This is a genomic window from Vibrio sp. ER1A (genome assembly GCF_000733315.1).
Classification (GTDB): Bacteria; Pseudomonadota; Gammaproteobacteria; order Enterobacterales; family Vibrionaceae; genus Vibrio; species Vibrio mediterranei.
This window is the reverse complement of record NZ_JPJA01000086.1, coordinates 1234465-1292135: the sequence shown is the minus strand read 5'-3', so window position 1 is coordinate 1292135 and position 57671 is coordinate 1234465. Positions and strand designations below refer to the sequence as shown.

General features: G+C 43.6%; 51 protein-coding genes and 1 pseudogene. 23 read left to right on the top strand and 29 right to left on the bottom strand.

Annotation, left to right across the window (positions count from 1 at the left end):
• Positions 1 to 323 precede the first annotated feature (323 nt).
• The 6 genes from HW45_RS12855 to HW45_RS12830 all read left to right on the top strand — a co-directional run bounded on the left by HW45_RS12855 (position 324) and on the right by HW45_RS12830 (position 7052).
• Positions 324 to 1328, top strand: a complete 1005-nt coding sequence (locus HW45_RS12855; RefSeq protein WP_038227274.1) for a TRAP transporter substrate-binding protein — start codon at positions 324 to 326, stop codon at positions 1326 to 1328.
• A 62-nt stretch (positions 1329 to 1390) separates the two neighbouring features.
• The gene (locus HW45_RS12850) at positions 1391 to 1888 is read left to right on the top strand and encodes a TRAP transporter small permease (protein WP_038227271.1); all 498 of its coding nucleotides are present in this window, start codon (positions 1391 to 1393) and stop codon (positions 1886 to 1888) included.
• 9 nt (positions 1889 to 1897) lie between these two features.
• Entirely contained in the window at positions 1898 to 3163 is a 1266-nt protein-coding gene (locus HW45_RS12845; protein ID WP_038227270.1) for a TRAP transporter large permease, read from the top strand.
• Positions 3164 to 3172: 9 nt separating this feature from the next.
• Entirely contained in the window at positions 3173 to 4099 is a 927-nt protein-coding gene (locus tag HW45_RS12840) for an AEC family transporter (RefSeq protein ID WP_038227269.1), read from the top strand.
• Positions 4100 to 4145: 46 nt separating this feature from the next.
• Complete coding sequence (locus tag HW45_RS12835; protein WP_038227268.1) at positions 4146 to 5219, top strand: Gfo/Idh/MocA family protein; 1074 nt, start codon at positions 4146 to 4148, stop codon at positions 5217 to 5219.
• A 9-nt stretch (positions 5220 to 5228) separates the two neighbouring features.
• A complete protein-coding gene (locus tag HW45_RS12830) occupies positions 5229 to 7052 on the top strand; it encodes a bifunctional sugar phosphate isomerase/epimerase/4-hydroxyphenylpyruvate dioxygenase family protein (RefSeq protein ID WP_038227267.1) in 1824 nt (607 codons plus the stop codon).
• A 379-nt stretch (positions 7053 to 7431) separates the two neighbouring features.
• Here HW45_RS12830 and HW45_RS12825 read toward each other — a convergent pair whose 3' ends face one another.
• Both HW45_RS12825 and HW45_RS29990 read right to left on the bottom strand, forming a co-directional pair.
• Positions 7432 to 8640, bottom strand: a complete 1209-nt coding sequence (locus HW45_RS12825) for an MFS transporter (RefSeq protein WP_038227264.1) — start codon at positions 8638 to 8640, stop codon at positions 7432 to 7434.
• Between the two features lie 13 nt (positions 8641 to 8653).
• Positions 8654 to 8833, bottom strand: a complete 180-nt coding sequence (locus tag HW45_RS29990; protein ID WP_081411508.1) for a hypothetical protein — start codon at positions 8831 to 8833, stop codon at positions 8654 to 8656.
• Between the two features lie 193 nt (positions 8834 to 9026).
• Between HW45_RS29990 and yjjG the strand changes: the two genes are divergently transcribed.
• The 6 genes from yjjG to HW45_RS12795 all read left to right on the top strand — a co-directional run bounded on the left by yjjG (position 9027) and on the right by HW45_RS12795 (position 16696).
• Positions 9027 to 9701 carry a pyrimidine 5'-nucleotidase gene (gene yjjG, locus HW45_RS12820; protein ID WP_038227263.1) on the top strand — a complete coding sequence of 225 codons (675 nt, stop codon included), beginning with the start codon at positions 9027 to 9029 and terminating at the stop codon, positions 9699 to 9701.
• A 278-nt stretch (positions 9702 to 9979) separates the two neighbouring features.
• A complete protein-coding gene (locus HW45_RS12815; protein WP_038227262.1) occupies positions 9980 to 10324 on the top strand; it encodes a c-type cytochrome in 345 nt (114 codons plus the stop codon).
• Between the two features lie 11 nt (positions 10325 to 10335).
• Complete coding sequence (gene ccoN / locus HW45_RS12810; RefSeq protein WP_038227261.1) at positions 10336 to 11745, top strand: cytochrome-c oxidase, cbb3-type subunit I; 1410 nt, start codon at positions 10336 to 10338, stop codon at positions 11743 to 11745.
• A gap of 1 nt (position 11746) precedes the next feature.
• The gene (locus HW45_RS12805; protein ID WP_006069308.1) at positions 11747 to 12358 is read left to right on the top strand and encodes a cbb3-type cytochrome c oxidase subunit II; all 612 of its coding nucleotides are present in this window, start codon (positions 11747 to 11749) and stop codon (positions 12356 to 12358) included.
• Positions 12355 to 14511, top strand: coding sequence for a cytochrome c (locus HW45_RS12800; RefSeq protein ID WP_038227258.1), 2157 nt, complete (start codon positions 12355 to 12357; stop codon positions 14509 to 14511). The genes HW45_RS12805 and HW45_RS12800 overlap by 4 nt, the downstream gene beginning before the upstream one ends.
• 145 nt (positions 14512 to 14656) lie before the next feature.
• Positions 14657 to 16696 carry a sensor domain-containing protein gene (locus tag HW45_RS12795; protein ID WP_235225492.1) on the top strand — a complete coding sequence of 680 codons (2040 nt, stop codon included), beginning with the start codon at positions 14657 to 14659 and terminating at the stop codon, positions 16694 to 16696.
• A 1-nt stretch (position 16697) separates the two neighbouring features.
• Here HW45_RS12795 and HW45_RS12790 read toward each other — a convergent pair whose 3' ends face one another.
• The gene (locus tag HW45_RS12790) at positions 16698 to 18182 is read right to left on the bottom strand and encodes a peptide MFS transporter (RefSeq protein WP_038227256.1); all 1485 of its coding nucleotides are present in this window, start codon (positions 18180 to 18182) and stop codon (positions 16698 to 16700) included.
• 211 nt (positions 18183 to 18393) lie between these two features.
• Positions 18394 to 19947: a nitric oxide reductase transcriptional regulator NorR gene (gene norR / locus HW45_RS12785; protein ID WP_038227255.1), complete on the bottom strand. Its 1554-nt coding sequence runs from the start codon at positions 19945 to 19947 to the stop codon at positions 18394 to 18396.
• Positions 19948 to 20197: 250 nt separating this feature from the next.
• Between norR and HW45_RS29590 the strand changes: the two genes are divergently transcribed.
• The 4 genes from HW45_RS29590 (at position 20198) to norW (ending at position 23593) form a co-directional block, all read left to right on the top strand.
• On the top strand, positions 20198 to 20344 hold the full coding sequence (locus HW45_RS29590) for a hypothetical protein (protein WP_160171218.1): 147 nt from the start codon (positions 20198 to 20200) through the stop codon (positions 20342 to 20344).
• Between the two features lie 30 nt (positions 20345 to 20374).
• On the top strand, positions 20375 to 20713 hold the full coding sequence (locus HW45_RS12780; RefSeq protein ID WP_038227254.1) for a DUF1971 domain-containing protein: 339 nt from the start codon (positions 20375 to 20377) through the stop codon (positions 20711 to 20713).
• 283 nt (positions 20714 to 20996) lie between these two features.
• Positions 20997 to 22454: an anaerobic nitric oxide reductase flavorubredoxin gene (norV, locus tag HW45_RS12775; protein ID WP_038227253.1), complete on the top strand. Its 1458-nt coding sequence runs from the start codon at positions 20997 to 20999 to the stop codon at positions 22452 to 22454.
• On the top strand, positions 22451 to 23593 hold the full coding sequence (gene norW, locus HW45_RS12770; RefSeq protein ID WP_038227252.1) for an NADH:flavorubredoxin reductase NorW: 1143 nt from the start codon (positions 22451 to 22453) through the stop codon (positions 23591 to 23593). The genes norV and norW overlap by 4 nt, the downstream gene beginning before the upstream one ends.
• Positions 23594 to 23672: 79 nt before the next feature.
• Here norW and HW45_RS12765 read toward each other — a convergent pair.
• Together HW45_RS12765 and HW45_RS12760 are read right to left on the bottom strand one after the other, a co-directional pair.
• Positions 23673 to 26760, bottom strand: a pseudogene (locus HW45_RS12765) (efflux RND transporter permease subunit).
• An 8-nt stretch (positions 26761 to 26768) separates the two neighbouring features.
• Positions 26769 to 27851: an efflux RND transporter periplasmic adaptor subunit gene (locus HW45_RS12760; protein WP_038227251.1), complete on the bottom strand. Its 1083-nt coding sequence runs from the start codon at positions 27849 to 27851 to the stop codon at positions 26769 to 26771.
• A 109-nt stretch (positions 27852 to 27960) separates the two neighbouring features.
• Between HW45_RS12760 and HW45_RS12755 the strand changes: the two genes are divergently transcribed.
• Positions 27961 to 28560, top strand: coding sequence for a TetR/AcrR family transcriptional regulator (locus HW45_RS12755; protein WP_171390726.1), 600 nt, complete (start codon positions 27961 to 27963; stop codon positions 28558 to 28560).
• Here the strand turns inward: HW45_RS12755 and HW45_RS12750 are convergent.
• A complete protein-coding gene (locus HW45_RS12750; RefSeq protein ID WP_051868044.1) occupies positions 28535 to 29539 on the bottom strand; it encodes a LysR family transcriptional regulator in 1005 nt (334 codons plus the stop codon). The genes HW45_RS12755 and HW45_RS12750 overlap by 26 nt on opposite strands.
• Before the next feature lie 98 nt (positions 29540 to 29637).
• Complete coding sequence (locus HW45_RS12745; RefSeq protein ID WP_038227784.1) at positions 29638 to 30177, bottom strand: porin family protein; 540 nt, start codon at positions 30175 to 30177, stop codon at positions 29638 to 29640.
• Positions 30178 to 30396: 219 nt separating this feature from the next.
• Here HW45_RS12745 and HW45_RS12740 point away from each other — a divergent pair, with 219 nt between their 5' ends.
• Positions 30397 to 30825 (top strand): VOC family protein, encoded by a 429-nt coding sequence (locus HW45_RS12740; RefSeq protein WP_038227249.1) that lies wholly within the window; start codon positions 30397 to 30399, stop codon positions 30823 to 30825.
• A 202-nt stretch (positions 30826 to 31027) separates the two neighbouring features.
• On the top strand, positions 31028 to 31198 hold the full coding sequence (locus tag HW45_RS29585) for a hypothetical protein (RefSeq protein ID WP_006069293.1): 171 nt from the start codon (positions 31028 to 31030) through the stop codon (positions 31196 to 31198).
• 270 nt (positions 31199 to 31468) lie between these two features.
• Here HW45_RS29585 and HW45_RS12735 read toward each other — a convergent pair whose 3' ends face one another.
• The 3 genes from HW45_RS12735 to HW45_RS12725 all read right to left on the bottom strand — a co-directional run bounded on the left by HW45_RS12735 (position 31469) and on the right by HW45_RS12725 (position 33036).
• Entirely contained in the window at positions 31469 to 31759 is a 291-nt protein-coding gene (locus HW45_RS12735; RefSeq protein ID WP_006069292.1) for a putative quinol monooxygenase, read from the bottom strand.
• A gap of 207 nt (positions 31760 to 31966) precedes the next feature.
• On the bottom strand, positions 31967 to 32395 hold the full coding sequence (locus HW45_RS12730; protein ID WP_038227248.1) for a MarR family winged helix-turn-helix transcriptional regulator: 429 nt from the start codon (positions 32393 to 32395) through the stop codon (positions 31967 to 31969).
• 2 nt (positions 32396 to 32397) lie between these two features.
• Positions 32398 to 33036, bottom strand: coding sequence for a cytochrome b/b6 domain-containing protein (locus HW45_RS12725; protein ID WP_038227247.1), 639 nt, complete (start codon positions 33034 to 33036; stop codon positions 32398 to 32400).
• A 119-nt stretch (positions 33037 to 33155) separates the two neighbouring features.
• Between HW45_RS12725 and HW45_RS12720 the strand changes: the two genes are divergently transcribed.
• The 3 genes from HW45_RS12720 to HW45_RS12710 all read left to right on the top strand — a co-directional run bounded on the left by HW45_RS12720 (position 33156) and on the right by HW45_RS12710 (position 35092).
• Positions 33156 to 33620 (top strand): c-type cytochrome, encoded by a 465-nt coding sequence (locus HW45_RS12720; protein ID WP_051868040.1) that lies wholly within the window; start codon positions 33156 to 33158, stop codon positions 33618 to 33620.
• Positions 33621 to 33650: 30 nt separating this feature from the next.
• Positions 33651 to 34325, top strand: coding sequence for a hypothetical protein (locus HW45_RS12715; RefSeq protein ID WP_038227246.1), 675 nt, complete (start codon positions 33651 to 33653; stop codon positions 34323 to 34325).
• A gap of 110 nt (positions 34326 to 34435) precedes the next feature.
• Positions 34436 to 35092 (top strand): HAD family hydrolase, encoded by a 657-nt coding sequence (locus HW45_RS12710; protein ID WP_038227245.1) that lies wholly within the window; start codon positions 34436 to 34438, stop codon positions 35090 to 35092.
• A gap of 64 nt (positions 35093 to 35156) precedes the next feature.
• On the opposite strand, the gene HW45_RS12705 is transcribed toward HW45_RS12710, so the two are convergent.
• The 16 genes from HW45_RS12705 to HW45_RS12630 all read right to left on the bottom strand — a co-directional run bounded on the left by HW45_RS12705 (position 35157) and on the right by HW45_RS12630 (position 53524).
• A complete protein-coding gene (locus HW45_RS12705) occupies positions 35157 to 35906 on the bottom strand; it encodes a hypothetical protein (protein ID WP_235225459.1) in 750 nt (249 codons plus the stop codon).
• Positions 35876 to 36514: an acyltransferase gene (locus HW45_RS12700; protein ID WP_038227243.1), complete on the bottom strand. Its 639-nt coding sequence runs from the start codon at positions 36512 to 36514 to the stop codon at positions 35876 to 35878. The genes HW45_RS12705 and HW45_RS12700 overlap by 31 nt, the downstream gene beginning before the upstream one ends.
• A complete protein-coding gene (locus HW45_RS12695) occupies positions 36507 to 38651 on the bottom strand; it encodes a peptidase domain-containing ABC transporter (RefSeq protein WP_038227242.1) in 2145 nt (714 codons plus the stop codon). The genes HW45_RS12700 and HW45_RS12695 overlap by 8 nt, the downstream gene beginning before the upstream one ends.
• Positions 38652 to 38653: 2 nt before the next feature.
• Positions 38654 to 39940, bottom strand: a complete 1287-nt coding sequence (locus tag HW45_RS12690; protein ID WP_038227241.1) for an HlyD family secretion protein — start codon at positions 39938 to 39940, stop codon at positions 38654 to 38656.
• Between the two features lie 28 nt (positions 39941 to 39968).
• On the bottom strand, positions 39969 to 40958 hold the full coding sequence (locus HW45_RS12685; protein WP_038227240.1) for a radical SAM protein: 990 nt from the start codon (positions 40956 to 40958) through the stop codon (positions 39969 to 39971).
• A 210-nt stretch (positions 40959 to 41168) separates the two neighbouring features.
• Entirely contained in the window at positions 41169 to 41432 is a 264-nt protein-coding gene (locus HW45_RS12680; RefSeq protein WP_038227239.1) for a hypothetical protein, read from the bottom strand.
• A gap of 53 nt (positions 41433 to 41485) precedes the next feature.
• The gene (locus tag HW45_RS12675; RefSeq protein ID WP_038227782.1) at positions 41486 to 42661 is read right to left on the bottom strand and encodes a glycosyltransferase; all 1176 of its coding nucleotides are present in this window, start codon (positions 42659 to 42661) and stop codon (positions 41486 to 41488) included.
• 11 nt (positions 42662 to 42672) lie between these two features.
• Entirely contained in the window at positions 42673 to 44037 is a 1365-nt protein-coding gene (locus HW45_RS12670) for a protein adenylyltransferase SelO family protein (RefSeq protein WP_038227238.1), read from the bottom strand.
• Positions 44027 to 44527, bottom strand: a complete 501-nt coding sequence (locus HW45_RS12665) for a toxin-activating lysine-acyltransferase (protein WP_038227237.1) — start codon at positions 44525 to 44527, stop codon at positions 44027 to 44029. The genes HW45_RS12670 and HW45_RS12665 overlap by 11 nt, the downstream gene beginning before the upstream one ends.
• Before the next feature lie 548 nt (positions 44528 to 45075).
• On the bottom strand, positions 45076 to 46368 hold the full coding sequence (locus tag HW45_RS12660; RefSeq protein ID WP_038227236.1) for an LssY C-terminal domain-containing protein: 1293 nt from the start codon (positions 46366 to 46368) through the stop codon (positions 45076 to 45078).
• Between the two features lie 54 nt (positions 46369 to 46422).
• Entirely contained in the window at positions 46423 to 47151 is a 729-nt protein-coding gene (locus HW45_RS12655) for a glycosyltransferase family 2 protein (protein ID WP_038227235.1), read from the bottom strand.
• A gap of 199 nt (positions 47152 to 47350) precedes the next feature.
• Entirely contained in the window at positions 47351 to 48028 is a 678-nt protein-coding gene (locus HW45_RS12650; RefSeq protein ID WP_038227234.1) for a hypothetical protein, read from the bottom strand.
• A 192-nt stretch (positions 48029 to 48220) separates the two neighbouring features.
• Positions 48221 to 50002, bottom strand: a complete 1782-nt coding sequence (locus HW45_RS12645) for an alkyl sulfatase dimerization domain-containing protein (protein WP_038227233.1) — start codon at positions 50000 to 50002, stop codon at positions 48221 to 48223.
• A gap of 275 nt (positions 50003 to 50277) precedes the next feature.
• Positions 50278 to 50928, bottom strand: a complete 651-nt coding sequence (locus tag HW45_RS12640) for a MarC family NAAT transporter (RefSeq protein ID WP_038227232.1) — start codon at positions 50926 to 50928, stop codon at positions 50278 to 50280.
• A gap of 25 nt (positions 50929 to 50953) precedes the next feature.
• A complete protein-coding gene (locus HW45_RS12635) occupies positions 50954 to 52345 on the bottom strand; it encodes a magnesium transporter (protein ID WP_038227231.1) in 1392 nt (463 codons plus the stop codon).
• 87 nt (positions 52346 to 52432) lie between these two features.
• On the bottom strand, positions 52433 to 53524 hold the full coding sequence (locus tag HW45_RS12630) for a calcium:proton antiporter (protein ID WP_038227230.1): 1092 nt from the start codon (positions 53522 to 53524) through the stop codon (positions 52433 to 52435).
• A gap of 298 nt (positions 53525 to 53822) precedes the next feature.
• Here HW45_RS12630 and HW45_RS12625 point away from each other — a divergent pair, with 298 nt between their 5' ends.
• Entirely contained in the window at positions 53823 to 54752 is a 930-nt protein-coding gene (locus tag HW45_RS12625; protein ID WP_038227229.1) for a LysR family transcriptional regulator, read from the top strand.
• 1 nt (position 54753) lies between these two features.
• Here the strand turns inward: HW45_RS12625 and HW45_RS12620 are convergent, their stop codons facing one another.
• Positions 54754 to 56535, bottom strand: a complete 1782-nt coding sequence (locus tag HW45_RS12620) for a mechanosensitive ion channel family protein (RefSeq protein WP_081875812.1) — start codon at positions 56533 to 56535, stop codon at positions 54754 to 54756.
• 73 nt (positions 56536 to 56608) lie between these two features.
• The gene (locus HW45_RS12615) at positions 56609 to 57649 is read right to left on the bottom strand and encodes an alpha/beta hydrolase (protein ID WP_152559665.1); all 1041 of its coding nucleotides are present in this window, start codon (positions 57647 to 57649) and stop codon (positions 56609 to 56611) included.
• Positions 57650 to 57671: the final 22 nt, after the last annotated feature.

Below are 57671 nucleotides of genomic sequence, written 5' to 3'. Positions count from 1 at the left end.
AAACCGCAGTGTCTTTATTTGACGACTTATTAGTAACGGAAAATGCGCGCTTGATGAAGTTAAGAACGTTACATTGTTTCTAAAGTGTGACTTGATTCTCCATAATGAATAGCTTGTGTTCTGGTGTTTATGACAATTAATTGATGTTTTTTAGTTTAAATACTCTACTGTAAATATATGTTATTTATAGGGTGAATGTTTATAATTAATTATTGTGACAGCTACAATTATCTAATTATTGAATAATGCTTTCAGTAAGTGAATTTTAACTTGTTAAATTCAAGTGTTAGTTTTATCGGCAATGAAACAGGAGGTTCTACCCGATGAAAACTATAAAAACTGTATCCCTTGCCGTATCTATGGCTTTCGCCGTAAACACTCACGCTGCTGACATCGATATTTCGATTGGGCATGTTGACTCTCAAGATTGGACTATCTCTAAGAAAGGTGCTGCGACTCAGGTATTCAAGAATATCGTTGAAGCGGAATCGGGTGGTCGAATCGCTGTTAACATCTATCCATCGGGTCAGCTTGGTGGTGAGACCGAACTGCTACAGTCAGCCCAAGAGGGAATGCTGACAATGGCGATGGTTTCTGGGGCTTACTCTAAGCTTTGTAAAGAAGCCAACGTTCTAGAAATTCCTTATCTTTTCCCATCGGCACCGGTTGCCTGGGAAGTGCTGGATGGAGAATTTGGTCAGCAACTGAGCGAGCAATGCCTTAAAACAACCGGTTTACGTAACTTAGCGTATGGTGAAACGGGTTTTCGTCACTTCACAAACTCAAAGCGTGAGATCAAATCCCCAGATGATCTACAAGGTCTGAAAATTCGCGTAATGACAACACCGTTGTACGTAGAGTTACTCAAGTCGCTAAAAGCAGAACCTACGCCAATTGCATTCCCAGAAGTGCCAGCGGCTTTGACAACCGGTGTCATCGACGGTCAAGAAAACCCAGTTAGTGTTATTAGTGCGAATAAGTTCTACGAGCTGCAAAAGTACATAACACTCGATGGCCACGTCTATGGTACCGATTTCTTGCTAATGAATGAGGATTTCTATCAGAGCCTATCTGATGCTGACCGAGCCATCATTGACCGTGCGTCCAATGTCGCGGGAACCGTCGGCCGTGCGATACAGCAAGTCAACTCGGCAGAGGGGCTTGAGGTACTAGCTCAAAAAGGCATGAAGATTACGTCGCTAACACCAGAGCAGCAGAAACAGTTCCGCGATCAAACGCAACCTGCGGTCATCAAATGGCTAGAAGGTACGGTTGACTCTAAATGGATTGATGGGGCGCTTCAGGCTGTTGAGGCTGCAAGCAAGTAAATCTATTTACCGCGGCACAACGCAATGTCGTGTCGCGGCTCTCTGCTAGGGGAAGGGTAATCATGATGGAACAGTATAAAAAACTCTTAGCGTTTTGTGCAGGTTCATCACTATTCGTACTGTTTTTGGTGATGTTAATTACAACCATCAGTCGCTATTTTTTTAATACGTCGATCTTATGGGGTGAAGAACTGTGCAAATACTCGATGATTTACGGCGTAATGTTTGGAACGTCTCTGTGTTATTTAGAAGGGCTTCACATTAAGTTTGCTGTCCTTGACTCAATCAAATCAAGCTTGTTTCAAAAAGCACTAGAAGTCATCGTCGATATTTTAGTACTAGTGTGTGCGGGTGTTATGACGTATTCCGGTTACCTTTTTGTGATGAAGCGCGGCGGCATCGAGTCTCCAGGGATCGGTGTGAACATGTATTACTTTCAGTCCGCGTTAGTGGTGGGAGGCATTTGTTTGATTGTCTCAGCGCTATTACGCTTGGCAGAACATGTGAAAGTACTGCGTAATCAACAGACCTCTTCTCGTTTAACTCAAGGTGACGTATAAGGATTTACTATGCCATCAATAGCTTTAATGGGCGGTATGCTCGTATTTGGTGTTCCTCTGGTATTTGCCATCATTCTGGCAATGTCATTTTACGTAGCGAGCACTCCTATCTCAATCAGCTTGGTAGCTCAGCGTATATTTAGCGGTTTAGATTCATTTTCGATTCTTGCAGTGCCTCTGTTTGTCTTGGCAGGTGAGTTGATGAACAAAAGTGGCATTACAAATCGCATTATTGACTTCGCTAACGCGTTGTTTGGCCACCTTCGTGGCGGACTCGCTCAAGTGAATATTTGGTCCTCTGTCATGTTTGCGGGTATTTCGGGTTCTGCTGTCGCTGATACATCAGCTCTAGGGCGCGTGTTTATTCCCCAAATGGAAAAAGAGGGCTACAGCAAAGCGTTTTCTTCTGCGCTGACCGCAGCCTCATCGGTTATCGGCCCTATGATCCCACCAAGTATTCCGGTGATAATCTATGCACTGATCGCCAGTGGTGTTTCTGTCCCTGCATTATTCCTAGCGGGTATTGTACCGGGTATTTTGTCGGCCATCGCCCTGTCTACTTTCGTGTTCTTCTATGCCACTAAGCACAACATTGTTGGTACGGCCCAAAGAACCAGTCGTCGTAAAGCATTGGTCAAAGCATTTGTTCCTTTGAGTATGCCAGTCTTTATTCTTGGCTCTATTTTGTTGGGAGTGGTTACCCCAACGGAAGCCGCAGCTTTTGCCGCTTTCTATGCGTTATCTGTGGGTATGTTCTTATACAAATCGATCACGATTAAAGACTTACCAGAAGTATTTATGCGATCGATGCGTGACTCTTCCATTGTGTTGATTTTGATCGCTGTTGTGTCTGTCGCGAACTGGCTACTAACATTCTCTCGGGTTCCTCAGTTTATTAGCCAACAGGTGTTGAGTACGATTTCTGACCCAATCATGTTCCTCATCATGGTTAATGTCATCCTATTGGTTGTCGGATTATTTTTGGAAGGCATTGCTGCAATGCTGATTCTTATTCCAATCTTCCACCCGATAGCAATGAGCTTCGGTATCGACCCGGTCCATTTTGGCATTGTGGTGATTTTTAATCTGATGATTGGTTTGATAACGCCGCCAATGGGTATCTGTTTGTTCGTGTCGAATACGATTTCTAAGGTGGGAATAGCCGCTATATCTAAGCAGGTAATGCCGTTATTTTTGCTTGAGGTGTTGGTGTTGTTCTTTATTACCTTCGTGCCTCAGAGCGTCCTCTTCTTACCACAATTGCTCGGGTATTAGACGCCAATAATGTTTGTTCTAGAAGTATTACTGCCACTCATATTTATTGTAGTGGCAGGGTTTCTCTCAATCAAAAAACGGCTTTTTAGCCAGCAGTTTATCGCAGAAACCAGCAAGTTCGTGCTCTATGTCTCACTGCCAGCGGTCATAATCAGCAGTTTAACAAGCATAGAACTCACTCAAGTCATCGACCTCAACTTTATGTTGATTTATGCCATTGCTGGTTTGGTGTCGATGACAGCTTCGATACTGATAAGCCGTTATATGTTCAAGTTTAACTGGACTGAGAGTTACATCAACGGGCTAGGAAGCGGGATGCCTAACAGTGCATTTGTGGGTTTGCCCATTGTTCTTTCGCTCTATAACGGTCAGTACGTTGAAGCGTTTTTAATGTGCGTGCTGGTGGAGAACTTAGTCTTCATTCCCATCAGTCTAGTGCTATTGGAGTTTGCTCAGGGCAAAAACGCAAGTTGGAAAACTCAGGTCATGGGCGTGCTGGATCGCGTGTCTAAAAACCCCATTATCTTGGCGATCCTGTTTGCATTGATGGTCAATATCACCGGTGTCACGTTGCCCGATTTTTTTGCTGATAGCGTATCCATTTTTGCAAAAACATCGGTGGCATTGGCGCTGTTTGCCATAGGCGGGGCATTGGGGCAGTCACTGCAGTTTGAGCAATATAAACGTATCGCATTTGTATCGTCTATGAAGTTGGTTTTCTTTCCCTTGGTGGTGTTGATGTTGTTATCGCAACTGCCGATTGAGGGGGACATGCAATACGTATTACTGATTTTTGCAGCCGCACCAATGCTATCTATCTATCCGATTCTTGGTGGCTGTTATCAGCAGCAGCGCTTTTGCCTGAATACGTTGATCGTCACCACAATTGCATCGGGCTTTTCGCTGTCAGTCGTTATCTCACTTACCACATCATAACTATAAACACGCGCCAGAGCGCGTAACGTAAATAAAAGGTCAAAACATGAAACAAGTTAAAATAGCTGTTGCTGGAGCCGGTTTGATCGGAAAAACTCACATCAAACTTGTGTCGGAAAATAATCAATCGACGTTGTCGGCCATTGTTGACCCGTTTCCCAATGCCCAAGCGATCGCGGATGAATATGGCGTGAAAGTCTACTCGAGCTTGGAGGAATTGTTTGCGCAAGACAAACCCGACGGCGTCATTCTTGCCACTCCAAATAGACTACACGCGATTCAAGCCCATGAATGTATCCAAGCTGGAGTGCCTGCTATTGTCGAGAAGCCGGTGACCGATTCCATTGATGATGCGATTGAGCTGTTTAAACATGCTAAGCGTGAAGAGGCCAAAATGCTAGTTGGCCACCACCGTGCATACAGTCCTCTACTTGAGAAAGCCAAATCTATTATCGACAGTGGTGAGCTGGGTAAAACCGTGTCGATCATGGGCAGCGCGATGTTTTACAAGCCTGATTATTACTACGATGAAGGCCCATGGCGCAAAGTAAAAGGCGGCGGCCCAATTCTTATTAATATGATCCATGAAATTGGTAATCTCCGTCACTTAGTGGGTGACATTGTGGGCGTTCAAGCGCTCAACTCCAATGCAACGCGTGAATTTGAAGTCGAAGATACTACGGCTATCTCGCTTCGATTTGCGAACGGCACACTCGGCTCGTTTTTACTGTCGGACTCTTCAGCAAGCCCGCGAAGCTGGGAGCAAACATCACAAGAGAATAAGTCCTACGCGACATACGAGACCGAAGATTGCTACCACGTAGCGGGCACCAAAGGTTCGTTGTCCATCCCGACCATGCAAATTAAGTCATTCCAAAATGAAGTTACGCCGTCATGGTGGAATGCAATGGAGGAGCGTCAGGAAGAAGTAACAAGAGAAGATCCACTAAAACGTCAGTTGGAACACTTTTGTGCGTTGATCCGTGGCGATGAAAATAGCCCACGCGTGAGTGTTTATGATGGCCTGCAAAACCTATTGGTTGTCGACGCCATTATTAAGGCGACAGAAACAGAAGCGTATGTGTCTGTTCAAGATGTATCTGTATTAATCGATAAATAGGAGCTCAGAATGAAATACTCAATCGCAACGGTTTGTTTATCCGGTACCCTTGAGCAGAAGATGCACGCAGCGGCAAAAGCAGGTTTCCATGCTATCGAGATTTTTGAAAATGATCTGACTCAATATCGTGGTTCTGCCTCCGATGTAAAGCGTATTGCCGACAGTATGGGCTTGGACATTCTCGTCCTTCAGCCTTTCCGTGATATGGAAGGGATGCCAGATGGTTTGCGCCAGAAGAAATACAAAATGATGGAGCGCAAAATGGATCTCGCACACCAGCTTGGCACCAAACGCCTTATGATGTGCAGTAACGTGCACCCGCGTTCCACAAATAACTTAGACCGCTGCGCGGAAGATCTTTACGTGTTGGCCGAACTGGCTAAGCGTGAAGACTTGGAGCTTGGTTATGAGGCGCTGGCATGGGGACGTCATATTGCTGACTACGATGACGCATGGAATTTGGTGAACATGGTGAACCACCCCAATCTTGGTGTCGTGCTTGATACCTTCCATATGTTCGCACGCGGCAACACGTTAGACACATTACGTAATGATATTCCGGTAGAAAAGATTGCTCTGGTTCAAGTCGCCGATGCGCCAAAAATGCAAATGGATATTTTGCAATACAGCCGACATTACCGATGCTTCCCAGGACAAGGAGACTTCCCGGTCATAGACTTTGTGAAGACGCTGAAGGACAAAGGGTATGACGACTACCTCTCACACGAAGTGTTTAATGATGAGTTTCGAGCCTCTTCCCCTAAAGAGAAGGCCGTTGATGGCGTTCGTTCTCTGAAATGGCTAGAAGACCAAACAGACAACTTATTTGAAATGCCGAGTGTGTCTGACCTAAGTTTCATTGAGTTTGCTGTCAAAGATCGAGAGGATAACCCGTTTACTGATGTAATTGAGTCGCTTGGTTTCCAAAAAACGCACAACCATAAAAGCAAAAATGTCGACCTTTATCAGATAGGGGACATCAATCTGATCTTCAATTACGAGAAGAACAGTAATGCGCAAAGCTACCTTGAGGGGCATGGTGAGTCGGTATGTGCCTTGGGCGTCTTGACCAAAGATTCAGACCGATTGGTGGAGTTGGCAAAACGCTATAATAGCCCAGCGATATTCCAGGCGCGCCAGGAAAATGAATTAGACATTCCAACGTTAAAAAGCTCAAGTCATCTTATGATTCATTTACTGGATGAAAATCATGCTGAGAAATTCTACGACGTCGATTTTGTCCCTGTAGAGCCATCGCAGGCCGTCAATGACAACTTATTACGCATCGACCACATTGGTCAGGTCGTGTCTCCGGATACGTTATTGTCGAACCTATTTTTCTACAAATCTATCTTTGGCTTTGTTCCTGAAGAGAGCTTTGATCTACCCGATATTAACGGGTTGATTACTAGCCGAACCATCAAAAGCCCGAACGAGAAGATTAAGATTGCATTAAACACAACCAATGCTAAGCGTACTTCTGCGCAGAGGTTTCTTAATGATTCTAATGGTGCGAGTATCAACCAAGTTGCTTTGGAGTGTAAAGACATATTCAAAGCAGTAGAGAACCTTTCGCCTATCTATCAGCTGAAGATCCCCACCAACTATTATCTCGACATACAAGCACAATATGATCTCGATGATGAATTGATTGAAAAGCTGAAGCACAACAACATTCTGTACACCGAAGATGAAACGGGCAGTCTTTTCCATTTCTATACAAAAGAAGTGAATGGTCTGTTCTTCGAAGTGCTACAGAGAGTCGATGAGTATAAAAAGTATGGTGAAACCAATGCGTTCATTCGCTTAGCGTCTCAGTCGTACAGCGATTAATACTTGAGTGACAGTAGAAGAGTGAGGGTTGATTGGTGCTTTTAATCGGGTGCTGATCAACTTTTACTTATTGACACTGAGGGTGATTACACTAGTCAGCTTTAAAGCTGAACTAGCTCAACATTCTTTCCCCGCAGCGTGAGACTGAGTCACCACCTAGGTCTGGTAAGTTTATTGATCTTGAAGTTGTTACTTACCTTTACCATGCCCTTAAAATTTACATGTTATAACGTTTAATTTGATTTAAGTTAATGACTCACAGCACTCATTAGCTATGAGTCAAAACAAGCAAAAAGTTAGATGATTGGCTCTGAGGCCGGATGTCACGGGTTTTCTAAGATTTTAAATCTAACTTTTAGTTACATGTGTTTTTTTTCAATTAAGCAGTAGCGGCGACGCGTAATGGCTTGTCATTTATCGGCAAGTGAATCAGTGCTGCAACAAAGGCTAGGACTACTGTCGACCACCAAATCGGTTCGTAGGAACCATAGTAGTCGTAAATCCGACCACCAGCCCACGCCCCTAAAAAGCTTCCCACTTGGTGCGTGAAGAACACCAAACCGTAAAGAGTAGAAAGATAGCGAGCACCAAAAATCTGACGAACTAAACCCGAAGTAAGTGGTACTGTGCCAAGCCAGCAGAAGCCAATCGCACCACCAAACCACGCCGCTGTGTACTCTGTTACGGGAAGTGAAACGAAAGCAGCAATTACTACTGTTCTGAATAAATACAGCATCGACATGACATGGCGCTTACTGTATTTGTCACCCATTAGCCCCCAAAAATACGAACCAAAGATATTGAAAATACCGACGTAGGCAAGCGCAAGGGCTGCGCTGTTTGCTGGCAGGTTCTTGTCGGCAAGATAACTTGGCAAGTGCGTAGCAATAAACATCACATGAAAGCCACAAACAAAGAAGCCAGCATGAATTAACCAATAACCTTTGTGATGAAATGCTTCTTTTAGTGCTTGTTTTAGCGTTAGCTCGTTGTCTTCAATCGGTGTTTTACCTGCGTTATTTTGACGTGAGGATTTCATAAATAGTGAAAACGCAACCATCAGAGTGCACAAGGCAGCAAAACCTTGTAATGCACCTTGCCAACCCATGTCATCCAACATTAATTGAGCACCTGGGATCATGGCAAACATACCGAATGATCCGGCCGCTGTGGTTAAGCCAAATGCTTTTGCGGCGTGTTCCGCCGGTACGACTTTCGCGACTGCTCCTAGAATGATGACGTAGCTTGTCGCGCTCAAACCTAGACCAACAAGCGCACCTAGTGATAGATAAAGAACACTGGTTTCATTCGTTATTGAGGTCAGATAGAGACCTAATGCATAGGCGATAGCACCGATTAAAATAATGCGTTTTGAACCCCATTTATCTGCAGCCATCCCGACAAAGGGTTGGAAAAGGCCAAACAAAAGGTTTTGCAATGCGATCGCAAAACTAAAGAACTCTCGCCCTGTTTCGAAGTGCTCGGAAATAGGCATCATGAAAATACCGAATGATTGTCGTATACCCAAGCTGACAATCAAGATGCCGATACCCAACCAAACTAATGGGGGAAAACGAAAAATACTCATTAATAATTACGCTCTAATGATGGTGATGAGAATGATCCATAGGATCGGTTGGATTCTGTTGGTGGCACCCAGTATGCACTGCCTGTTTTGCAATAAGGTCCAGCAATACAGGAGAGTGGTGCACTGCGGTTAGGGTGATAACCAACAGCAACAACATTCTCACGAGTTGAGCAAAAATGGATTGTGAAAACATGACGCTCAATAGTGGTTTAAAAAGAGCGCGAAGTGTAATGATCTGGTTTGAATGACTCAAATGACATTTTGTGAATTAATCTATGCATAGCATGCATGTATTCGAAGTCTGTCACGGAGAGTGACAATCTCAAGATGCACCGTGAGTTGAGTTAGGTATATAATCTCGCGGTAAATAGAATGGAAAACAAAAAATGAAGTACGATTGGATCTTGTTTGACGCCGACGAAACCTTGTTCCACTTTGATTCTTTTGGTGGTATGAAACTAATGTTTGAACGTTTTGGCGTAAACTTCTCTCGTGATGATTACGAAGAGTATCAGTTGGTTAATAAACCATTATGGGTTGATTACCAAGACGGAAAAATCACCGCAGAACAACTCAAACATATTCGCTTTGAAGGTTGGGCGACTAAGCTTGGTATCACTCCGCTAGAAATGAACAGTGCATTTTTAGAAGCTATGGCTGATATTTGTACCTTGCTGCCGGGTGCGAAGGAGCTACTCGATGCATTAAATGGTCAAGCCAAACTTGGCATCATTACCAACGGTTTTACGGAACTACAAGCGATTCGTCTTGAGCGTACTGGATTAAGTGACTACTTCGAGCATGTGGTTATCTCGGAAGAAGTAGGTGTGGCGAAGCCTGACTACGGTATCTTTCAGCACGCTCACCAATTAATGGGCCTCCCGAGTAAATCAAAGATACTGATGGTTGGTGATAACCCTGATTCCGATGTACTCGGTGGGCTTAACTTTGGTATCGAAACCTGTTGGTTAAATACACAAGGTTATCCGCGACCAGAAGGTATTGCACCTCATTACGAAGTAACGTCTCTTGCTGAGTTAAAAACCACCTTGTTTGCCTAAACTCCATTCGCCTTCGTCAATTGCGAAGGCGATTTAATCCCACTCAATATTTGAATATCCGCTTTACCCTTCCTATGTTTTAGAGACAACTAAAGTTTGCCCCATTTATTGCGCCACACCGTACAAGTAGGCGTAGGAGTTACTAGAGCAACGTTTCTTGGCACCCTAGAGTGCCATTCAACACTAACAACGTACTGAATCGGCTAGATTTTATACAGACGAATAAAGTTGAAGTAACGCAGTAGCTTTATCACACAGGCCACATAAGGAATTGTGTCATGGGTAAATATGTCTCTTCCATACCCTTACTTTGTTTTCTCGGAGCACTCAGTGCTTCTTATTTCACTCATGCAGATGAACGCTTCAAAGTTGGAGAACAGAAAGCAAAAGTTTGTATGACCTGCCACGGCGCCGACGGCATATCCAGCATTGAATCCTATCCAAATCTGCGGGGTCAAAAAATGGGGTATCTCATGACCTCGCTTCGCAGTTATCAAACTAGAGAACGTTCAGGGGGACTCGCTGTCCTTATGCAGCAGCAAGCTGATGCTTTGAGCGAACAAGACATCTCCGACATTGCTTATTATTACTCTCAACTTGGCTCTGATGATGCTAAACAATAAGGAGAGCTTTTATGGATACGACATCTCCTAACTACAGCACTAAAGTTGTTCGATACTTCATCATCGCCTCGTTGATTTGGGCTGTGGCGGGCATGACAATTGGCGTTATCTTGGCAGCTCAGCTCTATTGGCCTGCGCTCAACCTTGATTCCGAGTATTTCCAGTTTGGACGACTTAGACCGCTTCATACTTCAGGCGTTATCTACGGCTTCGTGGTCAATATCTTAATGGGGACCTCGCTCTACATTGTTCAACGAACTGGGCAGTGTGAGATTTTCAACAAGAGCCTTGCCTGGATGGTCTTTTGGGGTTGGCAATTAGTGCTGTTGCTTGCACTGATTTCATTGCCTCTTGGCTATACAACTTCAAAAGAATATGCGGAGCTCGAGTGGCCGATTGATATTCTCATTGTCTTAGTTTGGGTGCTTTATGCTGTGCTCTTTTTTGGAACCATAGCGAAAAGGAAAGTTTCTCATATCTTCGTTGCTAACTGGTTCTTTGCAGCATTCATTATTGTTATTGCGATGATATTTATCGTCAATAACCTCGCGATGCCCGCCTCATTAATGAAATCCTATTCTGTCTTCGCAGGTGCGCAGGATGCCATCGTACAGTGGTGGTGGGGACATAATGCCGTTGGTTTCTTGCTCACTGCCGGCATCATTGGCATGAACTACTATTTCATCCCAAAAGTGTCTGAACGTCCGATTTACTCTTATCGTTTGTCCATAATTCATTTCTGGGGCTTGGTCGGATTTTATACTTGGGCGGGTACTCACCACTTGGTCTACTCTTCTGTACCTGTGTGGGTTCAGAACATCGGTATAGTGATGTCCTTGATCCTCTGGTTACCTTCTTGGGGGGGCGCATTTAACAGTGCCATGACCTTGCTTCAGAACAAACAAAAGCTCAAATCTGACTACATCATGCTGTTCTTCTTCTCAGCCATTCTTTACTACTGCTTGGCGACATTTGAGGGGCCTTTACTCGCGATTCGTTGGTTCAACATGGTTGCACACAACACTGAGTGGATTATAGGGCATGTTCACTCAGCGGCTCTTGGATGGGTTGGAATGTCGGGTATAGCGGTATTCTATTATTTCATTCCTCGACTATGGGGGAAAACAGAATTGTGGTCGCCGCGTCTCATAAAGTGGCACTTCTGGCTTGCTCATGCTGGTGTCGCTATCTATGCCATTTCGCTTTGGGTAGCAGGTATAGGTGAGGGTTATATGTGGTTAGCACAAAGCGATAATGGTGAATTGGTATACAGCTTTGTGGAAGCGATGAACTTTAAAGCACCTTGGTTATTCCTTCGATTCTTTGGCGGTGCGCTGTTTGTGCTTGGTTTGCTGCTCATGGCTGTAAACATATACAAGACCGTCAAAATGCCAACGTCGTTAATCGCAAAGGAGGCTTAACATGAGTGCAGATTTTACCAAGTCAGTCTTCATATTAATTGTCTCTACCATAGTGGTCGCGTCGTTCTCTATTTTAGTATGGGTACTTCCAAACTTACTGCGAACACCGGAGCTTGTTGCGAACAGCACTGCCAAACCGCTTACGGCGATCCAAGTGGCTGGTCGTGATATCTATATCAGCGAAGGATGCCATGTCTGTCACACTCAAATGGTGAGGCCGCTTGAGCCCGAAATGAAGCGAAACGGCAGGGCTAACCAAGAGCCAGATGACATCTATGAGTTTCCCAACTTATGGGGCTCGAAGCGCACGGGACCCGATTTGACTAATCTCGGGCGAAAATACTCTGACCAGTGGCACCTAATACATCTAATAGACCCTCGCAGAGTTGTGCCTACTTCCATTATGCCTGCTTACCCTTGGTTGTTCGAACAGGTTCTGACGGGAGATGACATCACAGAGAAAATGGAAACCCTTAGGTTCTTAGGTGTTCCTTATACTGATGATGAAATTGCCAATGCTCGACTGCAAGTGAGAGGAAAAACAAAAGGTGAAGCACTGATTCACTACCTTCAAAGTTTGGGTGTAGATACTGCAGAGGAGGATGGACAATGAGTCATTTTTGGAGCCTTTGGGCTGCTGTCGGCACTGTTGTATTTTTCATCCTAATGGTGCTGGTGGTCGTTAAGTACTGGCGCAACAATCACAAAGCTGACAAAGACAGAGTGTTAGATACCTTTGATGGCATTGATGAGAACGATGCGCCGCCACCAAAATTGTTGTTTGTTTCGTATTTTGTTGCATTTGCCATTTCTGTTGGTTACCTGATCTTGTATCCCGGAGTCGGCAGTTGGAGAGGGCTGATGGATTACGACCAAGCTAACGATAAACTGAGTCGTCCAAATACCACACTAGCGCAGCAGTTTTCCGGACTTACTGATGACTCGTTATTGGCCTTAGCGAATGAGCCAAATATAGTGAAATCTGGACGTATGCTGTTTCAGACTCATTGTGCTGCGTGTCATCGTGACAATGCGCAAGGTGCGAAACACTTTCCAAATCTTATCGATAATGAGTGGCTGTATGGTGGATCGGATGCTGCAATTATCCACTCTATAGAGTTAGGTCGAAATGGAGCAATGCCAGGGTGGATTGATGTATTGCGACCGGATGAAATCTCCAAAATATCGTATTACTTAGCTTCACTAAATCAACGTCATACCGACGTGCCTGAAATCAAAGTCCAATTAGGGAAAGAGCTGTTTATACAACATTGTGCTTCGTGTCATGGGGATGGCAGTGGTCCCAATATAGAACAAGGCGTGCCTGATCTCGCTGACAATATCTGGTTACATGGTGGCAGCATTGAGGAAATCCAGCACACCATTCGTGCAGGCCTAAACAATGTTATGCCAGCCTTTGGACAGCAGCTTTCTCAGAATGAAATTCTGGCTATTGGTGCATACATAACCAAAGCGCGGTTGGACAACAACTCCCGACTTGCCAAGCTTGATGCGCCGTCAGTGGAGCGTGGGGAGTACCTCGCGCATGCAGGTGATTGCGTCGCCTGCCATAGTGCTGAAGGAGGAGAACCGTTTGCTGGTGGTCTGCCATTCGTTACACCTTTCGGCACCATTTATTCGACCAACATAACACCCCACGTTTCAGAAGGCATAGGTAGTTACGACTACGAAGACTTCCGTGCAGCGTTGGTCGATGGCAAAGGCCAACATGGCTACTTGTATCCCGCGATGCCATTTACCTCCTACCAGTACGTTAATGAGCAGGATATGCGCGATCTGTGGGAATACATGCAGTCCATTGTGTCGGTTGCTCGCAAAAACGATCCCAATAAGATGATGTTTCCTTCAAATATCCGACTTGGTTTACTTGGTTGGGACATTGTATTTGCGGATAGAACGCCAATTGATTACCAAGTACCTGATGAGCTTAAAGATAAAGTAGATGATGTAGATAAATGGCAGCTTGGCAAATATTGGGTAGCGGGATTAGGGCATTGCTCCGAATGTCATACACCAAGGAACATCGCTCAAGCGCTTGAAAACGACAGGATCTTCCAGGGCAATTTAATCGATGGCTGGAATGCTCCAAATATTACTGCTACTGAGCTATACGTTGACGGTTGGGATATTCAAAGTCTGACAGACTTCCTTCATACCGGTCACTCCTCAAAAGGGACGGCATTTGCAGGTATGGCAGATGTGATCAAAAACAGTCTGAGCCTTATGACTCGCGAAGACATTGAGTCCATGTCTTACTATCTGTTGAGCGGAGACACTAATAATTTCATTGATGAAAATGCGGTGCAGTTACAACCAACGGGCTTTGATGAGGCGGCCTACGCTGCGGACATCTATACCACTTACAACCAAACATGTGGAGCATGTCATGGGGAAGATGGTAAGGGGCGTGATCCTATCGCTCCAACACTACTTAACAATGGCATCATTATGCACAGTGATCCATTCAACACGATTGCAGTAACGATTCGCGGACTTCAGCCAACGTACATTGATAAGGACAGAAACTTTATGCCTATGGCAAGTTTCGAGGACGTATTGTCGGATACACGACTAGCAGAATTGATCACCTTCGTAAGGTTATATTTAGGTGCTAGAGAAGACGTTGTTACTGCAAATGATGTGAAAGAAGTGCGCGAAATGCTGGAAAAAGCCGGATACTCGGGTGGTCTTCACGTTACTCCTGATATGTATGATGAGCGCGACGGCAGGATCAATGTAAACTAACGTGTGCATCTGGATTGATAAACCGTGTGCACATTTCGGTTAATTAGACAGCGGATTGCTATAAAACTCGTTCAGTATTTAGTACGATGTGTTGAAACGTCATCTGGGTGGCGACTTCATTACGTTTGGTTCGAGTTATATCATCATGTCTTCAAAACAAATCCCAACCCTGCAACAATTTATCGATGCTTTAGACGATCATGTTTGGGTGAAAGATGCGGATAGGAAGTACATCGCTGTCAATAAGAGCGTAGAATCCGCGTGGAATATGCCACGCTCGGACATTTTCGGTAAGACTGATTTTGATCTTTTCGCGAAAAGCCGCTCAGAGCATTACCAAAAAGCCGACGACAGGGTCATAGACTCTGGCGTCCAAGAGACGGTGGAAGAGTGCGCCAGTCGGGACGCATATGGGCATGATGTCTGGCTAGAAACCATCAAGTCACCAATTCAGCAACCAGATGGCGAGCTCATTGGTGTTATTGGCATGACGAGAAACGTCACCCGCCGGAAACAAGTCGAAGTCAGACTGTCGATCACATCTGAAATATTCAATAACTTTCAAGAAGGTATGATGATTACCGACCAAAATGGCAAGATTTTGGACGTAAACAGCGCTTTCTCAGAAGTTACGGGTTATCAAGCTATTGAAGTGATCGGTAAAAACCCCAGATTCCTACAGTCGGGCCATCACGACGCTCAATTCTACCAAAACCTCTGGCAACAACTCTCAGAAACGGGTCTTTGGAAAGGCGAGTTTATTAACCGCAAAAAAGACGGCAGCATTTATCCTCAAATGGCGACGATCAGCACTATCAATGACGATGGCAATTCGCTTTTGCATTACATTTGTGTATTTGAGGACATCTCGAAGCAAAAAGCGCATGAAGAGAAACTGCGCAAAATGGCATTCTTCGACCCTCTTACCAATTTACCGAATCGTTCTCATCTAACAAGTATATTAGAGCAGAGCATTGAAGGTGGTCAGCGCCATAGCGAGCAATTTGCAACACTGTTTTTAGACTTGGACCACTTTAAGCACATTAACGATAGTAAGGGGCACTTATATGGCGATAGATTATTGTCGCAAGTAGCAGATAGATTGGCGGATGTTCTTCATCACAGAGCTAGCATCGGACGTATTGGCGGTGATGAGTTTGTGATTATTCTGACTGATTATGACAGCGAAGCGCAGTTGCTGGACACAATCGATGAAACTCTTGGTGTGTTTAATCGCCCTTTTGAGTTAGATTCGCAAGAGTCGCTACGAGTGTCCGGGAGCATTGGTGTGGCATTGTACCCGCAAGATGGTCACAACAGCGAAACCTTACTCAAAAACGCGGACACTGCCATGTATTTAGCGAAGAAAAACGGTCGCAATGGCTACGCGTTTTATTCTCCAGACTTAACTTACAGCTCGGTTCTTCATGTACGTGTGCAGTCTGCGCTGCATGATGCAGTTGAGAAGCAACAATTGTCTCTTGTTTATCAACCTCAATATGATCTAACCAATAACACACTGATAGGCGTAGAGGCTCTGTTGCGTTGGAATCATCCTGAATTGGGAGTGATTGCACCTGCTCAATTTATCCCCATTGCGGAGAAAACGGGGCTAATACAGCGAATTGGTGCCTGGGTAATTCGTGAAGCGTGTGAACAAGGACGTCGTTGGCTCGATCAGGGTATCGAGTTCGGCAAAATTGCGGTTAATGTCTCTGGGTTACAGCTACAACATCCTAACTTTGTCACCAAGCTCAAACAAAAGCTGTTAGACACCAACTTTCCAGCTGAACGATTAGAGATTGAAATCACCGAAAGTTTTTTACTTATTGATCATCAACTTGCGGTTGATACTCTGAATCAAATCAGAGAATTGGGGATTGAGATTTCGCTTGATGATTTTGGGACCGGGTATTCGTCGTTGTCGTATTTAAAAGGATTACCGATCAGCAAACTAAAGATCGATCGTTCGTTTATTTGCGATGTTCCTGATGAAAATGACAGTAACGCTATCGTGCAGGCGATCATTGTCATGGGAGAAACGCTTTCTCTAAAGATCGTGGCAGAAGGTGTTGAGAATGGAGACCAAGTTGAATACTTGCGCTCTCATGGTTGTGAATATGGTCAGGGCTACGTGTTTAGTAAACCAGTAACCGCTGACCAATTAGCTACGCTGTTTGTTTGATTTAGCTTTCAGCTTCGGTAAGCTCTGCTTCGTTTTGAGGCTGGTGTTTATCAGCAGCGGCTAGCATCTTACGAATAGCAATGGATGCAGTGAATGCTACTGCAACCATCACTACCGCGAGTACAGTAAGTAGTGAGAAGTAGTCGCCATATACTGTCTTAACAAACTCTTGAGTAATTTCTTGGCCTTTTTCCGCTGCGATAGAGGTTGAGAACACTGCGCCCACAATCCCAGATAGTGCAATCGCCACTGAGAATAAACTCACGGAGAAGTTCTCAATATGTTTCGGTGCTACAGACAGAATAAATGCCACAACCAGTGAACCGACAATCACTTCTGCAAAGGCTTGGAAGAAGTGGATAACTAAGAAAATTTCAGGTCGAATGATGACACTCTCGCCGATGTTTTTCACGGCTAGCGCCAAAATACCGAACGCAATGGCAGTCAGAATGAAAGAAAAACCAATTTTGGTTGCTGTGGTGAAATGGATGTTACGTTTCTCTAAGCTTGAAAAGGTTGCTGCAATCACTGGGCCTGCAACAATACACCATAATGGGTTCATTGACATTGATGCTTCTGGTGCGATTGGAATGATACCGAACAGGTCACCACGCATAGTATTGATGGTTACCATGGTCATCGATGTCATCATTTGGCCGTAGTAGACAAAGAATGCAGTAGTCAGAACCGTTACGATTAAAATGGTGCCCATACGCAGCGCGTCCGCTTTTTCTGCTTTGAACATCAGAGAAATGAAATAGCCGATTGCCGCCAAACCAATGGCATAAACAATGTTCTTGCCGATGTCCATATTAGAGAACATAAAGAACACCATTCCAACCATGGCGATAGAAGTAATACCGAATTTAATCCAGTTTGCGTTAGAGACAGATGCTTGGTCGATATCTGCGCCGACGCTCTGAAGTTGTTTACGGAACGTCATCAACGTGAATAGCGCCGCGAACGCCAAGATACCAGAAAGCATGAAACTGCCATAAAAACCAATAACGAGCACGAACATTGGGAATAGGTATTGGCCTAGCAAAGCACCGATGTTGTTTACTGAGTAGTTAACCGGGTATCCGTTTTCGAAGTCTTCTTGGCTTTTGAACGTACGCTTGTAAAGGCTAGGATAAGAAGGGGACATTAAGCCACGTCCATAACTCGCTAAAGCAATACCAGCTAGACTTAAAGGGATGTTAACAGTAGATGCACCAATGACAAGCAACACGTAACCACAGGTAAATCCGAAATAAGCAATCGTCAATGAGCGGTACGCGCCTAAGAATTTGTCGGCAATAAAGCCACCTGCGATAGCGAATAGAGGACCGATTGATGAAAACGCACCCACCACCATCATAGTGTCCGCTTCACTGTAATCGAGATTTTCTAGAAAAAACCTCGTGAGAATGACCATCACCCCATAAAATGAAAGGCCAAACATCATTTGGCAGAACATCATGGATTTGTTTAGTTTATTCCACATAATTTTATCCTTAGTATTTATTAGGAAGTGGTTTAAATATCCAGATAAATGTTAACAGACAAAATTTGTTACATGCTGATCTCTACTCCTATTGTGTGGCTTTTACACACGACATTTTCTAATCTTTCGGGTGAGAAATTGTTATCGAATACCTTGTAGGCAAAAGAAAAGGGCATACGATGATGCCCTTGATGATGCCTATAAATTGAGTCTATTTCAGATTAAGACGCTTCATTAAACGATGCAGATTTCCCGGGTTAACGCTTAACTGTTTTGCCGTAGCGCTTAGATTCTGATTATTATCCAAAAAGGCTTTTTGGACATATTGAGTTTGGAACTCATCGACAGCATCTTTGAGCGAGGCGGATGTGCTCCATGTACGTGTTGTATGGCCGGAAGAAGTGAACTGCGGCTCCGCCTCAGGCTGGTGCTGTTCTGATTGAACATCTAGTGTGATGTGTTGCGCTAATAGAGAAACATGCGACGAGGTACTTTGTGCTTTAGCAATGACAGCACCTCGGTTAATAGCATGTTCAAGTTCCTGCACATTCCCTGGCCAGTCGTACGCCTGTAATTTGGAAATTGCCCCATCGCTCAGACTGATGCTAGATACCTTTAGCTTGTGTTGGCATCGCTCGGCGAAAAAACCAGATAATAGAACGATATCCCCCTCGCGCTCTTTCAGTGGAGGGACAAAGATAGGGAAAACGCTGAGTCGATGGTAAAGGTCTGCTCGAAAGCGGCCTGCTTTCACTTCTTCGTGCATGACACGGTTAGTAGCGGCAATGATTCTGACATCTACTTTGATATTTCGATCGTCACCGACTCTTTGAATATCCCCGTATTGCAACGCTCGTAATAGCTTCGCTTGCAATCCGAGAGACAGCTCACCAATTTCATCCAAAAACAACGTTCCCTTGTTAGCCAACTCAAACTTGCCCTTGCGATTGCTGATAGCGCCGGTAAATGAGCCTTTGATGTGCCCAAATAGCTCACTTTCTGCGACGGACTCTGGCAGTGCAGCACAGTTGAGATAAACCAAAGCTTCGTCCTTGCGAGAGGATTGTGAATAGATAGACTGTGCTACCAACTCCTTACCTGTTCCTGTTTCTCCAATAATCAGCACCGACAGATCGGTATCCGCAACCGCTGAAATCTCTTGTTTTAATGCGCCCATAGGTCGTGACTGACCAATAATATCTGCTGCATCCTGACGGGCCAGTTTAGTCGAGCTGGAGGACTCTGAAATTCCTCCAGAACGCTCGAGCTTTTCTACTAACAAAGCGGTATGAAGACTGTTGGCAGCTAAGGCACTTAGTATCCGGAGATCTTTGTCTGCGGTCGTATCAAATTGAGTTGGATTGAAAGCATCAATGGTGATCGCCCCGATGAGATTATCTTGTAGTAAAAGTGGGAGACCGACACAAGAATGAACTTCTAGATTGCCTTCATGGTTTGGGATAAGTCCGTCATAGGGATCGGCGAGATCACTGTCTGCTGGGAAACGAACAATGTCTCCCGCTCTCGCAATTGCTTCAAATCGAGGATGATTGTCTATTTCAAAACGGCGGCCTAATACATCCGCGCTCAGTCCATCAGTAGCCAAGGGAACAAACGACTTGCCATCAAACTTCAGTAGTGCCGCTGCGTCACACTGAAGAACTTGGCGAATGGTGGAAAGTAAACGATCAAAGCGATCTTGTTCTGAAATACCGGATGTGATGTCTAGGGCAATCTGCAACCATGCCGAACGAAATTGGCTCATAACGAAGCTCCATTACCAGTGCTAATTTTGTCACTATAACAAATTATTTATCATAATGACTAAGTTTGAGTATTATCAAATAAACAAAATAAGATATGAAAGACGAGAGTTTAGTTATCTGATAAGCCTTATTCATAAATTTATTCAGGTAGTTAGCACAAATAGTGCTTGTTTCTGTCTCCATGGCACGCGATATGCTTAATATTGGTAAAGATAATCATTATTATTTAAGCTTAGAGGTGAGGTCGTTATGACACAATTACACTTAGACAGTCCTTTGCAAGAGGCTAATGCAGAGTGGTATCAAATTGCCAGTCTTGAAGTCACACCAAGAGTTGTTTCAAACCGAACATCGTCGTGGCTAGGTACACTAGTATCACGTTATCTAACATTCTAATTTCACAGATAAAAAGTATTGGAGATTTCCATGAGCCATTTAAGAATTCCTTCACATTGGACCATTCAACGTTCCACCCCATTTTTCACCTCAGACACTGTGCCACAGGCGTTACTCACCCATCACAATACTGCAAAGGGTGTGTTTGGACAGATATGTGTTATGGAAGGCATTGTCACGTACTATGGGTTTGCGGATGAAAATGCGGTAGAGCCAGAAATAAAAGTTGTCATTCATGCAGGACAATTTGCTACCAGCCCCCCACAATACTGGCATCGCATCGAAATAAGTGACGATGCTCAGTTTAATATTAATTTCTGGTCTGAGAGTGATAAGCAAGGCCAAACAATGTTCCACGCTAAGTCGTAATCATCATGCACGAAACGCGATGATCGAAAAATCAATGAATTAGGCCTCCAGGCCATCTTGGCTCCTCATACAGGAGCCTTTTTTCTATCTTGTATTTTGTCATATAAACAATATTTAGTCTTAATGATTACTATGAGGTATTGTCATAAAGATAATTTTTACATGCCAAGTAGAATTAATATTCTTTAAATACAATGCGATATGTTTATATGAGAGGTTGGCACGCTCAATGCAATAGAAGAGATAGATTAAATGCCACGTTGATTATGTATAAGGTAGTAACATGACAATTCACGTAAAAAACAATATTCATTGGGTAGGACAACGCGATTGGGAGGTTCAAGACTTCCATGGTACAGAATACAAAATGACAAAAGGGACGAGCTACAACAGTTACCTTATTCGTGAAGAAAAGACAGTATTGATTGACACTGTTGACCATAGATTCAGTTATCAGTTTTTACAAAACTTAGAGATGGAGATCGAATTGCACTCTATCGACTTCATCGTCATCAATCATGCAGAGGAAGATCACTCCGGTGCCCTTGCAGCGTTGATGGAAAAAATCCCTAATACGCCAATTTACTGCACAGAAGCCGCCATAGACTCTATTGTAGGTCATCATCATCACCCTGAGTGGAATTTTAAAACGGTCAAGACAGGAGACTCTATTGATATTGGCAATGGCAAACAACTTGTCTTTGTCGAAGCGCCAATGTTGCATTGGCCGGACAGTATGATGACGTATTTAACCGGAGATGCGGTGCTGTTTAGTAATGATGCGTTTGGTCAGCATTATTGTGATGAACGCCTATTCAATGATGAAGTGGACCAAGCGGAACTGTTTGAGCAGTGCCTTCGTTACTACTCAAATATCTTAACGCCATTCAGCGCATTAGTGACGGCGAAAATCAAAGAAGTGCTGAGTTTTAATCTTCCTGTGGAGATGATTGCAACCTCTCACGGTATTGTCTGGCGTGATAACCCTGTTCAAATTATCGAGAAGTATTTGCAGTGGGCGGATAACTACCAAGAAGATCGCATCACTATCTTCTACGACACCATGTCGAATAACACTCGAATGATGGCTGATGCCATCGCACAAGGCATTCACGATGTGGATCCAGGCGTCGCAGTGAAAGTCTTCAATGTCTCGCGCCAAGACAAGAATGAAATACTAGCGAATGTGTTCCGTTCGAAAGGTGTACTCGTAGGATCGTCGACCATGAATAATGTGATGATGCCGAAAATTGCGGGCATGCTAGAAGAGATAACCGGTCTAAGGTTCAAAGAAAAGAAAGCAGCTGCGTTTGGTAGTTATGGTTGGAACGGTGGTGCTGTTGACCGTATTCATACACGCTTGACAGACGCAGGCTTTGAAACAACCGAGAGTATTAAAACTAAATGGCGTCCCGATGGCAAAGCAATAAGAGAGTGCAAAGCCTATGGACAAAAAATTGCCAAGCAGTGGGCATTGAGCGATCTCAATGTGACTCCTATTGAATTTAATACGGTGTCGAGCGATGAAGGTAAACCTACGTCCGAGTTACCCCATGATTCCGACTGCCAGTGCATGATCTGTACGGTGTGTAACTGGGTATATGACCCTATTCAAGGAGAACCGAATCAAGGTGTTGAACCAGGGACGGCTTGGGACGATGTGCCTGACTATTTCTTGTGTCCAGAATGTAACCTAGGGAAAGACGTATTTGCGCCTCACACTAAAGAGGGGGTTGCATGAAGCATTTTGACATTGTCATTATAGGGAGCGGCTTCGCTGCCTATCAATTGGTTAAGTCATTGCGGCGTATCAACAACTCAGTCTCAGTGGCTGTAGTGACGGGTGATGATGGACATGACTACAACAAGCCAGATTTAAGTCATGTATTCACCAAAATGCAAACCGCTGAACAGGTCATCACTAAGCGGGCAGAACCGTTCGCACAAGAGTATGGTATTGCGCTATATACCAACACTTGGGTCGAGCATGTAGACCCTCAGCTGCAGACTCTTGAAGTGGAGGGTGAAACGCTGGGCTTTGCAAAACTGGTCTTAGCGACGGGAGCGAGTCCCTTTATTCCAGTCATTGAAGGCTCTGCATCCCAAGATTTCCTTACTCATAATTCGTTAATTGACTATGAGAAAAATCAAACACGTTGGCGAAACGCATCTCGTGTATTAGTACTGGGTGGTGGGTTAATTGGCGTCGAAGTGGCACTAGATCTTGCGAGTGTTGGAAAGCAGGTTTTCTTAGTTGAACCTGCTACAAGACTAATGCAGAACCAATTACCTGACTACATCGAATTGAAACTCAAGCAGGCATTGCAACAAGAAAGCATTAAGGTTATCACCGATGCGTTTGTGACTCATATTGATGAAGGTCCAGAAGCAAAACTTGTTACTTTGAATCAAGGTCAAGAGTTGATGGTCGATGAAATACTCGTGTGTGCTGGCCTTCGGGCCAACACGGTATTAGCGAAAAACATGGGACTGGAAGTTAACAAGGGTATTACCGTTGATGATTACCTTTGTACGTCCACTGCCAATATTTTCGCCCTAGGTGACTGTGCTGAAATTCAAGGAGAAGTAAGGGCGTTTTTACAACCTATCGTGATGAGTGCGAGTGCTCTTGCTAAAACGTTGACGGGAGACGCCACAAAGCTGACATTACCAACCATGCTGACTAAGGTAAAAACGCCAAACTACCCAATTCAGCTTGCTGGCGTTGTCAATGATAAACAGGTTACTCGCTGGAATTACGACGCTAGTACTAATGGTATTTTAGCTACCGCATTTAATGACAACGATGACATGATAGGTTTTATCGCAACACGAGGCCGAGCACCTGAGTCGTTCAAATTATTAAGAGAGTTGGTCTAGTACTCACGACCGCTGTTAAGAGAAAACAACACTTACCCCAGTCTCTGAGGTGAGTGTTTTTTGTTTCCTTTAGCACTGCCTAAAGCGCCTGTTGTTTTGCTTTTTGATTAAGGCTTCTTTGCTTGCGAGGTTTAACCATCATTCGATAAACAACAGGAACAAAGTAAAAAGAGATCAATGTCGTGAGGACGGTACCACCTGCGATAGCCACCGCGAACGGTGGCCAGAAGCCTCCTCCTGCGATAATCAAAGGCATAAATCCGCCAACGGTAGTGATAGTGGTTGAGGTAATATGGCGAGTACATGCCATCACTGCATCGACGGAAGCATCGATGTCGCCTGACGATGCTTTCTCATCTAATCTCAATTCCGCCAAAATTACGATAGCCGCGTTGATAGCTAGCCCCATGATGCCAAGCATCGCTATGATGACGGTAAAGCCAAATGGATAGTTGAATATCCACACAGAGAGCAGCCCTAGTCCTCCGGCTAACCCCGCCACCATAAAGATGATCGTACTTAACCTAAACGAATTGAACGACATGACGACGACCAAAATCATCAAGACCACCACAACCGAAATATTCGAAATGAGCAGACTTACAGAGCGGTCTCGTTCTGCGGACTCACCACCAAAATCGATATGATAACCCGCTGGTAAGGTATATTGGGACAAACGTTGTTGGAACTCATTAAGTACCGTTTGTGGTAGCACTCCCGCTTGGATATAGCCCTCAATGGTATTAACGCGCTCGCCATTGCGTCTGGTAATAGCGCCACGGCTGGTGGTGAGTTCAAGGTCGGCCAGTGTCGATACGCTGACACCTGTGGTATACGTATCGGAAGAAATAGGCAGACGTAAGTTGCCAAGGTGCGATAGGTTTTCGCGCTCTTCATTAGCAACACGTACACGAATAGGAATAGACTCGCTGCCTTCTGTGACCGAACCGGTTTCTCGCCCGACTAACGTCGCTTGCAACATGTTGGCAAACTGGTTGAGCGTAATGCCATTGAGCTTGGCAGTATCTTCATCCACTTTTAACCAAACTTTTGGTGTACCGGGTTGCAGGGTTTCTCTGGTGTGTGTGACATGAGGCGTATTGGCAAGAATGAGACGGATATCCTCCCCTATAGATTTGAGCGTATCGAGATTCTCACCATAGACTCGTAACTCTATTGGTGCTTTAAACGGAGGACCTTGTTCTAGTTTTCTCACCAAAATTTGAGCGGAAGGGATTTCTCTGTTTAACCTCTCCTGAAGCTCTGGAATGACTTTATTAGCGGTTTGGAATGAATCCATTTTAACCATGGCTTGTGAGAAGTACGGCGCGTTGTTTTGTGTGGCTTGTAAATTGTAGTAGAACGATGGGAAGTTAGCGCCAACTAACCAATCGACTCGCTCTACACCTTCATAGGAACGAATGATGTCGTCCACAAGCTCCGTAGACGCCTCAGTCGCATAAATACTGGCTTGTGGAGGTAAAAATACTTGTACCTCAAACATGTCTCGATCCGAAGGTGGAAAAAACTGTTCAGTCAGTTGAGAAATACTCCAATAGCCAGTAATGGGAACGGCTAAAACAAGCAGCAAAGAAATAGCAGGGTGTTTGATCGCCAGTTTTACTGAACGAGCAAAAGCATGGGTCAAAGCGGGAATGCGAAGCCCTGTATTGTACCAATGGTCTCCCGACGAGTGGCTAGGCAATAGCATAGTAGCGAACCCGGCAATGACGGTGTGCGAAAGGATATAAGAACCCACTAAAGAAAAGGACACGGTGATCGCAATCGCGCCTACAAACTCTCCAGTAGCGCCGGGCATCAGAATAATTGGAGCAAAGGCGAGAATTGTGGTGAGTGTTGAACCTAACAATGGCACCCATAGATGTGACAGTGCATTGATGGTCGCCTCTAACCGAGCCTGACCTTTTAATCGATAGCTTTGGATGGTGTCCACCATGACCACAGCATTGTCCACCATGATTCCCAATGCGACGATAAGTCCTGTCACCGACATTTGGTTTATGGGGATCCCTGTCATTTTCATTAATGACAGGGTAAACATCGAAGTCAGGGGCAGCGCAATAGCAACTAGCACAGCCGCTCTCACGCCCAAAGTCACAAAGAGTACAATCAGAATCAGACTAAAACCGATAAGCAAGCTTTGCCCTAGATCGACCAAACGTGTCGTCGTGTATCCTTGTTGATCAAAGAGAATGTTAACCTTGATATTGCTGGGTAAATCCTGCTGAAAACGTTCAATGACCTTCATTGCTCTAGCGGTCCATTGATCAACACGTAACTCAGGCACCATTCGAGCTGCAACAATAACACCGGGTTCACCATCAATGAGTGCCATTTCACTTTCAGGTGTCTTAGCGCTGCGAGTGACGCTGGCAACATCTTCGAGTCGAATAATATGACCGTTATCGTCTACGATCAAAGGCACTTGTTTAATTCGCTCGATCGAATCCAATTCTGACTCAATTTCCAGCCCAAAGCGCGCGAAATGGCTGACCGGCAGAGTTTTTCGCATCTGCGCCTGTTAGACTATCACCGATGTTGATACTTGAGCGGCCAAACGCCGCGGTGTCAGCAGTCCGAAGGTTAACTTGAATCTCTTCTTTTGGCATGCCGTATTCATCAACAAACTCCGTGCCTGATAATGTTCTGAGTCTTTTAGCTAATTCTTTAGCATAACGTCCTAATGTTAGAATATCGGTTTCACCAGGGCCGTCCCAAGTTAGCGCGGAAATGATGGTAAAGGCATAGGTGTGGTCACTGTCTAAATCAGGGGTGCCTGAACCGGTTGGCAAAACAGGGGTGATGTCGGACAGTTTATCTCTTGCTTTGGACCAGACTGGCTCTGGCTCCGTAATCTCATCCTTCAGCTCTATTGTGACAATAGAGATGCCTGGCCTAGATGTTGAACTTAGTAGTTTGACTTCACTAAGCTCCCTAAGTTTGTTTTCCACTACCTCAGTAACCAAGGTTTCGACTCGCTCGGCACTCGCGCCCGGAAAGCTTGTCGTTACATTGGCAAAACGATTCGTGATAATGGGATCTTCTGCTCTTGGTAATGACGAAAATGCGGCGAGACCACTTACGATCAACAGAGCGGTCATTAAAATGAGTAACCGAGTATTGGTAATGATTTGAACTGCTTTCATATCACCACCTATTGAGCGCTTATTTGTACGGGTTGCCCCGGAACAACACGGTGCAGGCCACTGGCAATGATAGACTCGCCATTGGCAAGTGAACCATTGATAAAGGCACGTTGGCTATCAGCGTATAAGACGTTCACACTGCGACGTTCTACTTTACTATCGGCGCCTATAACATAAACATTCCACACTCCTCGCAAGCCATCGATAAGTGCGGTGAGTGGAACCCAGTAACCTGGTTCGTCAATCGATTGTTCGAAGGCCAAATAGGCCAGTTCTCCCTCCAAAACATGAGCATCTTCAGGAAACTGATAGCGTAGTGACACGCTGCGTGATTTGGTGTCTACCATCGCACCTGGGTTAAGAAGTGTGACGCCATAATGAGCGTTAGAGACTCGCACATCAGGAGAAGTCAGTTGGGTGACGCGTTCAAGCTGTTGAGCTGGAATACCGATAAATGCTTCTTTACCGGCACTGGCGAGCAGTACTAAGGTTGGTGTGCCGACGTTGACAACATCTCCAAGAGAGACATGTCGTTTGGCTATAACGCCTGAATATGGGGCAAGGATGGTCGACTTTTCTTGTTTTAGCTTATTTGCGTTCCACGCGGCTTGTAGCCTCACAAGATTGGCTTGCAATACACCTTCTTGGCTTGTGAGGGCATCGATTTCAGCCTCTGCACTGAAGCCTTTCGACTTAAGAGACTGTTGACGTTTTAGATTGGCTTCAACCAGTTTTAGCTGGGCTCGCACTTCATTATTTTGTGCCCTCAACTGGTTAGCTTCGGTGACCAATAAATCCGTATCGAGTCTAATGAGTGGTGCGCCTTTTTCTACGACATCACCCACATCGACAAATAACGCATCCACTTTGCCAGATAGCTCAAAGCCGAGATTAGCTTGTTGACCTGCTTTCACCGTACCAACGTATTCCCTTTGAACCTTGTATGAAGGGCTTAACGTAATTTTAGTGGTGGAGACAGTCAAAGGCTCGACCGCCTCTACCTCTGGTTGCTCTGATTTTTGACAACCTTGTAGCAAAATCAGAATTGCTAGTGCTGATGCTTTTGTTAGTAATTGCTTTGTTTGCATCATAGACATCCTATAAACCTAACCTATTGGTCATAGAATAATCACAATCAAACTAGACTGTCTAGTTTGATTGTGTTAAAAATTAGTTATTCCAAAGGTTGCTACTGGTATTGTGAGCATGATCCAAAAAAGTGAACAGAAGAGACTACAGATATTAAAAGCGGCGGGTGAGTTGTTTTGCGAACATGGCTACAAGGTGAGCATGGATCAGATCGCTAAACTAGCTGATGTCTCAAAGCAAACGGTCTATTCTCATTTCAAAACTAAAGACCAGCTGTTTGAAACCTGCATTCAATATCGATGTGAGCAGCGCGCGATTGATGAATCGGCGTTAAGTTTGGATAATCCGATCAAGCCTACGTTGGTAGAGTTTGGTGTTCGTTTTCAGAACATGCATCTGGAAGAGCAAGTTCTGCAAACGTTTCGAAATGCAGTGGGGCAGGTGAAGTCTCACCCTCAAATATCTGCACTCTATTTGCAATCTGGACCTCAAAAAACACTTCATGTTCTAGCCAATTATCTCCAACGCCACCATGAAAAAGGCACGATTTCCCTTCCCAACGATTCAGAAAATGCAGCGATGCAACTTCTACTGATGTTCCACGGAAAAGCCGCCTACTGGGCGTTTTTGGGCGAGAGTGAAGTGCAAACTGAAGCACAGCGCAAACAATACATAGAAGAATGCGTCACGCTATTTCTAGCGGGTTGCTAACCGACGATAAGTGGTGATTGGCATTTTCGGTTTTACGTTGCTGAAATATATGAATAATCGACTCATTGAGCCAGTTGACCAGCGCACTATTTTGGTGGCGACTGTGAAAATAAGACAGTGCAGGATACTGAGCTTCGGGTAATATTTGGTCAGGATTTAGCATAACTAAATTTGGGTAGTTATGTATCGGGAAGCAGTTGGTGGTTCCCATAAACATATCCGATTGCTGCACAACATCAATAAGTGCAACTGGGTATTCGGAACTAAACCCCACTTCAAGTGGATACCCTAAGCGTTTGAAGATTTCAACAGTAGGGCTTGTATATTTACTGTAGTTACTGACGATTAGGCGTGCTAATGGATACTTCGACATAGACTCAACCGTTACCTTTTTCTTAGTAATCGGGTGGCCTTTTCTAACGAGTAAGCAAGCGTTGATATCACCAATTGTTCGCTTTTCCATGAAAGGGTAGCTGTCAGTTAATTCAGCATTGATCCCTAATAGTATTTCTCCCTTTTCGATAGCGGTGACGGTTTGATCATTCCACGATGCTATATGGATTCGTAGGCCCGGAGCATGTTCACGAAAATAGCGATACAACTCACCAGAAATGGAGAAAACAAAACTCGAAGAGAGAGCTATGGTAATGTCTTGGTCTAGCTGAGCGGGGTCAAAGACATCGCTATCATTGATGACATTTTCAATATCGTACAGTAGAGGGAGTAACGAGCTCGATAGCTGCTCAGAAAATGGTGTTGGTGCTAAACCTGATTTCACTTTAACGAATAACGGGTCATCAAATTGATGACGCAATTTTTGTAGTGATTGACTGACGGCTGGTTGAGATACGTACAATCGTTCCGCCGCTTTACGCATGTTTTTCTCTTCGTAAAGCACCTTGAAGACGCGAAGAAGATTAAGATCGAGATTGGCAAATCGGTCTTTAGCCACTGGATTACTCTGCTTTTGGGATGGCATGGGAATGTTAGCACTCTCAATGTTAGAAATACGTCAAAAGCCAACGTGGAATCACATTGGCTTGGTATAAGTGGTTTAACTGCCTGTTATTTAATAGGTTAGAATTTGTAACCAACCGTAAATGATAGGTAGTCTGCGTCAAGATCACCGTACATTGGTAAATCGACGCGAAGATCTGCGTATAAGCCCATGTCAAGTTGGCCACGCACGCCAGCACCGAGATAGACACTTGAGTCATTGCCCGTTATTTTGCCATAGTTCGATGTATTGACTTCATCACCTAGGAAAGCAAGACCAACTACACCGTAAGGTTTAATCCACCCTTGACCAAGGTCAAAGGCGTAACCAATATCGGTATCAATTTTCAAGGTACGAGCTTTGTAATCCAATGTTTCATCGTAGAATGGAACGTAAACATCATCCTGGTTCCAAGCATAAGACACGTTGATACCAAAGATTTGGTTGAAATCATAACCGTATTCAACTTTAACGCCTGTGCCTAAATTCCAACTTCCCAGTGAGTCACTAAATTCTAGGCTTGAAGCACCTATACCAACACGATGACCACTAAAATCTGTATTTGCAAATGCGCCCGTTGAGATTGCTGCGATAGCGGTGGCAAGAACTAACTTCCTCATTACTAAACCTTTCTTGTTAAAAGCAGCCCTGCTTATGGTTTGCATTCCGTGCTCTGTTTCGATGAGGGCTAGTGTAATGACTGGTTAAAAAGACACTAATCATCAGTTATTAATAGTCTGATAACTCCTGCTTATGACCTCTCTGTCAAATAATTCTTGACCTCAAGTTAACTTGAGGAATTACGCTGAAATTCAATCACTAACAGAAGGAATAATACAATGAATGGATATATTGAACATGCCAACATTACGCTAGTTAACCCTAAGAAAACGATAGAATTTTTATTAGCTGCATTGCCAAATTGGCGCCTTAGAGGTCAAGGAAAAATGGAAGAATGGTATGGCAAGGAAGTGGAGTGGTTTCATGTCGGAGATGATCGCTCTTACATCGCAGTCCAATCGGGAGGTGATGGTCGAATAGCAGATTGGAACAACCATTGGACAGGCGTAAAACACATAGGAATCGTCGTAGATGACCTTGACGAAACAGTTGAACGGCTAAAAATCGCAGGTTATGAATTGGATCATTGGGGAGGAGAGCATCCCCATCGTCGTAGTGCTTATTACGTGGAGGATCATAATATGCAGTTTGAGTTTGTCGAATATTCCTCAAACAATAGTTCGGAACGAAATGACTATAGTATTTGATAATGTCCTATGAGTATTATCAATATGTCGGCGATTCGATGATGGCTTAGCTAATATATTGATATAAATGAATTTCCTTTTTTTGATTCTAATTGTTCATAGGTGAAGTGATGAAGGTTTAGATTTACGAATAGCTATCATTTGTTGAAGTTTAAAACTTGAACTAACGTGTTCTTATCAATGCTACACGAGAGAACCTGTTATGACTGATAAAAAAGAAATCACTAGTGATGTAGAAAAACAGCGTCAAGAATTGATGGCGAGATTGAAAGGTGCTCAAAACCAGATGAAAAACTCTGGTTCTGATAAAAGCAACGCATCAGGCTTTCTAGATGTGATGATCAAAAGCACAGGAACTTTTGAGAAACAGTAGTAAAAGTACGCCCAAACTATCGTTTGGGCGTACTTTAGTTGTTACCCTAATGACCAGCATCTAACTGCACTATTAATAACCTTCACGCTGTATTCATTGTTCTGAGAATTCTTCACTGTCAATCCTCACATACCTTGTTACCTTAAAAGTTCATACAATGGACTGCGGTAAAGCTATGGATTTATGGATAAAGCTAGAATACCTTGCCTTACAAATTTGGGCGATTTTTGTCATTAGGGCGTTACTATTTGGCCAATAGTTTGGTGGCAATTAGCCAACTTGAGTCATTTCGTTAAGCGTAAAACTCTCAACGGCGCCGTCGGTTGCTGCTTTGTATTGAGCAATATGTGGCGCGGCTAAATGTGCCATTAACAGCTCGCGCGACTCCCAGTTTTCGTAAAATACAAAGTGTGCAGGGTTTTCATTATCTTGGTGTAGATCGTAGTTGATACAACCTTGTTCTTTACGTGTGATATCAATGAGTTTAAGAAGCTCTGCTTTCACAAGTTCAATCTGATCAGGTTTTGCAATGATGTTAGCGACAATAGTCAGCTTTGCCATGGTATTTCCTCGTTAGAATGGATCTTTTGGTTGGTAGTAATTGGATAACAACATCTTATCTTGGCTTAAATAAAACAAAAATAATGAGAGATTTGAAAGATTATCAAACCATTATTGATAATCGACGTGTTTCTGGAGTCGAACCGCTTCGCCACTCACAAGCATTCCAACAATTCAGTTAAAGCGATGTGAGTGGCTACAATGGATTTATATACGCCCTACTAGCTTCTGTAATGTCGCGATCAAAGTTCTTTGTTCTTCCTCTTCAAGCCCGGCTAGCAACGCTTGATTAACTTCAACCGGTAGATGAATGACTTCCTCTTTAAGGGCTTTCCCTTTATCTGTCAAAAAGATCCTGAAGGAGCGACGACTTTCTGGGTCGGCACGTCGCTCGACCAATTCTAGAGCTTCTAATTTGTCGAGTGTTCTAGTCGTTGTTGAGCTCTCTACCTTGGACATTTGCGCAATCTCTCGCTGAGTAACGCCTTCCTTTTCCCACAAACACATTAGAGTTGGCCATAACGCGAGCGTCAGTCCCTTTTCTCGCAATCTCTTATCAAACTCTTTTGATGCATGATTTGCCACAACATTTAGTAGCCAACCAAAGCTGGTTTGGCGCTCGAATTCTGTCTTCATTTTTACACCATTGAAAAAGCAACTATTGTCATCGTAACTAATATTGAGATGATTAGCACTAACAACGCTTTAAAATTGCTCGATAAAGAAGGAGATAGTACATCTGCGTTGAGTATCTGCTGCCCTGTGAACATAGACATCAGCAGACTTTTACCACGTAGTTTGTAGATAACAATGGCTCCAACGTGCAGTGCGACCATGATTGGTAACATGTCAGCGAATACTACGTGAATGGTGTCTGCAATGTCATAAAGAGGCTCGGGAATAAAAATGCCGATACTCTCCAAACCATCAAACATTCCAGCTAAAAGCATGCCGGTAACACATTGAATGAGTAATGTACCGATCATTGCAATAACCATGACTGCACCTAGCGGGTTATGCCCAACATATGAGATTGCCTTACCGAATGTATATCGGACAACTGTTTTTGGATGCTTAAGAAAAGAACGGAATCGGCTACTTTCACTACCAATAAAACCCCATATCACGCGCCAAAGCAATAATGTAAATAAAACTAGCCCCAATTGAAGATGGGGCCCTTGATTACTAAAGCCAGTGAATACTAGTCCCGCAAAAACAAGGGCTTGAATCCAGTGATAGAGTCGAGTCGCAAGATCCCAAACTTTAACTTTTTGCATAATTTGATCCTTTAGTCTTAAATAGTTGACATTAATTTACACAACAACTGTTGCGTTCGCAATAATTGTTGTGTAAATTAAATGTATCAACAACGATGTACAAATCAGGTGGAGGAAATATGTTCACTCATCATTCAACGACCAAATTAGTATTCTTGCTCGTATTATCGACAGGTACTTCATCTCTAGCGTATTCCGCTCCGAACTCAGCAACATTAGACATCATAGACGCGCGGCAAAAAGCCTTTACAGTCCTTGAGTCCCAAACTAAGGCTGTTAAAAAAACGCTCGATGGTAGTGATACCGACTGGCAGACTTTGTTAGAAGCGAGCGAGCAACTTGTGGCTAACAGTGATGCGTTAAACGGTGCCTTTGCTTTAGGGACTCTAGAAGGAAGTAAGGCGAAAGAGAGCGTGTGGAGTAAGCCGGATAAATTCAATCGATTAATGCAACAGATGCAACAAGGTTATCAGCAGGTGGCGCTTGGGGCACAAAATCAATCTATTGCAGAAGTCGAGAAGGGGCTAAAGGCTGCGGAATCTACGTGTAAAAGTTGCCACCGCAGCTATCGCTCACGTTGGTAAGAAGTATCATTTGAAACAGAAGGTAACGTCATGAAAAAAATAATCAAAACTCTATTTGTTATCGGTGCACTTCTTGTGGGTGCTGGCTCCGCTTATGCGTACGATTATGGTGTTGAGTTAAAGTGGAACACTGATGATATCGCACAAGTGCTTAAGACGATGCCGGAACAGAGAGCATCATTTAAGAAGCTGGTGGATAACGGAAAAATCAAAGATATGTTTGTCGAAAATAGCCAAGTAGGCGGACAGAAGACACAGCTACTAAAATTCGTTATGGAAGCAGAAAGCGAGCAGTCGGTGCGTGACCAGCTAGCAAGCTTACCTTTGTACCAACAAGATTTGGTAAGAATAAACCACATTCAGCTGTTGGGCTCAAAGTGGTTAGACAACACACCGCAAGCGAATAATTTTGGCCTCACCTTCATTTGGAAGTCTGGGATAGATCCTTTGGAAATTGACAGAGTATTGGGCATCGATTTACAGCGAGTGATAGCACTTAATCAAGTTGGCACGGTAACCTCGTCGTACATCAATACTCAGAATTTAGAGAATGGTGTTGTCAGACCCACTTATTTGGTGGCGGTGCTTGCTAAAGATGCCGCACATGCTTTGGAAATGAGTAAGCAATTTGAGGCGGTGATAATGGGCTACGCCGACGTGCAAGTCGAGCCTCTGGGTCACAAGCTAGATATGAGCAAATTGTAAAACACAAAGTGCTGCAATCAAGTATCGGTTGCGGCTCACCTTTCTATTCCACTGGGCTGCACAACCTTATATTATCCAGAGAGTTTATTCAGATTGAAGTAGGATAAGACATGACGAAAAAGTCACTTTTTGTGTTTGATATGGATGGTGTACTCATCGAATCAGAACCTTTTTGGCGAAAGGCGCAGATTGAAGTGTTAGCTAATTACGGAGCGAGCGCCACTATTGACGATTGCATTGAAAACACTATGGGAAAACGACTTGATGATATTGCTGCAATATGGATTCAAATGTTTAACTTGAGTGTGGATGCTAAGGTGTTGGAATCAGAGATAATGCAAAGAGTAGTTGCACTTGTCGAACAGGAAGGCGAGGCGATAGAGGGTATTCCGACACTGATTTCAGACTTGAAACAAAGAGACTTTCGCCTAGCTCTAGCTAGCTCTTCTGCCTATCCAATTATTCATGCGGTGACTGAAAAACTAGCCATACAGGACAGCTTTGACTTGATGTTAAGCGCAGAAGACGTACCAAATGGTAAACCCGCTCCCGATGTGTATTTGGAAGTTTGTCAGCGTTTAGATGTTCCAGTGGAGCAGGCATTCGCATTAGAGGACAGCCTAACTGGTGTGAAAGCCGCTGTTGCTGCGCAGCTAACCACCATCGCTATGCCTTTTGAAAATAATCCCGTGTTTTTAATTGCGGATTATGTCGTGGGGTCGGTGCAGGATGTGATAGCAATAGTTGACCATCATGCCGTCGATTAAGCAAACTAACCACTATATGTAAAACTGTGAGTAGCGAGGAAGCAACTCACAGTGTTTCTATATTCTATATGGACTTGAATTCTGGCATCAAACAAGCATTAATTGTATCACCCTGATATTCGATCGAAGAAGCTAGCTCACCCTCAATAACAACATTGGTGACCCCCATTTTTGCTAAGTCGCTTTTTGAGTAGTACCACCCGTGTGTTTCCTCAGTTAATTGACATTTTTTCGAACTATTTTGACCGTACACAGTGATATCAGGATCAACATCAACGTACTCAAAAAAGACCTCTTCTTTTTCGCGTAGTCGGGATATAAACGTCATTAACTCTTCTTTATCGGTAGAGGAAACCGATGCTTGCCAAAGTTCATCTGACTGTCTTGGCCCTCCGTGCCAACCAATAAGAGAACCTTTTTTAATCAAGACAGTTTTTGCAGCTGGAATAACATAATTTGCACATGCAGAAAAACAAAGTTTATCAACTTCAACGTCCAGATTATTTTCTTTGATAAAATACCCAAGTTCGATACCCGAAGGCACATCACCGCCAGGGCTAGTGATTCGTATTTTTTCAATATTTGCTCCAGAATTTCGAACAACTCTTAATGCTTCCAAAACGCTATCGCCAGATATCGGGCCGTCAAATATAAGCGTGCTTCCGGATACTGACACATTGTGATCGGGCATAAAAATAATCGGGATACTTTTACAACCTGACAATACAGCGAGTGTTACTAGCGAAAGGCAAAGTAATCTCATTTCCTGAACTCCATTTTGAATTAATTTAATTCCGTTTTTTTCACGGTGCACGGATTACCTGCAGCCATGCAATTGGCAGGAATATCCTTTGAAACTAAGCTACCAGCGCCAATTATCGCGTTATCACCGATATTGACCCCAGGAAGAACAATACATCCGTAACCGATCCAAACATCGTTGCCAATTGTGACAGGCTCAGCTTTTAGATTATCAAGCTCATCCGGATGACCTCGGTTTGTAAGTGCATGGCCGCTACAATCCATAATCACTGTATTAGGGCCAAAAATGACGTTATTTCCTATTGAGACTTTGTCGTAAGCACAGATTGAAGTGCCCTGAAGCACGCACCCTTTGCCAATGACTATTTTGCCAAAAGGCCTGTCGTTGACAGCAACACTTGTCAGTTTCGTGATGCCAGAAGGAAAGGCTGGAAAGTGGGATGATTCGAGGTAACAACCTGAATCAATTACGATAGCTTTGCTGTTGTTTGGGAAATATTTGGATCGTTTCGACCCCGCTTTGGTCAATGTAATCGACGGACAACCAGAAAATGTGACCCAATTATCCGAACCAAAGTATTTACCATATTGTTCCATTAACTCAACGTCAGACAGTTCAGCATGATTATCTGGGCTGAGTATTCTTTCGTGGTTATACATCTTGAGCTTCCTGCTTAAAATTATTCGGGATTTCTTGAACTAGACCACCATCCATGAGCAATACTCTGTCTGCTGATGCTATAGTCTCTGGACGGTGTGCAATCATTAAAATAGGCGTCTTGATATCTTTAAACATCTGGCAGACAAATGACTCCGAATAGATATCTAAACTACTAGTCGCTTCGTCTAACACTAGAAACTTAGGTTTTTTGTACAGAGCTCTCGCAATGAGAATTCTTTGTTTTTGACCTCCAGAAAGGCTCGAGCCCATCTCGCCAACTAGCGTGTGGTATCCCATATTTAGGCGTTCAATATCATCATGAACACCTGCCCTGCGAGCACACATAACGAGCCACTCCTCATCTAAATCGCCAGCGAAGAAGGTTATATTCTCGATAATTGAACCACTAAATAGTTGGTCTTCTTGCAATACCGCACCGACTTGCTCCCTAAGGGATTTGGAGGCTGTCGACTTATTGCCAAAATAATTAATGCTACCTGACGTAACGGAATAAATACCTAACAACAGTTTAGAAATGGTTGATTTACCACAGCCAGACGGTCCGACTAACGCAACAATCTCATTACTTTTTACAGTAAAGCTTGCACCGTTAAGAATAGGAGGCTGATCTTTTCCGTAGGAGAAGAAAACATTGTCAAACTCAATAGCATTGTTACTTAGATTATTGGCTTCGATTGGCAACCCTAAGGCATCAGGAACACTATCCGTTTCTTTCTCAGTCAAGACAATATCCGCTAAACGCTCGTTGTATACAGATAACATCTTAAATTCAAAATACTTATCGATTAATGAACTAATACTGGCAGAGAATCGGCCTTGATACGAAAGAAAGGCCATCAACATACCGATTGTAAACAGCCCATCCAGCACCAAGTTTGCGCCAAACCAGAGAACCGTAGCTGAAACAAGGCTGACAATCGTTACATTCATTGTGTTGTAGATCATCCCGAGTTTTTGCTCGTGTAGCTGCGCATTTCTTCGTTTAATATTGAGGTTTTGCCAAGATGACTCGCGCCAAGGTAATGTCCCATTGACTCTTAAGCTCAATACACCGCGAACTGTCTCAATAAAATAACTTTCTTCTTGAGTACTGGCCTCCCAAGTGTTTTCTTCTGCACGTTTAAAAGCGCCAAACCAGGCAAACCTCAGAACTACGTAGCCTAACGCTGCAGCGATGGCAATGAATGATAGTTGAGGGCTGTAAACCAACATAACCGAAAGAGTGCCTACCACTAACACTATATCGAGTAGAGCCTGAATGGCGCTAGTAGTTAACGTTTGTTGAATGACACCCACCGCGGAGAATTTCGCACTTATGCTTCCTATGTCCCTTTTTTCAAACCAATCTATCGGTAATCGGAACAAATGGTGGAACACATTTGCAGCCCACTGCATGTTAAAATTCACTGATAACTTGATTGTCGCCCATTGTTGAGCGAGTCCGATTAGGGTTTGCGTTGCTGTTACCATGAGTATGGCTCCAATGACGAGTACAAGAAGGTTTTTGTCATAACCAACCAACACTTCATCAATCACAATCTGATTGAAGATAGGTAAAGTAAGCGCTAATACCTCTAATACCAATGCGAACACAAAAATTCGACCTAGTGCTCCTTTAAGACCAATGGTTTTACCAATTAGAGTTGATAGCCGAACCGCTTTACTCTCAACTTTTTCTTCAAAGTCGTGGGTTGGGGTTAGTTCAAGAGCGATTCCTGTGAAGTGCTTATTGAGCTCATCATGGCTCAGTTTCAATGCACCGTTGGCTGGATCGTGAATTTCAATTTTTCTTCCACTCACTTTTTTTAACACAACGAAATGATTGAGATTCCAATGCAAAATGCAAGGTGTAGCTAATTGCTCCAGTTCATCAAGATCTAAACGTACCGCGCGACCAGAAAGCTTAAGAAGTGCACCGCACTCAATGAGCCGTGCAAATGACATCCCATGCTGGGTAATGCCGCATTTTGCCCGTAGCGATCGCAGATCAGTTTTGTAACCATGCCAATCAGCAATCATCGCAAGGCATGCAATACCGCATTCCGCCTTTTCTGTTTGGCGAATCAGAGGGAGCCTCTTTCCCCACCCCCAGTCTATCAACCCTTCTGCATGCATGATTACATTCGCCCTTTGATGGTGTACAAAGGCTCCAACAGCCACTCGTAAACCTTACGTGTGTCCAGTTCAATATCTGCGGTCAACGTCATCCCTGGCACAAACATTTGCTCCTCTCCGTAAACCGTAATAGTTGGTTTATCTAATTTGACTCTTACTTGGTACAAACCAACTCCACCATGAGTACGAGAAAGCTGGCTTTGTATCAATGGGCTATTGGGTAGCATCTCAGCGGTGACAGCAGATTTTGATATAGATGAGATAACACCTTGTTGAACGCCAAACTTTTCATAAGGAAATGCATCGAACCGTAGGCGAACATCTTGACCTTCTTGAATAAAACCTATGCTGCGACTCGGTGCGTATAACTCAACAAAGACTGGCTCTTCTCCTTCTGGGATCAGTACGAGAAGTGGTTGACCTTTGTTAACTGAATGGCCTTCCTTAACGAATATTGACGCAACCACACCGTTAATCGGAGATACAATCTGAGTGTCTGTTTGAAAAAAGTACTCCATTTTGTTTTGCACGATTTGTTGAAGCTGGCGATCTATGTCCTGAAGGGCAATCTCAAGCTCTAACTGAAGTGTCTCTCTTGTTTCTTCCCGGTTCGCTCTCTCTCTTCCCAGACGCTGTAAACTCAGGTGTTGGTTTTGCACCTTAGCTTCTAGTGTTATTAACTCCAGTCTTTGTCTCTGAAGTTCAATAGAAGAGATGAACTGCTTGTTGACTAACACTTGTTGTTTATCAACCAAACTTTGAGCAAGATTTAGTTCTTGTTCAGATAAGTCAACAACAACTTTTAGTATTTTGGCCTCTTCAGATAAACGTATTAATTCATCATCAATGACTTCTAGTTGGTGTTGCGACTTTTCTATTTCTTTACTTCGACGTTCATTTAACAAGGCAATTTGATTTTCAATGGTAGTGACAATCCGCTTTTTTACTCCCTGACCAAACTGATCATATCGCTCCGTTTTGATCTCATACAAAGGCGCCCCAGCGAGTATTTTTTTACCTTCAGTAACAAGTACCTTTTCGGCATATCCTTCATCATTAGCTTGTATCTTTACAATACCTCCAGTCGGACTAACCACACCATTCAGTGTGTCTCTGCGTGTGTACTCGGCGAAAACAACGAAGCAAATGATGGTCATCAGGACAAACACAGATGCAGCCACAAAAAGATGCTGATTCAATGATGCATCAATTAAAATAGATCCTTGATGGTTTGATTTCTGTGCCTCAAAATACTCTGGCCGATATAAATGTTTAGCTCTTGATATCACGGGTCATCCTTTCCCTAAACGAATGAGGTCAAAGCTGCTTCACTGCAATTTGTTGATTCTTATTTGAAACCAAGTTTGTATTGATTTTTTTTGCCGACAAGTCGACACCACATTGACAAATCTTGGTCCTGCACGTTGTAGGAAGGGTAGGTAGCTCAATGTCTTCATCATAAATCGAACCAATCGGACCATCTTGCATACACCAAGAACGGTAAATATCGCCGCTGAATGTGACTACCAAACTATCAATACCTGCGTAGCAGTCCCAACCTACAAAATTGGTTTGATCATTAGCGATTAGATCAAAAGTGGACAGATTCTTGGTTGTACCATCGGCATATTTAACTTCTAGTTCAGCCATTGAAGGTGGAAGTGTTTTAAGCTCAGGTCGACCACGGAAGTCTTTCATTATTTGTTCTTGTTCGGGTGTGTACGGATACTTCTTGGTAATTCCACCATGGCCGAAGCCTTCAAAGAGTGGTTGGAGAGCAATAGAGCAACGAACTTCTTGTTTTAGCTTTTTTGCAAACGTTAAACAGTCATCAAACCGTTCTGGAACCATCATGATGTTTACGTGGAAGCGAGTAGTTTGAGAAGCCTCAAGAATTTTAGACACTTCAGTAAAATGAGAGCCACTTTTTATATCGTTAATGTGATAACTGAGGCTCACTCCAGATAGTAAATGCGCATATTGTTCCCACCACTCCAAGGACTTTGAACCATTTGAAACAATACAGACTAACCCGTTATTTTGATGTATATGCTTGATAAAATCAGTAAAATATCTAAGTAGAGTGACTTCACCTCCACCAAATTCAAAGTATGGCACAAGTCCTTGCTCATTTGATTGCGATATAAGTTCATCAACAAATTTGATTGCAATTTCATATGATGGCGACTTTATTGAACCACTATTGAGGTCAGAATGGCAATAACTGCATTTGTAGTTACAATTATTAATTAGTGCCCAATTTATACCTAAATATGAATCACAGGATATTATTTCTTCAATTTCCATAATGTATAGCTCTCAACAGACAGAATGAATACAGGTCGCTACATACGACCTGTAGTGTTTATTTTTTATAGTAAGACTTAACCAGCAACACATGAATTATGAATGTAACAAATAAGGTCAGTCTCAAATAAAAATCTATATCTGTTTTAAATGCAAAGTAACCAATAAGGCTAGCCATAATGGCTGTTGAAGTTAAGTAAATTACGCGCATTAGAAGTTACACATCCCTCCTCCAAACCCAAAGCCACCAGCCCCTCCCGCAGCAGCACCTATACTCTTAGCTGCAAATCCTGCCGCACCTCCTGCCGCAGCAAAAGTACCTTGGCAAAGAGCATTCGCTAGCTGAGCCCTGCCTGCATCACCTTGAGGACCAGCCATTTGCTTTATAGCACTAGGAGAGGCAGGATAACCACTAGAGTTACCATCACCACCACCATCAACCATTGATATTTCATCAACACTTAAGTTATACATAAGTTATTTCCTTATATTTTAATTACAGTAAAAGAGTACTGCGCTCATAAAAACTATCTTGTTAGCCAGCCTTTTTTCTTTCCAAGAATTTCATCAGAATAGCCAAGTAAGTTTGGTAGCCATGTAATTGCTTCTAGCAAAGCAGAATACATTGGTGCTTTGAAAGCCTGACGATTTGATAAATCACCAGATAAGTCAAAGTCTCTTATATAGGATTGCACCAACAAAAAATAGATTATTATATTGGCTGCACCGATTGCTATTGGAATCCAAATACCCATTGCAACCATAAATCCTAGTAAAATAATGCTAGACGGAAATATGTATTGTGCTGCGGTCAATAGAAACCAAGGAGATGCACACAATCCAGCTATCCAATGTGTCTTCCAAGCTTCCGCATAAGCTTCTACTCGCCCACGAGCCCAGCGTCGGCGTTGATTAAATAGCCCCTTAGCATCGGTTGGGCACTGCGTAGTTGCTTTTGCTTTGGGTGCGTATCCTGTTCGGTAGCCATTTGATATTGCTTTCCAGCACCAAGCGATGTCTTCGACTAACCACTCGCTCCATCCGCCTAACTTTTTCACTACTGAAGCTCGGTGAGCGACAAAGGCGCCTGCTAAGACTGGAACACAACCAAGTTTGTCTTGCGCGGCCCTTATTGCGCCATAAAAGCTAATATGTTCATAGTGTTGCAGTTTTCCGATAAAACTGTCTTTATGGTTTTCTGGAGTGATATAGCCACAAACGGCGGCGTACTTTTCATCAGACCAAAGCTTAGTGACCAGTTCGTAGATACCATTGGGTTCTATATAGGTATCGCTGTCTACAACGACATACACATCTCCAGTAGCCATGCCAAGTTCTAAAACATGATCCAAGGCAAAGCCTTTTCGTCCGCCATTGACCGCTCTTTCTACAATCTGGAAGTCATGATTTACTTCGGTATGTGAAATCCACTGTTTAACTCTAGTTATTGCATCATTTGTCGAGCCATCATCAATGACAATTACCTGAATTCGATTTGAATATTTTTGGTTATTTAACTTATTCAAGGCACATATTAAATGCTCTTTGTTTTCATTATAAAAAGGCAAAAGTACAGAGACAGTTGGGTGGTCGTCATTCTTACCGTTCGGCTTTCTAAGTTTGTAACATCCAAACAAAACAAGGGTGGTAATAAATGACACTAAGGACGTAGAAATTAATATTACTTCTATTACATCAATCATAGTTATCTCACTCATGATACGTAATCGTTAATAAGCTGACTAACCGATTGATAGTCGTATTTTGTGTTCAAGTGCCCTTGAAGCATGGTAAAGGATGAATATTTAGCCTTTCGTAAAGGAAACTCAACAGAATTTACTTCGAACCCGAGATCATTTGCTTCTATGAGAACATCCTGACGAAATTCATGGTCATTAAAGCGAGTAATAAACCTTCGCTCAGCACTTTTTAGGCGCTCTTTTAATAGACTCGCTTGTTGCAAGTTCGATTTTGAATGATCCTCAAGTCCTAGTTCTGTTAACAAGAATTTGTTCTCATATTCATCAAGTAACCTCGAAAAATATAATGAATATTCTCTAATTTGACCTGTACTTAATTCGCCTTGCGAGTAGTGATTCAGCGTGTCGATGAAGTTAACTAGCCAGGATTCTATAAGTTCATGATCATCCCAGACGGCCCCGACACCATTTGCCAGAACATAGTTACCGAAGTCTGGTACGGCGGTTATTGTGCCAAAATCTAAGAATCGACCGTCAATCGATACGTTTGAACTCGTTAAAGAACCATGTGGAATACCTTTGACTCTTGATGCTGCAATCTGGCAAGCCAATCGATCGATCATTTTGTCTAGGGCATTACCAAGAGAAACTTTTTCCTTTCCACCTAACAACAATTTCGAGAAATAGGGCGCAGCTTTTCTTACGCGATCGGCATCATTATCACGAAGATGTTTGTAGCTCTCCTCTGGCCAAAAAAAGGTGCAACGCTCAAAGTGGGCAGGGCGCACAGAGACTTCCCTTATTGCTAAGGCGCAATGTTTATCAGGCGTTTTATCCAAGTACCCAAACTTATGCTTTACGTTAGTCTTGATAATCGCTAACGTGCGTATTGCTCCATAAGGCAAATACTTGTGGCAGGTTTCTCCCCAAATCGCTTCACTTATCGCCTCATCAATAAATAACTTACCGTGTGAATGACTTTCAGACATATTTGTAGCAACTAACGGATTACGCCCAATTCCTTTGATTTGAAAATAGCCATTTAACCCACACCTCGCACTGCCACCATTGCATATTTCATGTCGAGAACCGTACTGATCTGCCATAAACTGTTTTTTGTCATTAGTGATAATTCGATTTTTCTTGGCATAACCCTTCGACACGTAACTAAAGTTCTCGATCAACTCACTTTTAATGACGTTTTCATCAAGTCCAATTTCATACTCTTGTATAAGCTTTTTATTGATCCAAACGACTTCAGTGCCTTTTAGCTTGTATGTATCAAACGGAACAAAGGATTCTTTAGGCAAATGTTTATCAACATAAGGAGTATTATCTTTTCTAGCATATTTATGTGTTGTCAGAAGTTCAGCAGCCATAACTACTCCGTTTATTCGTTTTGATGACATTTCCTTGTTCGTCTCGAATACAAATATTGATCTTCCTTCTACTTATTTTTGTAGAGGAAATGACATGCTTATATAGCTCCTTCAATTGACTTGCTCCGTTTCTTTCGACAAACCAGTCAACAACAATCAGATTACATCCCTCGTTCCAATGCATTGGTTTAAGTGAGAATCTAGGCTGAGTCATATAATTCGATAGTGTTGAATCATCAACCCAAGCCCAGATAACGTATCCAGTGAATCCAACATCGCTAGATAACTTTAAAAACTTGTATTGCCTGTGAATTACCGCTGGTTTTATCCAATGGAGGAATGACCCAAGGTTTAGTTCCCTGCGGGAAGCACATTTAGCCATTACCTCTAAAAATTGCCCTAACTCATGGGTCACTTCTATCTTTGATAAAGGACCATAAGGTAAACCTGAAATTTGACTATTAACTGAAGAAACCGAAGTCTTTCTCATTGCAACCTACAGTGACTGTGTGACCTATTACTCCCTCTATTAGAAATAAGAACTTAAATCGACACACCTTTACTAACGCTTTCCTTCGTCTCACTACACACAATAGCTTTATTGATAAACATAACTATTTCATTGCTGTATGAGGTTTGTTACTTAAATCAAAGAGAAAGCATGCCTGTTGGAGTGAGCTTGGTTTTTAGCCGATATCAATGAGACTTTCATTTTCGTCAAAAACGAAAGTATCCTGAAGTGCGTAGAACACCATAGATGAGGAAATAAGTCATATAAGTTAGGTTTACGACGTGCTGTTGGAGATTCCCTTTTCAATGGAATGACGAATGTTAGGGGGTGAATGTGAAATACAAGAAGAGGAAAAGACGAACAACATTTAATGAGATGATGCGAACGCTTTAGTTAGATTCCTGCTGCCGCAGGAATGACGTAACTCTAAAGAAATTGGGCAAAAGATGTACTTGAATCTGATGCCCTAATTGAAGATGTTCGAGTGACTTAGAAGAACTCTTAGTTTGCGGTGTATTCCCTGCACATTAAAAGACATTCGTAAAACTCTCAACAGGCATTTGCTGTGACACAACAAGAACCTTGCCATCGGTATAATAATCGTGACTGTCGTTTTTGGCTGTCACAGTAGCGAGTTTAAGATTCTCGGCATTCCATTGAGCGTTTAGTCGAAATACATCTTGCTTGAGCTTGTCACGCTCGGAGTCGACGTCAGGAGCCACGCTGTGCAAGATGGTGATAATACCGCCATATGGCGTGATTGTTAGGCCGTTATCATAGCTAAGTGCACCCACCCATACAGTTTCTCCGGTTTGCTTGTCTATACCTGCATTCCACCATCGAATATGCGAGCGTTTAGTTAGAGTTCCCGGTAATTGAAACGCAAGATCTTGTGGCTGCCCGTTCCACATCAAATCGGAGACCGGTGGTGTTTTAGTTTTCAGCAAATTGACGTAGTCGGAGAATTCAAGTTCGCTGCGCGAGAATGTTTTATTTTCAATCCACCCTAGCTGCTTCATTAGGTTCTTGGGAGTTTCACCCAAATAGACCACGTTTACTGCTTGAGCTGAGTAAATCGACGACTGCCCCGCGAAAACCTTAAAGTTGAGTCCTTTGACATCAACCACTTTATTTTGAGTGTCGGTAGTGGTGGTGACGACGGTATCGTCGCTGAACCAAAAAAAGTGCGAGTAGTTGAGTGCTAACATGCCTACTAGCAAAAAGCTGCTCGCTTTTAGCCAAGCATAACGCCACTGCTTTTTAAGACCAAAATAGAATAGAGCTAAGGACGCTAAGCTTAGTCCTAACGTGTATTTGTGTTCTGAGATGAAGGTCGCCATCTCACCTAACACTGGCACATTGTCCACACCAGCGGCTAACAGGTAGCCCCAAACAACAAATTGCCCCACACCCAACAATAAACCTATCAAGGCATACAGAGAAAATTTACGCCAACGAATATGGTTGGTCCCTGCCATAAATGGCACAACCCAAGCGATAGGGCCTAGTAGCCTTGCAAAGGCAATCACCCAGAATGAATTGCGGTTCATAAGAAGGCGACATCGAGCTAGCGGTCTGCGTATTTTTGGCTGCCAGCGAAGGAGCTTCTTTTGTGCGCTAAAACCGTAATGACGGCCAATGAAGAAGCTCAGTTGATCACCGAGCAAGCCGCCAATTAGTACCGCGATAACAGCGAGATATCCACCGCTATAAAGTTGATATCCCGCGGCAATCATAAAGGGTTCTCCCGGAACCACGAGGTTAGGGCCAATGACTGCGTCAAAGAAAGAGCCGAGAAACAGTCCCAATGTCTCAAACATAACGATTCCTTACGTCCTTAGTTTTTGTCGTTTTGATTGGATTTGTATGATTGGTTACTGCTGTTGGTAGTGACCGAACTTGTATTCCATCTCGTTGTTGCGCATTTCGCCAAAGAAAAATCGGCGAACATTGGCTTTGAAATAAGTGAATCCCATTTTGAAGAAGCCATCTTGCTCAAGGCGGCGTGGGTCAAACTGGAAACTCAGCGGTAAGAATCTAAAGCGCCATGTCTTAGCGGCTTTTTTGACGTAGTTACAGTCTTCGCATAGCACGATACTTTCATCAAATCCGCCAATTTCCTCATGAGCACGTTTGGTAGAGAAAATACATGCACCCACGGCGGTTGGGAAAAAGAACTGTGTGGTAAATAACCCTGCATTGAAGAGTCCGTAACCTGCTTTATAGGCGGGAGCAAGCTTACGCGAACCCATATAAATGCCCGCAACTTCAAGCTTCTCTTCTTCAAGCTTGGTCATTGCTTTCTCTATAAAGTCTTTGTCTAAGCGGACATCAGCATCTAAGAATAATAGTCGTTCATGTTTGGCTAACTTAGCGCCGGTATTGCGTCCTAAGCTGACACCACGTGTTTCCATTGTGTGAACAGTCAGTTCAGGAAGGGCTGGACGATATTTTTCGGCCACTTCACAAGTGCGGTCATCACTGTTGGAGTCAACGACAATCACTTCGAAGTTTTGGTAGGTTTGACAGCTTAAGTCACTGAGTAGACGAGCGATTCTTTTCTCTTCGTTAAGAGTGATAATAACAATGCTTAGTGGTTTCATAATCCAGTCCCTTTGTTCATTAGGTGTTTGTTGATGATTGGATTATGAAGTGGCTGTGCTTAACCTTTGATGAGAAGGCAATTCATATTCGGTTAATGTTTTACTTATCAGGTCCCATTGTGTTTCCAGCGCTTAAGAAGCGTGGCTAATTTAGTCTTTAGCGAGGTCTTCAGCCCGCTTTAAGCGGGCTGGAAATAAGTTAGAAACCAATTCGGTATGAGATGAGGGAGAGATGATCCCCTTTGTCGTATTGATAGGTGTAGACCAAACTCTGGTTGTTATTAATCTTGTAACCCGCATCCGCGATGACATCCCAACTCCTAAAACTAGAACGATGCCCATTGTCTTCTTTAAGGTCGTTGAAGCTATAGGTATATTCTGGAGTAACACTGAACCAGATATTGTTACTTGTGTTATAAACCATACTTAGCGACAACTGGGTATAGTAAGCGGTGTTCGACATATGTTGGTGCTCAAATGAACCTAAGGCTAACTCTGGGACCAAGCGAAGCTCTTTATTTAGCGGCACGTTTACGTGCACACCAAGTTCGCCAGTGTTTGCGCGGAGGTTTCTATTGTCGAAGTTGGAATCGTAGTTATAACCAATAAAATAGCCAACACCAGTATTGTGGATGACATTAAGCCTTAGGTCGTGATTGTCAAAATTGTCGTCACTATGATATGTCCCTAATAAACTCCAGCTGTTATTAACTTGGCTAGCAAATTGCGCGTTTACGTCGAAATTATTACTGCCGTAACCAACGGAAAGACCGTTATACAATGCGTATGGGTTTGAGAAGTCGATATTTTTATTTGCTAAAGCCGAAGTAGAAAATAGGGTAGTTAAAATTGCTGCGACAGTGGTTACTTTTTTCATTGTTACTCTCTGTATTAATCAATATTTAACTCATCCATGAATAAGCGTGCAATCCGTCGTCTGTGAGCCGTTTCAATAACGCTACTTTATGTTTTGTGATTGATGTTGACGATGAATTAGAGAAATTCAAATTTGCAGATATCTCCTCTCTATATGAGATAGAAAGGAGATAAACCAGAGTAAGTTGGAAGCTTATCGTCCTATCGCGTGATCGAGCAGTTTCAGCTCTTCGTCAAGGGTAGCGAAGTTACTCTTTCCAAGAATAATCTCGTCCCATTCTGTTTTAGTTAGCTCAATTGTTTTGCCTGAATTCGGATTGTCTGTGATAGCGATAACACCGTTTCTAAGTTCTAAAGCGTAATTCACTTTTTTATCGGTGAATCGTAAGTTAAATTGCACCTGCTTATTTTCGGCTAAACGTGAATCAATCATAAAGCGTAGATATTGAACGTTGTCTTCTAGAGTGGAGTGAGCAAGCTTGTGCGCATCAAGCGCCCCCAGTATGTTGCTAAGCTGTTGGTAATGGGTGATGGTCTCATTACCAAAAGTCATACTTCCTTCATGGAGTATAGCTTCCGAAATATAAAACCCTCGAGCATTCGCTGACGTGGTGTGTTGCCCCAGTTTTCGTGCGCTGTTCGCCCGAATCTGTTTGGCTTGATCTGACATCGCGTTTAAATTTTGCAATTGCGATGTCAAAAACAAACTCCATTGGATACTTGCTAAATCTCCTTTTTCAAGCGCTGTTTGAGCCATTGAGGTAACTTTGTCGACACCACCCATGGCTTCGATAGTTCTTTTAGCTTGCTGTTGTTTTGTTAACGGATTGATATCGTAAACATCCCAACCCATCCATCCGATTCTGGCATTGTATACTTGCTTAGCGTAGCTCTCGACTTGACCATAGGTCTCATTATTAGCACGAAGGTTCTTGGGCATGTAAATCCATTCCGCAATGTCTTGAGCGTCTTTACCCATCGCTATTCCTCGGTACGTTTGGTCGTGGATAAGCTGCATCGTATCGCGGAAGTATGTAATGGCTTCTCGAGCACTGTCCTTACCAATATTTGCCGCGCCGTGAATGTCTACATGGAACTCAATATCGCGCATTAAAGCTAAATCTGCAGCTTGAACTAAGCGCATTGGATCTCGATAAATATCACCCCTTAGTGTGTATAAGTTGAAGAGACTTCCCTGATTGATGGCATTGGTCACTAATACCTTCTGGTGTGGGAAGTAAAATGCGACCGAGTCGAGTACGTCGGTTTGACTCGGTAATACCTCTACAGTGAGACCCGCAATGGAATGGGTTTCTACCATACCGTTTTGGAATGTAATATCGGGGGCGATAAAGCCAGAGTCACCAGTGAGTTTATTAATGCTAAACCCTAGCATACTCGGAAATGCGTCCTCTCCTTGCTCAGGGTGCAGCATTCCAAACTGAATGGCGGCTCTGGTGCTAAAATTGCCGCTTAGTACATTGACACCAGCATCTGCTTGTAGATTGTCCATGAGGTCTTCATGACCGAAGACCAGAGTATTGTCATCAAGCCAGACAGTTGATCCGTGAACATAGTGAGAGTGTGTGTAGAGAATACCAGCAACGGTGATCTCATGACCGACCTCTTTTTCAAGCGCTTTGCGTTGCTGTGTGGCGTATTCGGTGTTGTCACCCGTATCGACGATTATCCATCCTTCAGGACCTTCCAACGCTATGATGTTGCCAATCCCCCAACCAGCAATTCGATATACACCGTCGGTGATTTGGGTGACTTGCTTTGCCGCAACATCCCATTCAGCGTTAACGGCTGCCTGTGGTTGTGTCGTAATTGCTCCATTGTGGGTTGTCACCAGCTCATGGTGCAAAGACATCCCGTACTGATTCTGTGAAGCACTTACTGTTCCGACAAGTGCCAAACTCATAATGGTTATAGTTAGAGGTTTTATAGATGTAAGAGAAGCGTTTGTTTTCATGGTGTAAACCTGTCTACATTGTGGTGTCCGGTAACATCACGACTCAATATCTGCTTTCCATGTTTAACGATGACTAAGTGATTAATTGGGACACAAGTTATGGGGTTCTGCCCCAGTTGGTTAGGAAGCAAGTGTACGGAGCGATAGGCGTTAAAACTATGAATTGCAGCGATTCATTTTTGCAACCACTCAACGTCGAAAAGAGACGTTGAGTGGTTGCGTGAATAAGTGCCCACTAAGGTGAAAGCAACTATATGTATAAACCTATTTTCTAACTAAAAGGCGTGATAGATATCCTGAACAATTTCTTCAATACCCAAGGTAAAGAACTGAACCCCCATACAAATCAATAGAAATCCCATAATTCGAGTGAAGGCATTAATTCCATTCTGGCCAAGCGCTTTGAGTAGTGGATAAGCCATACTCAGCGTGAAAGCTGCTATGAGAGAAACGACAGCAAATCCAGAAATGACGCCGCTGTATACACTTATCATGTGCAGCTCATCTTTGTGAATGGCGAGCTCAGCTGCAAGACTAATAATTAGCGCCATGGTTCCAGGACCACAAAGAGAGGGAATGGTCAGTGGTACTAGCGCGATAGAGTCTTGGCCGTGGCTTGTATTATCCACGTCTTTCTTTGGAAACAGCATATTGAATCCAATCGCGATGATAATAATCCCGCCACCCAAGCGAAGACTAGGAATGGAAATACTGAATAATTCAAGGACGGAAGCACCAATAAAAAAGGTAATACACAAAGCAAAGAACAAATAAAGGCCGACGGTTTTTGCCTGTGAGACGATATAACTTTTGTTTCTACCTTTACTCAATCCAAGCAAGACCGTCGCTGCGGCAGGTGGATTCATCATTGGCAATAAACCAACGACCGTTAAACTTAAGTAAGTTAAGAGGGTTTCTATATTCATATCTAATTCCGGAATTTGCTTTTTATTACAATAAGAAAGACTGTGCTAAATAGAGGACGCTAAAGAATGAGATAGCATCAGTTAATGTGGTTAGGATTGGACTTGAGAGCATGGCTGGATCGAGGCCGAGCCGTTTAAGCAGCAGCGGTAGGGAGCCGCCAATCACCACTGCGACTGAAGAGGAAAAAGCGTAGGCGAGGCCAATCAGTAATGGCAGAGCGACGTGGGCACCACCGTGCGACAGCAGTGTTAAGACGGTAAGTACTAGACCGATTAGAATCCCATTTATAGCGCCGATAGGAAGTTCTTTGCTGACGACATACAATAGATCTTTAGGCGAAAGATGTCCGGTTGATAGCTCTCTTATTGAGACTGCGACCGCTTGGTTTCCTGCTGCACCCGAAAGATTGGCAACTAGCGGCAAAATCGCTGCTAGCACCGCGATTTGCTCAATAATAGGTTCGTAGGCTGCAATGATCGACACAGCGGCGTAGCTTAATATGACCGACGGGATTAAGAAGGCTAACCGACGTAAATTCCTCACGTTATTGGGCATGGTACGACATTCATCGCCTCCCCAAATGCCTGACTGCTCTAGCAGTTGTTGTTTCGAGCGTTCATATAACGCCTCGTTTAGCTGTTTTGAACCGACAGCGCCGATTTGAAAGCCTGCTTCATCCACCACTGGAATAATTGGGTGAAACGTATTGTCCAATATGCTTTTCAATGTGTTGAGATCCTGCTCGGGTAATACGGTAGGAACGCTTGGATCAAGATAGTCAGAGAGTTTTGCGCTATACGGGCGCAGGAATATATCGCGGATCTTGAGTGTACCTAGGTATGCCCCTGTAGAGTCATGTAGATAGATATGACGCCACTCTAAACGATTAGCACTATGTTCTTCGGCTCTCAAAATAGCACCTAGATCGGCCACTGTGGTGCTCTCGTCCACTTTGAGGATTTCGCTCTTACAGATCCCACCCGCGGAACTTGCCGGATAGGCGAGTGCTGCTTTTTCTTCATGTTTCCAAGTCGGTGGCAATGCTAGTTTTAACTGGTGTTGAACTTCAGCGGGTAGATGGCTGATCAACATACGTCGGTCAGCTGCACGGATATATTGAAAGAGGACAGTTGTTACAGAAAGCGGTAGCGCCTGAACCAAATGAATTAGCTCAGTGTCGCTAAAGTGGTCAAGTAGATTAGCGGCCAGTATAGGTGAGGCTTCACTGACTAGCTGCCACAGTTTAACTCGTTCATCAGACGTGAGTTTACGTAATACATGGGGAAGCAGCGCTGCATCCGCTTGCTCAATGTTTAATTGAATTGTTGTAACATTTGAAGATTTAATGCCATTTAACACCTCATTGTACAGAGTAACGGTTTCTTCCGAATCTAGTGATACTGTAAGAAAAGACATGACGAGAACCTTAACGTTTGTTGTGAATATATCCGCGTTCTAATGTTGGCAGTCCGAAGGCTGCCAGCACTTGGGATATGTCGTGCGTTAATCAAACATCAAAATGATGTAGGCAAAGAACAACACTAAATGCGTAGCACCATTTAGTGAGTTAGTTCGACCGCTACTGAAACTCACGCTGGTCATGAGGAGGGTGGCAACCAAAAGCACCATTTCCGCTGGCCCTAACCCCAGGCGGATCGGCTCGTTCATAGTGCCGGAAATCAAAAGAACCGCAGGCACGGTCAGAGCAATCGTGGCAAGCACTGAACCGAAAAAAAGATTCATAGCACGTTGCAGTTGGTTTGTGATGGCCGCTTTGATAGCGCCAACGGCTTCAGGAGCAAGAATGATTAAGGCTACGACGAGGCCGCCAAGTGCCGCGGGAGCGCCAAGTTCACTGATACCATCGTTGATAGGTATAGCGAGACTCTTAGCAAGAAGGATAACCACTACAAGGTAGCAGATGAGCATGAGCGTGTGGTAAGCGTTGCTGTGCAACGGACCGTGGTAGTCGTGCTCATCTTCATTATCTGCGTCTATGAAAAAGTGGGTATGGCTTCTGGTTTGAACAAACAAAAACACACCATACAGAGCGATAGATGTCAGTACTAGTGTCCAAGTTAACCCTGCCGACATATTGCCAAAGGAGTCCATACTGGTGAAATTAGGCAGAATGAGGCACAGCATGGCGAGTGGAATGATCGCAACAAGGTAAGCTTTTATTCCATCTAGGTTATAGGTTTGCGTATGGTATTTTAGGCCCCCAATCAGGAGGGTAATGCCGACAAAACCATTCAATACGGCCATAACAACGGCAAACATGGTGTCTCGGGCTAAAACCGGATTAGACTCTCCTGTTAACATGACCGACGACACCATAATGACTTCAAGTAATACAACAGAAAGCGTAAGAATCAGCGTACCGTAGGGGTCGCCTAGTTTGATCGCCAGAGCATCGGAATGCCTTACCACAGCAAATATCGCGGTCATCACCACGTAGAATAGTAATCCGGTAGTGAGGATATAAGGGACAACGGAAAGACTGCCGTTGAGCAAGTTATCACCAATTAGTTTAAAAAAAACGATGGCCACGATGCCAAGTGGCAGCGTGTACTCTTGTTTTAAAGCCTTGAACATTTTCAGCCTTTTATGAGATCCAGTATGTCGTTGCCTCCTTTTAACGACAGATTGATGGCATAGGCTACTGATTCCTATCAGTAGATCTTTGGGTGAACATTAATTGCTAGAAAGGGTGCCGACCATGAATTAGAGAAATTCATTCGTGGCTAAAATGTTGTTTAGGGGCGAGAAGATCCTTTCAGCCTTTGATTTACTGAGCAGAAGGAGAGGGAGGAGATAACAGTAACAATACCATTTGCTTCGATTGTCATATTCGCCCATAGTTGAATATATAAGGAAATAAATAGGTTAGAGAATGAAAGAAATCAAAGAGTTGGATCTTAATCTCTTGAAGCTGCTCCGTGCCGTGGTAGAAACAAAAAATACTCATGCAGCCGCTAGTCAGCTTGGGATTTCCCAAACCAGTGTTAGCCGAGGTTTAGCTAAACTTCGAGAAGTATTTGGCGACCAACTTTTTATCCGTAAAGCGCATGGAGTCGAACCATCAGAGCTCGCCGAGAAGCTGGCTCAAGCTTCCGATGAAATGTTCACGCCGATTATAAAAGTTGTTGAGTCGTATCGAGATTTTGAACCGCGTGAGTTTGATGGTGAGCTTGTTATCGCGATGCATATCTTTTTCTTAGAAGTATATGGGGTAGGTATCTTTGAGGTGCTTAGGGCGGTACTGCCTAAAGCGAAGCTCAAGCTTGTTTATTGGCAGCCTGATTCGTTGACGGATGTTTTTAACGGTCACATTGACTACCTTATTCATTTTGAGGGTTACCCTCTACCACAAGAGATTTATCAGCACCACCTGAGTGCGATTAAACTATGTCTGGTAGCGCGAAAGAATCACCCTGTTCTGACTAAATCTAGCGAATGGGATGCGATCCATTCTCTGCCTTTAACACGAGTTGAGATGGATGGAATTAACTCAAAGCGATCACCCATCGAAGATATCTACCAATCAAAAGGTTACCAAGCGAATGTTGCGTTGGTTACCCACAGCGTTAAGGTACTGCTGCATAAATTAAAGAACTCTGACGCGATTCTTTACGGAAGCAGTTATATGACGGAGCTGGAGCCTGAGTTAGCTTGTTACCCTCTGCCTAAGTTTCCTAAAGAGTTACGTGAAGTCAATATTGTTGGTGGATACCTGCAAACAAAACGAGGGTACCCATTGAATCAAATGGTGCACCAAGCGTTACAATCCTATTTTGATGATGTAGTACAGCCGGAATATTAGTCTAACCATGTCTATTGACCGAGGAGGTCTTCGCCGGAAACACTGTACTACTTTTGATTTCATGTTTGTATTCGTAGCTAAAGTCAGGAAATGGGTAGTTATTGGTGGTATGCCAAGTTTCTACAATTTGCTTCGCTTCTTCGGCTAATCCTTGGTCAGTTTTGGAGAGGTGCCCGGCGAACTGGTATTGGGTCGAGAAGGCGAGTTGCGCACCAATAGTTTCAATTTTCTGGGCCATAAGAAAGAGAATATCTTCTTGTATTGACAAGAATTCTTCGTTGTCTTTGCAATGGATATAGCACATAGTGTTGACCAAAATAGCAAACTCACCTATACCACAAAAACGTACACGTATCGGCTCGGGTTCGACTTTAGGGTGCTGTAAAAGTACTCGGCGTATGCTAACAATGAGAACTTTAAGCTGCTCTTGAGTGAGCTCTGGTCGAATGCGCAGAGTGTGCTCCATCCTCCTTTTGTCACGCCTTTCAAGATTATCAATTTCCATGTTTGCAAACTCAGAGTTAGGTATGGTGATTAATGATCGCTCTAGAGTACGGATCCGAGTTGATCGTAAACCAATGCTCTCGATAGTGCCGAGCTTGTCGCCATAACGACACAACTCACCAATTTTTATACCGCCATCAGCATACAGCGTTAATCCGTTGATGACGTTCTCCAGTACCGGTCGGATTGCCAAGGCAACGGCTAGACCCCCTACACCAATACCTGCGAGTAAAGGGGAGATGGAAAACCCCATAAATTCGATGACATAAATACCAAGTATGATGATAGTGAGGCCACCGAAAATACGCGATAAAACGGTAATTAGTGAGGAGTCTACGTGTTTTCCGTTGTTTCTTTTAAAGGCATATAAGGCCGCGCCGTACTTAAAAGTAGCCATAATGAGCCAAGATAAAATATAGAACTGTGCTAAAAAGAAACACGTTGTTATGAACTGATATACCCCTCCGGTTAACCAGATACCTTGATCCATGACTTGACGAGTGAGGTAAAGAATAAAGCCACAGCTGATTAATGAAATCAGTTTGCCGACTTTCCATTTCAAATTTTTCTGTGCCCAATGTTGGTTCCAACGTTGGCCTAAATAAACACTCATTTTTATGGACGCATAGCAGGTGCTGGCAAGTAGTAGAACAGCAATCCACTGCCAAAGTGGTAATGGGCCGTAAAGAATATGGACCTTATCAGGCAGTGACGCGATAAATTGTTTGGGGAAAAGTGGGCCTGGTGAATGTATGAAAACCGTATAATAGTCGAGCCGTTCTGAGCTGTTATAGGGCAAAGGCTGTAGTGTTCGGTACCACCTAGGTAATTGCTGGATCGTGTTTGCCGAAAATACGTATTGGCCTGCACGCTCACCATCAGTCAGTTTGGTGATTGTTATGTCTGTATTATCAAAGCGCCAAAAATCGTAGGATGACGATTTTGGTAGTGCTTTTAGGGCTTCTGAATCAAGACGATCTATAATCTCACGAAGTAAAATAATGCGCTCCATCACGACTACGGTTCGAGTTCGGTTCGGAACGAGCGATAGGTCCATGGTTCGAATAGCTTGTGCTAATGCAAGCTCGGCTCCAATAGTACGTAGTTCTTCCTGTTGCCAGTATTGGATGAGCTCATCAGAAGCCTGTATGAAGCTACTAAGGGTTTGTTGAGGGGAAGATGTGTTCGATAGCAGTCGAGAAGTAGCAGCAAAGCTAGGAGAACAAAGTACGCAAAGAAGCAGTGGTGTTAACCAGCGAAATCGATGAGTGAGTGACATGTAATACTCCTGACAATTGCTTGAGGAGGGGAGTTGAAGCGAGAGTACTCGCTTCAACTCAGCAATGTGACGGTTAGTTGATGTGTTTATCAAAGAAGCGTGATAGTTCTTTGAGGGCATCGTCAGACTCAGGTACTGGCTGAACGAGGCTCTGTAAGTAATCAGCGTGTGTTTGACCATCGTAGATATGCAGCTGTGCGTCAATGTTCTGAGCTCTTAACGCTCGATGCATTCTAACCGTGTCACTTAGCAACAAATCCCTAGTGCCTGAAATTAATATCGTTGGTGGGAAGTTAGAAAGATCGCCATAAACTGGAGACAATAAAGGATTGTCCAGTGGCTCTCCATTGGCGTAGACATCGAAAGCTGCGTTAATAATACCGTCTCGTCCGCCTAATGGGTCGAGACCTTGCAATGTAAGCCAACTATCCGATGTTTCTTTCAGGTCAGTGGCAGGGGTTCCTGCAAACAGAACACCGGGCAGTGGTGCACCGAGTTCTTTGAGTTTGAGTGTTGTGGTTAGAGTAATATTACCACCTGCAGACGTACCAAATAGAGCGGTTTTTTCTGCTGGTTGTATTTTTATTAGTTCCTTCCAAACGGCAACAGTATCGTCGATCGCTGCTGGGAATGGATGTTCAGGTGGTTGTCGGTAGTTCACCGAAATAACCTTTGCATTTAATCCGTCAGCAACCCAAATAGCCTCACGTAATGCGGACTCATCGCCGCCAAAGACAAATGCCCCTCCGTGAACGTGTACCAGCCATCTATCTTGATATTGAGGTGATACTTTCTTAGGTGTAACGAAAAAGGTATCGACACCCGCGAAGATTTTTCGTTCATAATGGACGCCAAGTCGCTCTGCCGCTGTAATAGCAATGTCCGCATGGAGAGAGTCTAGAGCAGATCGCGCGGCTTGCCACTCTTCATCCGTTGTTGGAATGGGAATACCTGTCGGATAAACTTTTTGTTCTATTATCGAAGCAAGTTCCTCTGACACTCCGGGAGGGGTCGGAATCGTGCGCTCGGGTATTGTGATGCTTGCCATAACAGAGGCGGTCATCACTCCCGTTAATGATAGTGCGGTCATCGTTTTAGTAATGTAGTTTCTCATACTGGCTCTCAACATAGATTGA

Coding starts and splice junctions, on each gene's coding strand:
- HW45_RS12855 (WP_038227274.1), top strand. CDS start 324: ATGAAAACTATAAAAACTGTATCCCTTGCCGTATCTATGGCTTTCGCC.
- HW45_RS12850 (WP_038227271.1), top strand. CDS start 1,391: ATGATGGAACAGTATAAAAAACTCTTAGCGTTTTGTGCAGGTTCATCA.
- HW45_RS12845 (WP_038227270.1), top strand. CDS start 1,898: ATGCCATCAATAGCTTTAATGGGCGGTATGCTCGTATTTGGTGTTCCT.
- HW45_RS12840 (WP_038227269.1), top strand. CDS start 3,173: ATGTTTGTTCTAGAAGTATTACTGCCACTCATATTTATTGTAGTGGCA.
- HW45_RS12835 (WP_038227268.1), top strand. CDS start 4,146: ATGAAACAAGTTAAAATAGCTGTTGCTGGAGCCGGTTTGATCGGAAAA.
- HW45_RS12830 (WP_038227267.1), top strand. CDS start 5,229: ATGAAATACTCAATCGCAACGGTTTGTTTATCCGGTACCCTTGAGCAG.
- HW45_RS12825 (WP_038227264.1), bottom strand. CDS start 8,640: ATGAGTATTTTTCGTTTTCCCCCATTAGTTTGGTTGGGTATCGGCATC.
- HW45_RS29990 (WP_081411508.1), bottom strand. CDS start 8,833: ATGTTTTCACAATCCATTTTTGCTCAACTCGTGAGAATGTTGTTGCTG.
- yjjG (WP_038227263.1), top strand. CDS start 9,027: ATGAAGTACGATTGGATCTTGTTTGACGCCGACGAAACCTTGTTCCAC.
- HW45_RS12815 (WP_038227262.1), top strand. CDS start 9,980: ATGGGTAAATATGTCTCTTCCATACCCTTACTTTGTTTTCTCGGAGCA.
- ccoN (WP_038227261.1), top strand. CDS start 10,336: ATGGATACGACATCTCCTAACTACAGCACTAAAGTTGTTCGATACTTC.
- HW45_RS12805 (WP_006069308.1), top strand. CDS start 11,747: ATGAGTGCAGATTTTACCAAGTCAGTCTTCATATTAATTGTCTCTACC.
- HW45_RS12800 (WP_038227258.1), top strand. CDS start 12,355: ATGAGTCATTTTTGGAGCCTTTGGGCTGCTGTCGGCACTGTTGTATTT.
- HW45_RS12795 (WP_235225492.1), top strand. CDS start 14,657: ATGTCTTCAAAACAAATCCCAACCCTGCAACAATTTATCGATGCTTTA.
- HW45_RS12790 (WP_038227256.1), bottom strand. CDS start 18,182: ATGTGGAATAAACTAAACAAATCCATGATGTTCTGCCAAATGATGTTT.
- norR (WP_038227255.1), bottom strand. CDS start 19,947: ATGAGCCAATTTCGTTCGGCATGGTTGCAGATTGCCCTAGACATCACA.
- HW45_RS29590 (WP_160171218.1), top strand. CDS start 20,198: ATGACACAATTACACTTAGACAGTCCTTTGCAAGAGGCTAATGCAGAG.
- HW45_RS12780 (WP_038227254.1), top strand. CDS start 20,375: ATGAGCCATTTAAGAATTCCTTCACATTGGACCATTCAACGTTCCACC.
- norV (WP_038227253.1), top strand. CDS start 20,997: ATGACAATTCACGTAAAAAACAATATTCATTGGGTAGGACAACGCGAT.
- norW (WP_038227252.1), top strand. CDS start 22,451: ATGAAGCATTTTGACATTGTCATTATAGGGAGCGGCTTCGCTGCCTAT.
- HW45_RS12760 (WP_038227251.1), bottom strand. CDS start 27,851: ATGATGCAAACAAAGCAATTACTAACAAAAGCATCAGCACTAGCAATT.
- HW45_RS12750 (WP_051868044.1), bottom strand. CDS start 29,539: ATGCCATCCCAAAAGCAGAGTAATCCAGTGGCTAAAGACCGATTTGCC.
- HW45_RS12745 (WP_038227784.1), bottom strand. CDS start 30,177: ATGAGGAAGTTAGTTCTTGCCACCGCTATCGCAGCAATCTCAACGGGC.
- HW45_RS12740 (WP_038227249.1), top strand. CDS start 30,397: ATGAATGGATATATTGAACATGCCAACATTACGCTAGTTAACCCTAAG.
- HW45_RS29585 (WP_006069293.1), top strand. CDS start 31,028: ATGACTGATAAAAAAGAAATCACTAGTGATGTAGAAAAACAGCGTCAA.
- HW45_RS12735 (WP_006069292.1), bottom strand. CDS start 31,759: ATGGCAAAGCTGACTATTGTCGCTAACATCATTGCAAAACCTGATCAG.
- HW45_RS12730 (WP_038227248.1), bottom strand. CDS start 32,395: ATGAAGACAGAATTCGAGCGCCAAACCAGCTTTGGTTGGCTACTAAAT.
- HW45_RS12725 (WP_038227247.1), bottom strand. CDS start 33,036: ATGCAAAAAGTTAAAGTTTGGGATCTTGCGACTCGACTCTATCACTGG.
- HW45_RS12720 (WP_051868040.1), top strand. CDS start 33,156: ATGTTCACTCATCATTCAACGACCAAATTAGTATTCTTGCTCGTATTA.
- HW45_RS12715 (WP_038227246.1), top strand. CDS start 33,651: ATGAAAAAAATAATCAAAACTCTATTTGTTATCGGTGCACTTCTTGTG.
- HW45_RS12710 (WP_038227245.1), top strand. CDS start 34,436: ATGACGAAAAAGTCACTTTTTGTGTTTGATATGGATGGTGTACTCATC.
- HW45_RS12700 (WP_038227243.1), bottom strand. CDS start 36,514: ATGTATAACCACGAAAGAATACTCAGCCCAGATAATCATGCTGAACTG.
- HW45_RS12695 (WP_038227242.1), bottom strand. CDS start 38,651: ATGCATGCAGAAGGGTTGATAGACTGGGGGTGGGGAAAGAGGCTCCCT.
- HW45_RS12685 (WP_038227240.1), bottom strand. CDS start 40,958: ATGGAAATTGAAGAAATAATATCCTGTGATTCATATTTAGGTATAAAT.
- HW45_RS12680 (WP_038227239.1), bottom strand. CDS start 41,432: ATGTATAACTTAAGTGTTGATGAAATATCAATGGTTGATGGTGGTGGT.
- HW45_RS12675 (WP_038227782.1), bottom strand. CDS start 42,661: ATGATTGATGTAATAGAAGTAATATTAATTTCTACGTCCTTAGTGTCA.
- HW45_RS12670 (WP_038227238.1), bottom strand. CDS start 44,037: ATGGCTGCTGAACTTCTGACAACACATAAATATGCTAGAAAAGATAAT.
- HW45_RS12665 (WP_038227237.1), bottom strand. CDS start 44,527: ATGAGAAAGACTTCGGTTTCTTCAGTTAATAGTCAAATTTCAGGTTTA.
- HW45_RS12660 (WP_038227236.1), bottom strand. CDS start 46,368: ATGTTTGAGACATTGGGACTGTTTCTCGGCTCTTTCTTTGACGCAGTC.
- HW45_RS12655 (WP_038227235.1), bottom strand. CDS start 47,151: ATGAAACCACTAAGCATTGTTATTATCACTCTTAACGAAGAGAAAAGA.
- HW45_RS12650 (WP_038227234.1), bottom strand. CDS start 48,028: ATGAAAAAAGTAACCACTGTCGCAGCAATTTTAACTACCCTATTTTCT.
- HW45_RS12645 (WP_038227233.1), bottom strand. CDS start 50,002: ATGAAAACAAACGCTTCTCTTACATCTATAAAACCTCTAACTATAACC.
- HW45_RS12640 (WP_038227232.1), bottom strand. CDS start 50,928: ATGAATATAGAAACCCTCTTAACTTACTTAAGTTTAACGGTCGTTGGT.
- HW45_RS12635 (WP_038227231.1), bottom strand. CDS start 52,345: ATGTCTTTTCTTACAGTATCACTAGATTCGGAAGAAACCGTTACTCTG.
- HW45_RS12630 (WP_038227230.1), bottom strand. CDS start 53,524: ATGTTCAAGGCTTTAAAACAAGAGTACACGCTGCCACTTGGCATCGTG.
- HW45_RS12625 (WP_038227229.1), top strand. CDS start 53,823: ATGAAAGAAATCAAAGAGTTGGATCTTAATCTCTTGAAGCTGCTCCGT.
- HW45_RS12620 (WP_081875812.1), bottom strand. CDS start 56,535: ATGTCACTCACTCATCGATTTCGCTGGTTAACACCACTGCTTCTTTGC.
- HW45_RS12615 (WP_152559665.1), bottom strand. CDS start 57,649: ATGAGAAACTACATTACTAAAACGATGACCGCACTATCATTAACGGGA.